The following is a 56,706-nucleotide window of genomic DNA, read 5'->3' as shown; positions in this document are numbered from 1 at the left end:
TCCGCAAGCGCTGGCAGGCCCGGACGCGCCACCGGAGGCAGCCGTCCTGCGTGGCCCGAACACCCCTGTGCCACCGGCGAGTTGGACCTCGCCGCACTCCTCGCCCGTCGCCCCGGCCTCGCCGTCGTCGACGAGTTGGCGCACGCCAACGCCCCCGGCGCGGGGCGCAACCCCAAGCGGTGGCAGGACGTCGAGGAGCTCCTCGCCGCCGGTGTCGACGTCCTCACCGCCCTGGACATCCGCCACCTGGAGTCCCTCAACGACGTCGTCGAGAAGATCACCCGCGTACGCGTGGGGGAGACCGTCCCCGACCGCGTGGTGCGCCGCGCCGACCAGATCGAGCTCGTGGACATGCCGCCCGAGGCGCTGCGCCGCCGCATGGCGCACGGCAACATCCACGCGCCCCAGGACGTCGACGCCGCCCTCGCCCACTACTTCCGCCTCGGCAACCTCACCGCCCTGCGCGAACTCGCCCTGCGCTGGGTCGCGGGCCACGTCGACGAGCGGCTCCAGCGCTACCGCTCCGAGCACGGCATCGACGGCGTCTGGGAGGCCCGCGAGCGCGTGGTCGTCGCCCTGACCGGCGGCCCCGAGGGCGAGACCCTCATCCGGCGCGCCGCCCGCATCGGTTTCCTGCCCCGCGCCCTCGGCTCCCCGGGGGCCGGCGGCGACCTGCTCGCCGTGCACGTGGCCCGCAGCGACGGCCTCGCCGCGGGCGCCTCGCACGCCGCCCTGGTCCGCCAGCGCCGCCTCGTCGAGAGCCTCGGCGGCAGCTACCACTCGGTCGTCGGCGACCATGTCCCCACCGCCCTGGTCGAGTTCGCGCGCGCGGAGAACGCCACCCAGCTCGTCCTCGGCACCAGCAGACGCGGCCGCCTGGAGCGCTTCCTGACGGGCAGCGGCATCGGCGAGACCGTCGTGGCCCTCTCCGACGACATCGACGTCCACATGGTCACCCACGAACGCGCGGGCCGCGGCAGGCTGTTGCCCTCGCGCCGCCGCACGCTGCCGTTCCCGCGGCTCGTCGCGGGCCCCGTGGCGGGGCTTGCCCTGCCGGTGCTCCTGACCCTCGCGCTCGACCGGCTGCGCGACCCGCTGAACCTCACCAGCGAGGCACTCCTGTTCCTGCTCGCCGTGGTGGGCGTGGCCTGCATCGGGGGCGTCGCCTCCGCCGTGATCGCGTCGGTCACGGCATCGCTGCTGCTCAACTACTGGTTCATGCCGCCGACGGGGCACTTCACCCTCGGCGACCCCAACAGCATGGTGGCGCTCGGCGTCTTCGCCGTCGTCGCGGCCACCGTGGCCGCCGTCGTCGACCGCTCCCTGCGGCTCTCGCGCCGCTCGGCCCGGGCCACCGCGGAGGCCGAGACCATGTCCTCGCTCGCGGGCAGCATCGTCCGCGGCGACCACGCCATCCCCGCGCTCCTCGAACGTACGAGGGAGACGTTCGGCATGGACTCCGCCGAACTGGTCGACCGACTCCCGGGCGACGAGGGCGAATCGGAAGGCCGCGGGGGCGGCGCCGGGGAACGCGCCTCGGTGGCCGTCCCGACAGGAACCGGTTCCTTCCTCGTCCTGCGCGGCCGCCCCCTGCCCTCCTCCGCCCGGCGTGTGCTCGCCGCCTTCGCCGCGCACGTCGGCGCCGCCGTCGAGCGCGCCCGGCTCGCCGAGGCCGCCGCCGAGGTCGAGCCGGTCAAGGCCGCCGACCGGATGCGCACCGCGCTGCTCCGGGCGGTCGGCCACGACCTGCGCACCCCGCTCGCCGCGGGGTGGGCCGCCGTCGCCTCCCTGCGCAGCCGCGACGTCGACTTCTCCGCGGAGGACCGTGACGCGCTGCTCGCCACCGCCGACGAGTCCCTGGCCCGGCTGGACCGCCTGGTGGAGAACCTCCTGGACCTCAGCCGCCTGCAGGCGGGCGCGCTCCACCTCAGACTGCGGGCCACCGCGCTCGAAGAGGTGCTCGGGCCCGCCCTGGACTCGCTGCCGCAGGACGGGGCCGGCATCGAGGTGCCGGACCTGGACGACCTCGCGAGGATCCCCGACGTCCTCGCCGACCCGCCGCTCCTGGAACGCGTCATCGCCAACCTGATGGGCAACGCCGCCCGCCACTCGCCGCCCCACGAGCCCGTCCTGATCTCGGCGAGCGCGCTCGACGACCGGGTCGAACTCCGCGTCGTCGACCGCGGACCCGGCCTTCCCGCGGCCGGCCGCGAGCGGCTCTTCGAGCCCTTCCAGCGGCTCGGCGACACCGACAACGCCACCGGGCTCGGCCTCGGCCTCGCGCTCTCGCGGGGCCTGACGGAGGCGATGGACGGGACGCTCACCCCGGAGGACACCCCGGGCGGCGGCCTGACGATGGTGCTCTCGCTGCCCTGTGCGCGGCCCGTCCCCTGAGGCGCGCGGTCCGCTTCCCGAGGCGCGCGGTCAGCCGACGTGCACCCGGGGCCTGCGCTCCGGGTCCGGCTCGGCGCGGCGCAGCACCTCACGGGTGACCGGCGCGACCTCGCCGTCCCCGAAGACGAGGAAGCGCAGGAGATGGCCGAGCGGATCGCCCTCGGTCCAGTTGAAGTAGGCGTGCGGGACCTGCCCGGTGCGGTCGCGGATGGCGATCAGGACGGCCGCGATCGTGTTCGGCACCCCGGGACCCGCCACGCGCAGCCTGCGCGCCCCGTGCTTCTCGTCGCCGCGCACCGTGGACTGGGTGGTGAAGTCCGAGGAGTTGCGGACGAAGACCTCCAGGAAGAGGACCGGCTCCCCGCCGGGGATGTGGGTCTGCTCGCGCTGGCTGTACTCCTTGGCGCGGTACTCGACGGTGCTGTGCTCCTGCGGTTCGTTCGCGATGATCCGCACCGGTCCTGCGGCGGCGACCTGGTCGATCAGCCGCGCCGCCGCGTCGTCGAACACCACGCCCGCGGAGCGCAGTTCGAAGGCGCGGTGCACGCGCGAGGCGAAGGAGGTGAGCACGATGCCGAGGATGAACAGCGCCGCGATCTTGATGCCGTCGGGCCGCTCCACGACGTTCGCCACCAAGGTGTACGCGAACACCGCGGTGATCAGCCCGAAGCCGAGGGTGGCCCTGCGGCGGCCGCGGTGGTGCACCGCCACGGTCGAGGCGAAGGCGGCGGAGAGCATCAGGACGAGCACCCCGGTGGCGTACGCGCCGCTCTGCGCGTCGACGTCGGCGTTGAACCAGAGCGTGATGCCGACCGCGATCACCATGAAGACGAGGACCAGCGGCCGCACCGCCCGCGTCCACTCCGGCGCCATGCCGTACCGCGGCAGGTAGCGCGGCACGATGTTGAGCAGCCCGGCGAGCGCGGAGGCCCCCGCGAACCACAGGATGGCGATGGTCGACACGTCGTAGAGGGTCCCGAAGGCCTCGCCCAGGTGTTCGTGCGCGAGATAGGCGAGGGCCCGCCCGTTGGCGGGGCCGCCGCTCTTGAAGTCGTCCTGCGGGATCAGGATCGTCGTGGCCAGGCTGGAGAGCAGCAGGAAGCAGCTCATGGTGACGGCCGCCGTGGTCAGCAGCTTTCGGGTGTCACGCACGCGGCCGGCCGGCTTCTCGTACGTGTCCGTCGCGTCGCCCCGCACCTGGGGCATCACCGCGACGCCGGTCTCGAAGCCGGACATGCCGAGCGCCAGCTTCGGGAAGACGAGCAGGGCGACGCCGGCCATGACGAACGGCGAGGAGTGCTCGGCGGTCATCGCGCCCCACCAGTCCTCGACGTGCCACGGCTCGCTGAGCACCAGCCAGGCCGCGGTGACGAGGACGACGAGGTTGAGCGCGAGGAAGACGCCGACGAGCGCCACGGCGACGCCGATCGCCTCGCGGAATCCCTTGAGGAAGACGGCGCCGAGCCCGGCGATCAGGACGAGCGTGATCGTGACGTTCTCGCCGTCGAGCCAGTGCGGGGCGAAGGGGTTCTCCACCACGTGCGCCGAGGCGTCGGCCGCGGACAGGGTGATGGTGATGATGAAGTCCGTGGCGGCGAAGCCGAGCAGCACGAGCACGAAGATCTTCCCCGACCACCAGGGCAGCAGCCGCTCCAGCATGTGGATGGAGCCCTCGCCGTGCGGGGACTCGTGGGCGACGCGGCGGTAGACCGGCAGCGCGCCGAGCAGCGTGAGGCCGATCAGCACGAGGGTGGCGAGCGGCGAGAGCAGCCCGGCGGCGAGCGCCGCGATGCCCGGCTGGTAGCCGAGCGTGGAGAAGTAGTCCACGCCGGTCAGACACATGACACGCCACCACTTGTGGCCCTGGTGGTCCACGGGCAGGGTGCCGTGCGGCCCCTGGTGCCGCGACGACCGATCGGTGAGCCCTTCGAGGAGCCAGGCGCGCAGACGGCGGGGGGACTTCACGACCATGCCTCACATCGTCGCCCCGAGGCGTCAAAAGTGCGTGAAGACCGGGCCGTTCCGCGCGAAGAACGCGCAAGGAACGCGCTGTGCCGACCGGAACCGGACAGAACCTGGGCGCACCTGCCCACAACGGGTCCCGTCCGCTCCGGAGCCGGGCCCGCCCGCCCCGTACCCCGGGGCCCCAGAAGGAGTACGTATGTCCGTCCTGACCTCCGCGACGGGAACCGCGCCTCTCGACGAGGAGCCTCCGGACGCCGGGGAGCGGCATCGGCTCACCGCCGTGACCGGGCTTGCCGCGCTGTCCCTGGATGCCATGGCCTCCGTCGCCTACGGGCCCGAGGCGATCGTGCTCGTGCTCGCCGCCGCCGGCGGCCACGGGCTCGGGTTCACCCTGCCGGTCACCCTCGCCATCGCCGCGCTCCTCGCGGTCCTCGTCGCCTCCTACCGCCAGCTCATCGCCGCCTTCCCCGACGGCGGCGGCTCCTACGCGGTGGCCAAGACCCACCTGGGGCGGCGCACCTCCCTGGTGGCCGCCGCCTCCCTCGTCCTGGACTACGTCCTGAACGTCGCGGTCGCCGTCACCGCCGGCGTCGCCGCCCTCACCTCGGCCTTCCCCGAGCTCTACGGCGACCGCCTGTGGATCTGCCTCGCCGTCCTCGTCCTGATCACCGCGGTCAACCTGCGCGGCATCGTCGACTCCGCCCGCGCCTTCATCGCCCCGACCGCGATCTTCGTGCTCTCCATGCTGACCCTCATCGCGGTCGGCCTCTTCCGTTCCGCGCCGGTCAGCACCGAGGCCGCCGCGGGCCACGCCTCGGTCCTCGCCGACAACGCCACCACCGTCGGCGCCCTGCTCCTCCTGAAGGCCTTCGCCTCCGGCTGCTCCGCGCTCACCGGCGTCGAGGCCATCGCCAACGCCGTGCCGTCCTTCCGCGCCCCGCGCGCCAAGCGCGCCCAGCACGCGGAGATCGCCCTCGGCGCCGTCCTCGGCGTCATGCTGATCGGCCTCGCGGTGCTGATCTCCCGCTTCCACCTCCAGCCGGTCGAGGGCGTCACCGTCCTCGCCCAGCTCGCGGACGCCTCCCTCGGCCACAACTGGGCCTTCTACGTCATCCAGTTCGCCACGATGATCCTGCTCGCCCTCTCCGCGAACACCTCCTTCGGCGGCCTGCCCGTCCTGCTCAAGCTGCTCGCCCGCGACAACTTCCTGCCGCACGTCTTCGCCCTCAAGGCCGACCGCCAGGTCCACCGGCACGGCGTCCTGACCCTCGCCGGGATCTCCGCCGCCCTCCTGCTCTTCTCCGGCGGCGACACCAACACCCTCGTCCCGCTCTTCGCGATCGGCGTCTTCGTCGGCTTCACCATCGCCCAGACCGGCATGGTCGTCCACTGGCGCCGCGAGCGCGGCCCGAGGTGGCAGGGCAAGGCCCTCCTGAACGGCCTGGGCGCACTGCTCACCGGCGTCAGCGCGATCGTCGTCACCGCCACCAAGTTCCACGACGGGGCCTGGCTGATCGTCGTCGCCCTGCCCCTGCTCGTCGCCGCCTTCGAGACGGTCCACCGCGCCTACGCCAGGATCGGCGAGCGCCTCGGCCTCGGCCGCGTCCCCGAGTGCCCGCACCGCGACCGCTCCCTGGTCGTCGTCCCCGTCTCCTCCCTCTCCCGCCTCACCAGCGAGGCCCTGACCGCCGCCGTGTCGCTGGGCGACGAGGTCCGCGCGGTGACCGTCTGCCACGCCGACCCCGAGGACCGCGCGCAGGTCGAGGCCCTGGAGCGGGACTGGGCGCTGTGGAACCCGGGTGTGGACCTGATCCGCATCCCCACCGAGCGCCGCACGCTCGGCCGCCCCATCGCCGCGTACGTCCGCACGGTCGCCGCCGCCGAGCCCGCCACCCGCGTCACGGTCCTGATCCCCGAGGCCGAACCGGCCCGCGCCTGGCAGCGGATCCTGCAGAACCAGCGCGGCGCGGTGGTCGCCCACGCCGTCCGCAGGGACACCGACGCCGCCATCTGCCGCCTGCGCTTCCGCCTCTCGTGAGAAGCCCCCGCGAGGGGCTCTCGTAAGAGACCCGTCAAGAGCGTTCACGGCGCCGTATGGAGGGCGTCAACGACGGCCGAGTACGGCCGAAAGGGCGCTTTCCTCTAACCGGCGGGCCAAGCGATTGACCGCCGAACCAAGCAATTCACCCGTCCACTTCCTTACAGGAGCTCACGATGGCCGACGTGGCCTTCGTCGTCACCACGATCGCGGTCTTCGCGTTGGTGGCACTTGTCGCCAAGGGGGTGACCAAGCTGTGACCGCCGAGAACATCGTCGGCCTCGTCGTGGCCGTCGCCCTCCTGGGCTATCTCGTCCTCGCCCTCGTCTTCCCGGAGAGGTTCTGAGTACGGATATGAGCCCCGTCCTTGCTGGTGTGCTCCAGCTGCTCGCCCTGATAGCCGCGCTCGCCCTGGCCTACCGCCCGCTCGGCGACTACATGGCCCGGGTCTACGGCTCGAAGAAGCACCTTCGCGTCGAGAAGTGGATCTACAAGGCCATCGGCGCCAACCCCGACACGGAGATGCGCTGGCCCGCCTACCTGCGCGGTGTCCTCGCCTTCTCCGCGGTCGGCGTTCTCTTCCTCTACCTGCTGCAGCGCCTGCAGGGCTCGCTGCCCGGCTCGCTCGGCTTCAAGGCCATCGACCCGGACCAGGCGTTCAACACGGCCGCGTCCTTCGTGGCCAACACCAACTGGCAGTCGTACTCCGGCGAACAGGCCATGGGCCACGTCGTGCAGACCGGCGGCCTCGCCGTGCAGAACTTCGTCTCGGCGGCCGTGGGGATCGCCGTGGCGGTCGCCCTCGTACGCGGCTTCGCCCGATCCCGCACCGGTGAACTCGGCAACTTCTGGGCCGACCTGGTGCGCGGCACGGTCCGCGTCCTGATCCCGATCTCCGTGATCGGCGCGCTCGTCCTGGTCGCCTGCGGCGCCATCCAGAACTTCTCCGGCATCCACGAGGTCGGCCAGTTCATGGGCGGCAGGCAGGAGTGGAACGGCGGCGCGGTCGCCTCGCAGGAGGTCATCAAGGAGCTGGGCACGAACGGCGGCGGTTACTTCAACGCCAACTCCGCCCACCCCTTCGAGAACCCCAACCCGATCTCGAACCTCTTCGAGATCTTCCTGATCCTCGTGATCCCGTTCGCGCTGACCCGCACCTTCGGCAGGATGGTCGGCTCGGTCAGGCAGGGCTACGCGATCCTCGCCACGATGGCGACGATCTGGATCGGCTTCACCGCCCTGATGATGTGGACCGAGTTCCACCACGGCGGCCCGGCGTTCGACCTCGCGGGCGGCGCGACGGAGGGCAAGGAGACCCGGTTCGGGATCGGCGGCTCGGCGATCTTCTCGGTCGCCACCACGCTCACCTCCACCGGCGCGGTCAACTCCTTCCACTCCTCCAACACCGGCTTCGGCGGCGGCATCAACATGCTGGGCATGCAGCTCGGCGAGATCGCGCCCGGCGGCGTCGGCTCCGGCCTCTACGGCATGCTGATCATGGCGATCATCGCCGTGTTCATCGCCGGTCTGATGGTCGGCCGTACGCCGGAGTACCTGGGCAAGAAGATCGGCACCCGCGAGATCAAGCTGGCGGCCTGCTACATCCTCGTCACCCCGGCGCTCGTGCTCGGCTTCACGGCCGTGTCGATGGCGCTGTCCACGCCCAAGGACTCGATGCTCAACTCCGGGGCGCACGGCTTCTCCGAGATCCTGTACGCCTTCACCTCCGGCGCCAACAACAACGGTTCGGCCTTCGGCGGCCTGAGCGCGGACACGAACTGGTTCAACACCACGATCGGTCTCGCCATGCTGCTCGGCCGCTTCCTGCCGATGGTGTTCGTCCTCGCGCTCGCGGGCTCCCTCGCCGAGCAGAAGCCGATCCCGCAGACGGCGGGCACCCTGCGTACCGAGAAGCCGCTGTTCACCGGGTTGTTGGTCGGCACGATCATGATCATCACCGGTCTCACCTACTTCCCCGCCCTCGCGCTGGGACCGCTTGCCGAGGGGCTGGCGTCATGAGCACAAACACCAAGAACCAAGCCATGGAGGGGAACGGACCGGACACCGCTTCGGTCGCCACCCTCGCTCCGCACCAGGACGTGCCCACCGGCCACAAGTCCGCCGACGAGGGCAGGGTCGGCGCGGGTCTCTTCGACCCCGCCCAGCTCCTGAAGTCCCTGCCGGACGCGTTCCGCAAGCTGAACCCGCGCGTCATGGTCAAGTCCCCGGTCATGTTCGTGGTCCTGATCGGCTCGGTGGTCACCACCGTGCTCGCGCTCAAGGACCCGACCGACTGGTTCGGCTGGGCGATCACCGTCTGGCTCTGGCTGACCACGGTCTTCGCCAACCTCGCCGAGGCCGTCGCCGAGGGCCGCGGCAAGGCGCAGGCCGACACCCTGCGCAAGGCCAAGACCGACACCGTCGCGCGCCGCCTGAACGGCTCCGCCGAGGAGTCCGTCCCCGGCACCGAGCTGCGCATCGGCGACCTGGTGGTCTGCGAGGCGGGCGACATCATCCCCGGCGACGGCGACGTCGTCGAGGGCGTCGCGTCCGTCGACGAGTCCGCGATCACCGGCGAATCGGCCCCCGTCATCCGGGAGTCGGGCGGCGACCGCTCGGCCGTCACGGGCGGTACGAAGGTCCTCTCCGACCGGATCGTCATCAAGATCACGACGAAGCCCGGCGAGACGTTCATCGACCGCATGATCAACCTGGTCGAGGGCGCGGCCCGGCAGAAGACGCCCAACGAGATCGCGTTGAACATCCTCCTGGCGTCCCTCACCATCGTCTTCCTGCTCGCCGTCGTCACCCTCAAGCCCTTCGCCATCTACGCGGGGGCCGACGACCAGACCTCGATGATCGTCCTGACGGCGCTGCTCGTCTGCCTGATCCCGACGACCATCGGCGCCCTGCTCTCCGCGATCGGCATCGCGGGCATGGACCGCCTGGTCCAGCGCAACGTCCTCGCCATGTCGGGCCGGGCCGTCGAGGCCGCGGGCGACGTGTCGACCCTGCTGCTCGACAAGACCGGCACCATCACCCTCGGCAACCGCCAGGCCGCCGAGTTCGTGCCGGTGCGCGGCACCACCGAGGCCGAGGTCGCGGACGCCGCCCAGCTCTCGTCGCTGGCCGACGAGACCCCCGAGGGCCGCTCCATCGTCGTACTCGCCAAGGAGAAGTACGGCCTGCGCGAACGCCACCAGGGCGAGCTGACCGGCGCCGAGTGGGTGCCGTTCACCGCGCAGACCCGGATGTCGGGTGTGGACGTCGACGGACGCAAGGTGCGCAAGGGCGCGACCGGTTCGGTCATCGCCTGGGTCAAGGAACGTGGTGGCGAGGTCGCCGAGGATGCGCAGGAACTCAACGACCGGATTTCACAGGCTGGTGGCACGCCGCTGCTTGTGGCTCTGGAAGACGCTGACGGTGCCCGGGTCCTCGGGGTGATCCACCTCAAGGACGTCGTCAAGGAGGGCATGCGCGAGCGGTTCGACGAACTGCGCCGCATGGGCATCAAGACCGTCATGATCACCGGCGACAACCCGCTGACCGCCAAGGCGATCGCGGACGAGGCGGGCGTGGACGACTTCCTCGCCGAGGCCACGCCCGAGGACAAGATGGCGCTGATCAAGCGCGAGCAGGCCGGCGGCAAGCTGGTCGCGATGACGGGCGACGGCACCAACGACGCCCCCGCGCTCGCCCAGGCGGACGTCGGCGTGGCCATGAACACCGGCACCTCGGCCGCCAAGGAGGCCGGGAACATGGTGGACCTGGACTCCAACCCGACCAAGCTCATCGAGATCGTCGAGATCGGCAAGCAACTCCTCATCACCCGGGGTGCCTTGACGACCTTCTCGATCGCCAACGACGTCGCGAAGTACTTCGCGATCATCCCCGCCATGTTCGCGGTCGCCTACCCCTCGCTCGACAAGCTCAACATCATGGGCCTGTCGTCGCCCGAGTCCGCGATCCTCTCCGCGGTCGTCTTCAACGCGCTGATCATCATCGCCCTCGTGCCGCTCGCCCTGAAGGGCGTGCAGTACCGGCCGATGAGCGCCGACAGGATGCTCCGGCGCAACCTCGGCATCTACGGCCTGGGCGGGCTCGTCGCCCCGTTCATCGGCATCAAGATCATCGACGTACTCATCTCCCTCATCCCCGGGATCGGCTGACCGCCATGAACAACTCCGTAGGAAACACAGCCCGGTTGATAGGAGCAGGCCTGCGCGCCCTCCTCGTCCTCACCGTGATCTGCGGCGTGATCTACCCGCTCGCGGTCACCGGCGTCGCCCAGGCCCTGTTCCATGACAAGGCCAACGGCTCCGAGGTGAAGGCGGATGGCGAGGTCGTCGGCTCCGAACTCATCGGCCAGCGCTACGACCTGCCGCTCAAGAAGGGCCAGGAGACGCCCGAGCCGGACCTCAAGTGGTTCCAGCCGCGCCCGTCCAACGGCCTCGGCTCCAACCGGGCCAACGGCGTCAACACGCGGTACGACCTGATCGTGTCCGGCGCCACCAACCTCTCCGGTGACAACAAGGACCTGATCAAGCAGGTGAAGGACGCCAAGGCGGCCGTCATCAAGGACAACTCCACCGCGGACCACAAGGTGAAGCCCTCCGACGTGCCCGCCGAAGCGGTCACCTCCTCGGGCTCCGGCCTCGACCCGCACATCTCCCCGGCGTACGCCGACCTCCAGGCGCACCGCGTCGCGGCGAGGAACCACCTGGACGTCGCGCAGGTCGAGAAGCTGGTCGACGAGCACACCGACGGGCGGATCCTCGGCTTCATGGGCGAGCCGCGCGTCAACGTCCTCCAGCTCAACGTCGCCCTCAAGGAACTGACCGAGAAGGGCTGATGGGCTTAACCGTCACCGGCGGGAGCCGACGGACCGGGCACACGCCCGGCACCGCCGGCTCCCGCGGCCACGACACGCACACCCACACCGACGGGGAAGAAGGCGGCACACCGATGACCCGGGTCCTTGTGGTGGAGGACGACGCACAGCTCGTACGGGCACTCGTGATCAACCTGCAGGCGCGCAAGTACGGAGTGGACGCGGCCCCCGACGGAGCCACCGCCCTGCGCCTGGCCGCCGCCCGGCAGCCGGACGTCGTCGTACTCGACCTGGGCCTGCCCGACATGGACGGCATCGACGTGCTCAGGGCGCTGCGCGGCTGGACGCGCGTACCGGTCCTGGTCCTCACCGCCCGGCGCGCCTCCGACGAGAAGGTCGAGGCCCTCGACGCGGGCGCCGACGACTACATCACCAAGCCGTTCAGCATGGACGAACTCCTCGCCCGGCTGCGCGCCGCCGTCCGCCGCACCGAATCGGCCCCCGCCGCCCACGAGACCGTCGTGGTCACCACCGACGACTTCAGCGTCGACCTGGTCGCCAAGAAGGTCACCCGCGGCGGCCGCGACATACGCCTGACCCCCACGGAGTGGCAGCTCCTGGAAATACTCATCTGCCACCCCGGACGCCTCATCACCCAGCGGCAGCTGCTGCAGGACGTGTGGGGCCCCTCGTACGGCACCAAGACCAACTACCTACGGGTCTACATGGCCCAGTTGAGACGCAAACTGGAAGCGGACCCCTCCCACCCCCGGTACCTCATCACGGAGCCGGGCATGGGATACCGCTTCGAGAGCTGACCACCCGGCGGACGGACTCACCCACCCATGGCACGCGGCAAGCTTCGCATCTACCTCGGCTCGGCTCCCGGCGTCGGCAAGACGTACGCGATGCTCTCCGAGGCCCATCGCCGCGTGGAGCGCGGCACCGACTGCGTGGTCGCCTTCGTGGAGCACCACGACCGGCCGCGCACCGAGGTCATGCTGCACGGCCTGGAGATCGTCCCGCGCAGGCGACTGGAGTACCGCGGCTCGGTGTTCACCGAGATGGACCTCGACGCGGTCCTGGCACGCCGCCCCGCCGTCGCCCTGGTCGACGAGCTCCCGCACACCAACATCCCCGGCTCGCGCAACGCCAAGCGCTGGCAGGACGTCGAGGAACTCCTCGCGGCCGGCATCGACGTCATCTCCACCGCCAACATCCAGCACCTGGAATCGCTCGGCGACGTGGTCGAGTCGATCACCGGCGTACGTCAGAAGGAGACGGTGCCGGACGAAGTGGTGCGCCGTGCCGACCAGATCGAGCTGGTCGACATGTCGCCCCAGGCGCTGCGCCGCCGCATGGCGCACGGCAACATCTACAAGCCCGACAAGGTCGACGCCGCCCTCTCCAAGTACTTCCGGCCGGGAAACCTCACCGCCCTGCGGGAGTTGGCACTCCTGTGGACCGCGGACCGCGTCGACGAGTACCTCAACGAGTACCGTGCCGAGCACCGCGTCAAGAAGATCTGGGGCTCCCGCGAGCGCATCGTCGTCGGCCTCACCGGCGGCCCCGAGGGCAGCACCCTGCTGCGCCGCGCCGCCCGCCTCGCCGAGAAGGGCGCGGGCGGCGAGGTCCTCGCCGTCTACATCTCCCGCAGCGACGGCCTCACCTCGGCCTCGCCCAAGGAACTCGCCGTCCAGCGCACCCTCGTGGAGGACCTCGGCGGCACCTTCCACCACGTGATCGGCGACGACATACCGGCCGCGCTGCTCGACTTCGCGCGCGGCGTGAACGCCACCCAGATCGTCCTCGGCGTCTCCCGCCGCAAGAGCTGGCAGTACGTCTTCGGGCCCGGCGTCGGCGCGACCGTCGCCCGCGACTCCGGTCCCGACCTCGACGCCCACCTCGTCACGCACGACGCGGTCGGCAGCGGCCGCGGCCTCCCGGTGGCCAGGGGAGCGCGGCTCGGCCGCACCCGCCGCCTCGCCGGTTGGCTGATCGGCGTCGCGGGCCCGGTGCTGCTCACCGCGGTGCTCCGCGCCATGGCACCCGACGTCGGCCTCGCCAACGACATGCTGCTCTTCCTCTCGCTGACCGTCGCGGCCGCCCTGCTCGGCGGCGCCTGGCCGGCCCTCGCCTCGGCGGCCTTCGGCTCGTTGCTCCTGAACTGGTACTTCACGCCGCCCATCGGCGAGTTGACCATCAACGACCCGAAGAACATCGTCGCCCTGGCGATCTTCATAGGGGTCGCGGTGTCGGTGGCCTCCGTCGTGGACGTCGCCGCCCGGCGCACCGCGCAGGCGGCCAGGCTGCGCGCCGAGTCGGAGATCCTGTCCTTCCTCGCGGGCAGCGTGCTGCGCGGCGAGACCAGCCTGGACGCCCTGCTGGAACGCGTCCGCGAGACCTTCGCCATGGAGTCCGTCGCCCTGCTGGAACGCGCGAGCGACGTGGAGCCCTGGACCTGCGCGGGCAGCGTCGGCGAGGGCCACCCCCTCAAACGCCCCGAGGACGCCGACGTCGACATGCCGGTCGGCGACCACATGGCGCTGGCCCTGTCCGGCCGAGTCCTGCCCGCCGAGGACCGCCGCGTGCTGGCCGCGTTCGCCGCGCAGGCCGCCGTGGTCCTGGACCGCCAGCGCCTCCAGGGCGAGGCCAACCAGGCCCGGGCGCTCGCCGAGGGCAACCGCATCCGCACCGCCCTGCTCGCCGCCGTCAGCCACGACCTGCGGACGCCGCTCGCGGGCATCAAGGCCGCCGTCTCCTCCCTGCGCTCCGACGACGTGGAGTGGTCGCAGGAGGACGAGGCCGAGCTCCTCGAAGGCATCGAGGCGGGCGCCGACCGCCTGGAGCACCTGGTCGGCAACCTCCTGGACATGTCCCGCCTGCAGACCGGCACCGTCACCCCGCTGATCCGCGAGATCGACCTCGACGAGGTCGTCCCCATGGCCCTCGGCGGCGTACCGGAGGGCAGCGTCGACCTGGACATCTCCGAGAACCTGCCCATGGTCACGGTCGACAAGGGGCTCCTGGAGCGGGCGGTCGCCAACATCGTCGAGAACGCCGTGAAGTACAGCCCCGAGGGCTCCCGCGTCCTGGTCTCGGCCAGCGCCATCGCCGACCGCGTGGAACTGCGCGTGGTGGACCGCGGCCCCGGCGTCCCCGACGAGGCCAAGGAGCGGATCTTCGAGCCCTTCCAGCGCCACGGCGACGCCCCGCGCGGCGCGGGCGTGGGCCTCGGTCTCGCGGTCGCCCGCGGCTTCACGGAGGCGATGGACGGCACGCTCACCGCCGAGGACACCCCGGGCGGCGGCCTCACCATGGCGCTCACGCTGCGAGCGGCGACGTAAGGGGGAGACGCGGCGACGTAGGGGGGAGACGCACTGAGAGCGGCCGCGTACGAAAGAGGCACGCGAAAGGCCCCAGTCGACGACTGGGGTCTTTGCTGGTGTCCGAGGGGGGACTTGAACCCCCACGCCCGATAAAGGGCACTAGCACCTCAAGCTAGCGCGTCTGCCATTCCGCCACCCGGACAAGGTGTCTGTCTTCGCGGGGTGTTTCCCGCGGCGACACAGAGAACATTACCAGGCTTCAGGGGGTACTCGATCACCCCCGCCTCCCCCTGTGAACGGCTGATGACGACGCCCGCCCGCCCTTGGGCCCGAGGCCGGGGAGAGAGAGGATGAAGGGGACCACCAGCAGCGAATGCGGGAGGAACCAGCGTGAGCGGGTCCAGCACGGGCAAGGCCGTCACCGGTGAGGACGAGGTCGTCGACCTCTGTCGCGAACTGATCCAGATCGATACGAGCAACTACGGCGACCACTCGGGCCCGGGGGAGCGCAAGGCCGCCGAGTACGTCGCCGAGAAGCTCGCCGAGGTGGGCCTCGAACCGAAGATCTTCGAGTCCCACCCCGGCAGGGCCTCCACGGTCGCGCGGATCGAGGGCGAGGACCCCTCGCGGCCCGCGCTCCTCATCCACGGCCACACGGACGTCGTGCCCGCCAACGCCGCGGACTGGACGCACCACCCCTTCTCCGGCGAGATCGCGGACGGCTGCGTGTGGGGCCGGGGCGCCGTCGACATGAAGGACATGGACGCGATGACCCTCGCGGTGATCCGCGAGCGCATGCGCACCGGCCGCAAGCCCCCGCGCGACATCGTCCTCGCCTTCCTCGCGGACGAGGAGGCCGGCGGTACGTACGGCGCGCGGCACCTCGTCGACAACCACCCCGACCTCTTCGAGGGGTGTACGGAGGCGATCAGCGAGGTCGGCGGCTTCTCCTTCACCGTCAACGAGAACCTGCGGCTCTACCTCGTCGAGACGGCGCAGAAGGGCATGCACTGGATGAAGCTGACCGTGGACGGCACCGCCGGCCACGGTTCGATGATCCACAAGGACAACGCGATCACCGAGCTGTCCGAGGCCGTCGGGCGCCTTGGCCGGTACGACTGGCCGATCCGCGTCACCAAGACGCTGCGCCACTTCCTCGACGAGCTCGGCGACGCCCTGGGCACCGAGCTCGACCCGGAGAACATGGACGAGACGCTCGCCAAGCTCGGCGGCATCGCCAAGCTCATCGGCGCCTCCCTGAGGAACACCGCCAACCCGACGCAGCTCGGCGCCGGTTACAAGGTGAACGTGATCCCCGGACAGGCCACCGCGCACGTCGACGGCCGCTTCCTGCCCGGCTTCGAGCAGGAGTTCCTCGCCGACCTGGACCGGATCCTCGGTCCGAACGTCCGGCGCGAGGACGTGCACGCGGACAAGGCCTTGGAGACCACGTTCGACGGCGCTCTGGTCGACGCCATGCAGACGGCGCTGCGGGCCGAGGACCCGATCGCCCGCGCCGTGCCGTACATGCTCTCCGCGGGCACGGACGCCAAGTCCTTCGACGACCTGGGCATCCGCGGCTTCGGCTTCGCGCCGCTCAAGCTGCCGCCGGAGCTGGACTTCGCGGGCATGTTCCACGGCGTCGACGAGCGGGTGCCGGTGGACGGCCTGAAGTTCGGCGTCCGGGTCCTCGACCGCTTCATCGACGCGTCCTGAAGCGACGCTTCCTGATGGGAATCGGCCGTTTCGCGCGCTGAAACGACACTCCAATAATCGCCAGCGCGTACGTACTTGACTGAAAAGAGTGAAAGGAACCATAGGCTCGTAGCCCCATAAGTTTCTCCTCGTTACAGGTGATGCAGTCCGCGGCTGGGACTGCATTTGCCAACAAGGAGGAAAAATGATCAAGAAGGTCGTCGCTGCTGCGGCTGCCACTGGTGGTCTCGTGCTCGCTGGTGCGGGTGTCGCCGCTGCCGACGCCGGTGCCCAGGGTGCCGCCGTGAAGTCCCCCGGTGTTGTCTCGGGCAACGTCATCCAGGTGCCGGTCCACGTGCCGGTGAACGCCTGCGGCAACACGGTCTCCGTGATCGGGCTGCTGAACCCCACCTTCGGCAACACCTGCATCAACAAGTGACGTTGTTGTGCCTCACCCCTTGAGGGTCTGAGTCCGTCGGCCCCGGAGCGCGCGCCATGCGCTCCGGGGCCGTCGGGCATTCCGCGTCCTGGCAAGGAGGCCCGGACGTACTCCGGAAGGTAAAAGGCAGGGAACAGCTATGCGACAGGTCACGCGCAAAGGCCTGATCACCGTGGCGGCCGCGACCGGCGTACTCGCCGTCAGCGGTGGCTACGCACACGCGGACTCGGGTGCCAAGGGGAGCAGTTCGAATTCCCCCGGCGTACTGGCGGGCAATTCCGTCCAGGTTCCCGTTGACGTTCCGGTCAACGTGTGCGGCAACACCGTGAACGTCGTCGGGGTCCTCAACCCCGCGGCGGGCAACAACTGCGTCAACACCTCGGGCGGCGGGGGCGGCGGTTCGCACAAGCCCTCCGGCGGCGGCGCGAAGGCGGAGGGCCGCACCAGCGACTCACCCGGCGTCGCCTCGGGCAACAACGTGCAGTTGCCGGTCAACGCCCCGGTGAACGTCTGCGGCAACAGCGTCACCATCGGCGGCCTCGGCAACACCACCGCGGGCAACGACTGCGCCAACGAGTCCGACGACTCGGTGACCCCGCCGGGCGGCGAGAAGCCCCCGACGGGACCCGAGCAGCCGGGCAAGCCGGAACAGCCGGGCAACCCCGAGCAGCCGGGCAACCCCGAGCAGCCCGGCAAGCCCGAGCAGCCCGGCAAGCCCGAGCAGCCCGGCAACCCCGAGCAGCCGGGCAAGCCGGAACAGCCCGGCAAGCCCGAGCGGCCCGGGAACCCGCAGAAGCCGGAGAACCCGGTCGATCGCGGAACGTCGAACCACCCGGGCACGCAGATCGTCACCCCGCCCGAGGGGACGTCGCAGCTCGCGGAGACCGGCAGTGAGGTGCCGCTCGGGCTCGCGCTGCCGGTGGGCGCCGGCGCGCTGATCGCGGGCACCGTGCTCTACCGCAGGGCGCGGGCGACCGCCTGAGTCACGCGGCCGAGCAGGCAGGAACGGAGCGGGCCCCGCGTCAGCGGGGCCCGCTCCGTTTCCCTGTTCGCGGCCCGCGCCGAGCTCTCTGTGTCCTCTGCGCCTTCCCGGCTTCTCCTCGTTCGCCGCTTCTTTGTTCAGCCGCCCCTGTCCGTGCTCACCAGGTGGCCCTCACCTGGCGGATGATCCGCCGCTTCAGCCGCACCCTGCGGCTGCCGTCGCGGTGCAGGCTCAGGCGGTCCAACTCCCAGTGTCCGTACTCCGCGTGGTCCGTCAGCAGGCGCGTGGCTTCCTTGCGGGAGACCCCGCGCGGTACATACACGTCGACAAATTCGTATTCCGGCATCGCATCTATTGTGCGGGCATGGGCCCGGTACGGATAGCGTCTGCACTATGTCTGATGCTGCGCAGCCCACCGCTGCCGAGGTACGTGCCGCCGCCGAGGCGGTCAAGACCGCGCTCGACCGCCACCTGGCCGCGGTCGAACGCAGGTCGGGCGAGGACGATCCGGCCGTGTACGAGGCGTTCAACGAACTCGCCGCGGCGGCCGAGGAGTACGACGAACTCCTCTACGACCGCTACGACGAGGTCACGCCCTTCGAGATCCCCGGCACGGAGGACGCGCTGCCGCCGTACCAGGGCCCGGAGGAGGCGAACGCGCTCAGCGTGCTGATCCGCCGTGACTACGCCGTGGCGGAGCCGCAGCGACTCCTCGCCCAGGCCCAGCGGGTCGCCGACCTCGACGCGGGCGGGGAGGAGGGGACGGGCCCCGCCGACACCGTGCACGGCGCGCTCGGTGTCCTCTTCGGGGAGTTCGAACCGGACGAAATCGCCTCGCGCCACAAGGAGTTCGGCCTGGAGGAGGGCGACTCCACGCTCTGGGTCACGGCGGCGGACACCCCCGCCGAGCCGGGGGAGTGGCTCGACGCCGCCTTCGACCAGGTCGACCCGCACCGGGTGGTGTGCCGCTTCGACGTCAGCGCGGTCTTCGACGACGAACTCGACGACGACGGCCTGGACGGTCTCGACACGGACGACGTCGACATCGACCCGGACGTGGCGGTGCCGATCGACGAGATCGACGAAGAGGACAGGGACGACGAGACCCGCGGTGCGGGAGGCGCGCGAGGCGCCGGTCACTGACCCCCGCCGACACCGCCGGCCGCGCCGAATCGCTCCTGCGAGCACATGAGCCCCTCCCCGAGGAGGGGCTCATCGTCGTCCGACGGGCGGGATCAGACCGCCGCCGTCGGCACCTGTGGGCGCAGCAGGGTCTGCAGGCGCGTCGTGCGGTCCTTCCAGAGGCGCTCCGCCACCGCGCGCGGCAGCGCCTGCTCCACGCCCTGCACGACCGACAGATGCCGCTCGCCGCGGCTGAACGCGGTGTACACCCACGGCCGGGTCAGCGACTGCGCGGCGTCGCCCGGCAGCACCACGACCACGGCGGGCCAGCGAAGGCCCGTCGCCTGGTGCGCGGTGAGCGCCCAGGCGTGCCGCACCTCCTGCTCCACCCGCTCCTTGCGTACGACGACGGGGGCGCCGTCGCACTCCAGGTGCAGCCCCTCCGCGTCGGCCCGCACCACACGGCCGAGCGTCGTGCGGCCCGCCGCCGGGACGTGGGCGATCCGGTCGCCGGGGTCGAAGCCGCCGAAGCGGCCGGGGCCCGGGTTGAGCCGCTCCTTGAGCGCGGTGTTGAGCGCGCGCGTGCCCGCGGCGCCGCCGTGTCCCGGCGTGATGACCTGCGTCTGCTCGGCGGGCACCCCGATCGCCCTCGGCACCGAGTCCGCGACGAGCTGCACGGTGCGGTGGATCGCCTCGGCCGCGTCGCGCACGGGGACGAGCACGACCTCCTTGCCGGGGGCGTCGACCTGGTTCAGCTCGCCGATGCCGATGCCGGACGTCAACTCCCCGATGGGGCCGGGGTCCGGGGTGCGCGAGACGACCTGGGGGCAGCAGCGCGCGGCGACGAGGTCCGCGAAGACCCGGCCGGGGCCCGCCGACCACAGCACGCCAGGATCCCCGGCGAGCACCAGGCGGGCGCCGTCCGGCAGGGACTCCACGAGCATCGCCGCGGTCTCCACGTCCAACTGCGGTGCGTCCAGGACGACCAGGAGGTCGAGCGCGAGCGCGCCGTCCGCGTCGCGCCCGGGGCCCTGCGCCCCGGAGAGCAGCCCCGCCACGGTCACCGCGGTCTCGTCCGAGCCCGTGGCCCGCGCGAGGCGGCGGCGGCCGTCGGCGCTGTGGGCCGCGGCGCACACCCGCAGGCCCAGCGCCGCGGCGGCGGTCACCAGCGCGGCGGGCTCGGCGCGGGCCGCCTCGCCGCCGGAGTGCAGCACGAGGCCGTGCCCGGCGACGGCGCGGATCAGCTCGGCGGTGGAGCCCGACGCCTGCGCCGCGGCGGCCTCCCAGTCGGCGTCCGCGGGGCCGGAAGCGTCGTCCTTCGCCAGGGAGTTGATCACGCGGGCGAGTCCGTCGGCGAGGCTCTCCTCCGCCAGTGCGTACCGCTCGAGGCCGATCAGGACGCGGACCGGGCGCTCCGGTTCCTCGTCGGCGCCCTCCTGGCCGTCCTCCCCGGCTCGCTGGACCGGCAGCTCGGTGCCCTCGACGGCGTCCTGGAAGACCAGGGCGTCACCCTCGGCGAGGGCGCTCTGCACGGCCGCGTCCGGGTCGGGCACCGAGCGCTGCCCGAGCGCCGCGGTCAGGGCCGCGGCGTCGAGCGCCGTGTGCCCCGCGACGGCGGCCTGCTCCAGCAGCCACACGGTGACGGCGCGGCCCCTGCGCTCGTCGTCGGGCCCGCACTCCGGGCCGAGCAGGGCCCTGGCGAAGCCGTCGGCCTGCTCGGGCCGCACACCGGTGACCCGCAGCAACTGCCAGGGGTCCGCGCGCAGTCGTTCCTCGGCACCCTCGCCGAGCGCGGCCGCCGTGGGCGCGGCGAGCGCGGCGGGGGCACCGCCCTCGGCGAGCACGGCGCGGACCGCGGCGACGGCCTCCTCCGGGGGCGCCACCGCGGCCGCGGACGGCTGCGGGCGCACGGGCTCGGGGGCGGGGGACGGCGCGGGCCTGCGCGGCGCGGGCTCCGGCTCCCGGAAGGCGCTCGCGACGGGCTTCTCGCCGCTCTCCACGGCGCGCACGGCGGCCAGCAGATCGGCCGCCGTCCCGCTCAGCTTCGCCCCGGCCTCGACCGGCCCCTGCTTCGCCGCCTTCCGCTGCTCGATCCGCTCCCGAAGCTCCCGCTGCGCGGCGATCTCGGCCTCGGCCTCGGAGACCTCGGCCGCGCCTTCGCTCCCCTCCGCGGCTCCGCCGTCGGCCGCTTCCTCGGCGCCCTGCGCGGCTTCGGCCCCGTCCTCCGTCGCCTCGGGGGTCGGCTCCGGCTCGGCTCCGGCGTCCGGCTCCTGCTCGGCGCGCGGGATGTTCTCGGCGGCCTGTGTGGCGTCGGTCGCGGCTTCGCCGGGGGGCGTGGCCGCGGCGTCCGGCGTCCCCGGCGCGGTTTCCTCCGCGGCAGCGGGTTCCGTACTCACAGGGTGCTCCAGTCGTGATCGGGATAGCGGTGCACGGGCGCCGACACGTCGTCGAGCGCCTGGCAGATCTCGTCAGGAAGACTAAGGGTCTCCACTGACAATGCGGCCGTGAGCTGCTGCGCGTTGCGCGCGCCGACGATCGGGGCGGTCACCCCTGGGCGGTCCCGCACCCACGCGAGGGCGACCTGGAGCGGGCTCGCCGCGAGGCCGTCCGCGGCCGTGGCGACCGCGTCGACGATGCGGCTCGCGGTGTCGTCGAGGTAGGGCGCGACGAAGGGCGCCATCTGGTCGGAGCCGCCGCGCGAGTCGGCGGGGGTGGAGTGACGGTACTTCCCGGTGAGCACGCCCCGGCCGAGGGGGGAGGAGGGCAGCAGGCCCACCCCGAGGTCGACCGCCGCGGGCAGCACCTCGCGCTCGATGCCGCGCTGCAGCAGGGAGTACTCCATCTGCGCCCCGGCCAGGCGGGTGCGGGTGCCCGGGAGCGCGAGCTGCCACGTCGCGGCCTTGGCGAGCTGCCAGCCGCAGAAGTTGGAGACCCCGGCATAGCGGGCCCGACCGCTGCTGACCGCGATGTCCAGGGCCTGCAGCGTCTCCTCCAGAGGCGTGTCCGGATCGAAGGCGTGCACCTGCCACAGGTCCACGTGGTCCGTGCCGAGACGGGCGAGCGAGGCGTCGAGCGCGGCCAGCAGATGCCCCCGGGAGCCGTCGAAGCGGCGCTCGGGGTCCGGCACGCTGCCCGCCTTGGTCGAGATGACCAGGTCGCGCCGCGGCACGAGCCGCTCGATCAGGCGTCCGAGCAGATACTCGGCCTCCCCGTCGCCGTACACATCGGCCGTGTCGACGAGGGTGCCGCCCGCCTCCCAGAACACCTTCAACAGGTCGGCGGCGTCGTTCTCCTCGGTGTGACCCCAGGTGAGGGTGCCGAGTCCGATGCGGGACACGCGCAGGCCGGTCCGGCCGAGATGCCTCTGCTCCATGGGCGCTGAGATTACTGGCCGGATCCCCGCGGCGGGCGAGGCTGTGGACAAACCAGCGATTGTGGAGAACTCGACCCCCGGTTCGAGGGGATGCGGCCTCTGTGCCGGCCCCGTTCCGGCACGCGTTCGATCCGTCACTGACGGATCAGGCGCCGCGCGCTACAGTCCCCGGCACAGGGACGTTACTCATGAGTACATCGGTTAGGGGATCGGCCATGCAGCTCGGGATCAACCTCGGCTACTGGGGCGCCGGAATGGACGCCGACAATCTCGCGGTCGCCAAGGAGGCCGACAAGCTGGGCTACGCGGTCTGCTGGGCCGCCGAGGCGTACGGCTCGGACGCCGCGACGGTGCTGTCCTGGGTGGCCGCGCACACCGAGCGCATCGACATCGGCTCGGCGATCTTCCAGATCCCGGCCCGGCAGCCCGCGATGACCGCGATGACGGCGGCCACCCTCGACTCGCTCTCCGGCGGCCGCTTCCGCCTGGGCCTCGGCGTCTCGGGCCCGCAGGTCTCCGAGGGCTGGTACGGCGTGAAGTTCGACAAGCCGCTGGCCCGCACGCGCGAGTACGTCGAGATCGTCCGCAAGGCCATGACCCGCGAGCGTCTCTCCTACGAGGGCGAGCACTGGACGCTGCCGCTGCCCGGCGGCCCCGGCAAGCCCATCAAGCTGACCGTCCACCCGCAGCGCGAGCACATCCCGCTGTACGTCGCCGCGATCGGCCCGAAGAACCTGGAGCAGACCGGCGAGATCGCCGACGGCGCCCTGCTGATCTTCCCGGCCGCCGAGCACCTGGAGGAGACGGCGATCAAGCACCTGCGCGCAGGGCGGGAGAAGGCCGGCAAGACCATGGAGGGCTTCGACGTCGTCCCGACTCTGCCCCTCGCGGTCGGCGAGGACTCCCAGGTCGACGCCCTGGCCGACATGTTCCGGCCGTACACCGCGCTGTACGTGGGCGGCATGGGCAGCCGCAAGCAGAACTTCTACAACCAGCTCGCGCGGCGCATGGGGTACGAGAAGGAGGCCGCCGAGATCCAGGACAAGTACCTGGCGGGCGACAAGGAGGGCGCGGCCGCCGCCGTCCCGCGGCAGCTGATCGACTCGACGACCCTGCTCGGCTCCGTGGACCGGATCGCCGACCGGATGCGGGCCTACGCCGCGGCCGGTGTCACCACGCTCACGCTGGCCCCCGCGGGCTTCACGCTGGAGGACCGGATCGCCTCCCTGCGCGCCGGCACCGAGGCGCTGGAGCGCGCGGGCCTGTAAGGAGAGAGACGGAGAAGTCTGCGGCCGTGGTGGGGGCTCGGGGGGTCTTCCCCGCCACGGCCGTCACGGGGAACAACGCGTCACGGGGCCCGCGGTTACGGCCTCGGGCGCCGTGGGTGTCCTTCGTTCGGCGGAGCTGACCCGTACAGCTGTTGCCCAGTGGTGAACCACGCACTTGACTATTTCTTTGCGGAGGTTCGCGCACAGGGCATGGAGGTGCCAGTGATGCTGTCGGCCAAGAGTGTCTTCGAAGAGATCCTCGACCACGACGAGTCGTTCCGGCTCTTCTGCTCCATCGCGGCCAGCGGGGAGGCCCAGGGCGGATGGGAGAACGGCCGCATCGCCGCCCTCGTCCCCGAGAGCGAGCGCGCGCTCGCCCCCAAGATCGCCCGGCACGGCGCCGACGAGGACAAGCACGGCAGGATCTTCAACGCGCTGATGAGGAAGCGCGGCCTGGAGCCGGTCGAGGTCCCGCACGAGACCGACTACACGATGCTCCTGGAGAAGCACGGCATCGGACTCGCGCACGAACAGCTCAAGGCCGACAAGCCGCTCTCCGTGCAGGACGTCGTCACCTACCTCGCCCACAGCAGAGTCACGGAGCAGCGCGCCTCCGAACAGATGCGGCTGTTGCTCAAGTACTTCGCTGACCACCCGGACATCGGCCGCGCGGTGCGGATGATCTCCAACGACGAGGACAACCATCTCGCCTACTGCCACGAGGAGTTGCTCCGCTTCGCGTACGCCGGGCACGGCCGCGCCATCCAGCACACCCTGCGCGAGTGCGCGCTCGCCGAGATCCGGGTCTACCGCGACGTGAGCCTCGCCGTGATGGACCACATGGGGCGCATCCTCGGCTGGTCCCCGGCCAAGCAGAAGCTGCTCGCCGCCGGCATCCACGCCGTGTACGGGTACGAGAGGCTCGGCGGCTGGCGGCGGATGGTGTCCCTGAAGACGCCCGAGCGGCGCGACGCACTGGGCGGCCCCGCCGCGTCCGCTCCCGAGTTCGCCTGACGCGGGACCGCTCTAGAGCCAGCCCCGGTGCTTGAACATCCGGTACAGGACGACCTCCAGGAGGGCCATCAGGAGGATCACGGCGGGGTAGGTCCACCACCAGTGCAGCTCGGGCATGTGGTCGAAGTTCATGCCGTAGATCCCCGCGATCATCGTGGGGACCGCCGCCATGGCCGCCCACGCCGAGATCTTCCGCATGTCGTCGTTCTGCCGCACGCTCATCTGTGCCAGATGCGCGGACAGGATGTCCGACACCAGCCGGTCCAGGCCCTCCACGGATTCGTTCACGCGCGTCAGGTGGTCGTTGACGTCCCGGAAGAAGGGCTGGGCCGTCTCGTCCACGAACGGCACCGCGGGGCCGAAGGGGCCCACTCCGGAGAGGCGTGCCAAGGGGAGCGCCAGCGGCCCCGTGGCCCGGCGGAATTCGAGGATCTGCCGTTTGAACGTGTAGATCCGGGACGCCGTGTTGCGCGAGCCCCCGCCGTCCGGCGAGAAGACCTCCGCCTCCAGGACCTCCAGGTCGGCCTGCAACTCGTCGGCGACCTCCAGATAGTGGTCCACCGAGGCGTCCGCGATCGAGTACAGGACGGCGGTCGGGCCGTGCTTGAGGACGTCGGGGTCGGCCTCCAGGCGGTGGCGCACGACGCCGAGCGGCGCTCCCTCGCCGTGACGGACGGTCACCACGAACGAGTCGCCCATGAAGATCATGACCTCGCCGGAGGAGACGGCGTCGCTGTCCGGCTCGTACACGACCGGCTTGAGGACCATGAACACCGAGTCGTCGTAGACCTCCAGCTTGGGGCGCTGATGGGCCTTGAGGGCGTCCTCCACGGCCAGGGGGTGAAGCCCGAACTCCTGGCTGACCGTGTCGAACTCGTCCTCCGTCGGCTCGTGCAGACCGATCCACACGAACGCGTCACCGGCGGCCCGCGCCTCGTCCAGGGCGTCGGAGAAGTCCTGGGGGCCTTCGGTCCGACGGCCCTCGCGATAGATGGCGCAGTCGACAATCACACTGCGCATTGTTCCCAGCCTCCCCACCTGTTGCACCTCCACGGGCGCTTAGGCTGAGTCGCATGCCCACGCTGATCCTCGTCCGGCACGGACGCTCCACCGCCAACACCGCGGGTCTGCTCGCCGGGTGGACCCCCGGCGTGGCCCTCGACGAGCGAGGCGCCGCACAGGCCGCGGCGCTGCCCGAACGGCTCGCCGCGCTGCCCCTGGCCGAGGTCGTCACGAGCCCCCTGCAGCGCTGCAGGGAGACCGTCGCGCCGCTGCTCGCCGCGCGGCCCGGACTGCGGGCGCACACCGAGGACCGCATCGGTGAGTGCGACTACGGCGACTGGTCGGGCCGCAAGCTCGCCGAGCTCGCCGACGAACCGCTGATGGAGGTCGTCCAGCGGCACCCGTCCGCCGCCGCGTTCCCCGGCGGCGAGTCCATGCGCGCCATGCAGACACGGGCGGCCGAGGCGGTCCGCGAGTGGAACGCGCGCGTGGAGCGCGACCACGGCGAGGACGCCGTCTACCTGATGTGCTCCCACGGCGACATCATCAAGTCCCTTGTCGCGGAGGCCATCGGGCTCCACCTCGACCTCTTCCAGCGCATCTCCGTGGAGCCCTGTTCCGTCACCGTCATCCGCTACACCCGGCTGCGCCCCTTCCTCGTACGCCTCGGGGACACCGGCGACTTCGCCTCCCTCGCGCCGCGCGAGCAGCCGCCGAGCGGCGACGCCACGGTGGGGGGCGGTGCGGGCGCACCGTGATCGTCGCCCGCAGTAGGGTGAAGCGGTTGAAACAGCAGCCCCCTTGCAGTCGGTCCCATCGCAGTCGATCCAATGGAGACAGGACGTGTCCCGTCAGGTGTTCCTCTACGACCCGCCGGAGCGCTTCGTCGCGGGAACGGTCGGGCTGCCCGGACGGCGAACCTTCTTCCTCCAGGCCTCCGCGGGGATCAGGGTGACCAGCGTCGCCCTGGAGAAGACCCAGGTGGCCGCGCTCGCCGAGCGCATGGAGGAGCTTCTCGACGAGGTCGTGCGCCGCAGCGGGGGCAACGCCGCCGTGCCGGCCGTCGCGCCCGCCGAGATCACCGACAGCGCGCCGCTCGACTCCCCCGTGGAGGAGGAGTTCCGCGTCGGCACGATGGCGCTCGCCTGGGACGGCGAACAGGAGCGGATGATCGTCGAGGCCCAGGCGCTCGTCGAGCTGGACGCCGATTCCGACGACGACCTCGCCGAGGCCGAGGAAAGACTCCTGCAGGACGAGGAGAACGGCCCGCCGATGCTGCGCGTCCGCCTCACCGGAGCGCAGGCCCGCGCCTTCGCCAAGCGCGCCCTCGACGTCGTGAACGCCGGCCGTCCGCCGTGCCCGCTGTGCAGCCTCCCGCTCGACCCGGAAGGACACGTATGCCCGCGCCAGAACGGATACCGGCGGGGAGCGTGACCGTCGCCGACCCCGTCGCGCTCCTCACCCGCGGCGAGCTGACCGTGCGCGGCCGCATCCGTGAGGCCTCGAACGCGGTGCTCTACTGCACCGTCGCGTACGAGGGCCAGGAGGCCGCCTGCGTCTACAAGCCCGTGGCGGGGGAGCGCCCCCTGTGGGACTTCCCCGACGGCACGCTCGCGCAGCGCGAGGTCGCCGCGTACGAGGTGTCGCGGGCCACCGGCTGGGACCTCGTGCCGCCGACCGTCCTGCGGGACGGACCGCACGGCGAGGGCATGTGCCAGCTGTGGATCGACGCCTCGGGCGACGCGGAACTGCTCGCCCTGGTGGACGGCGACGAGGCGGGCGAGGGCTGGAAGGCGGTCGGCCTCGCCCAGGTCGACGAGGAGCGCACGGCGCTGCTCGTGCACGCGGACGACGTGGCGCTGCGGCGGCTCGCGGTCCTCGACGCGGTGATCAACAACAGCGACCGCAAGGGCGGCCATCTGCTCGCCGCCGACGGCCGCCTCTACGGCATCGACCACGGCGTCACCTTCCACGCCGAGAACAAGCTGCGCACGCTGCTGTGGGGGTGGGCGGGGGAGCCGCTGACCGGTGAGGCCGTCGAGGTCCTGCAGGCCCTTCAGGACGGGCTCAAGGAGGGCGCGGCCCTGGCCGAGCGGCTGGGCGCGCTGATCACCGGCGCGGAGACCGAGGCGCTGCGCGCGCGGGTGGCCGCCCTCCTGGAGTCCGGGCGCCATCCGGAGCCGAGCGGCGACTGGCCCGCTATTCCCTGGCCGCCCGTGTGATCCCCCACTCGTATGCGGACGCCCCGTCCGGTTAGGCTCATGGCATGCATGCCTGGCCCGCTTCTGAGGTCCCCGCCCTTCCTGGCAAGGGCCGCGACCTCCGGATCCACGACACCGCGACCGGTGGACTCGTCACCCTCGACCCCGGTCCCGTCGCCCGTATCTACGTCTGCGGCATCACTCCGTACGACGCGACCCACATGGGTCACGCGGCGACTTACAACGCGTTCGACCTCGTGCAGCGCGTGTGGCTCGACACCAAGCGGCAGGTTCACTACGTCCAGAACGTGACCGACGTGGACGACCCGCTCCTGGAACGCGCCAACCGCGACGGCAAGGACTGGGTCGAGCTCGCCGAGGGCGAGACCGCCCTGTTCCGCGAGGACATGACCGCGCTCCGGCTCCTGCCGCCGAAGCACTACATCGGAGCCGTCGAGGCGATACCCGGCATCGTGCCGCTCGTCGAACGGCTCCGGGACATGGGCGCCGCCTACGAACTCGAGGGCGACATCTACTTCTCCGTCGAGTCCGACGCCCACTTCGGGGAGGTGTCCGGGCTCGACGCCGCCGCCATGAAGCTGCTCTCCGCCGAGCGCGGCGGCGACCCGGAGCGTGTGGGCAAGAAGGACCCGCTCGACCCGATGCTCTGGATGGCGGCCCGCGAGGGCGAGCCGAGCTGGGACGGCGGCAGCCTGGGCCGCGGCCGGCCCGGCTGGCACATCGAGTGCGTGGCCATCGCCCTCGACCACCTGGGGATGGGCTTCGACGTGCAGGGCGGCGGATCCGACCTGGCGTTCCCGCACCACGAGATGGGCGCCTCGCACGCCCAGGTCCTGACCGGCGAGTTCCCCTTCGCCAAGGCCTACGTCCACGCGGGCATGGTGGCCCTGGACGGCGCGAAGATGTCCAAGTCCAAGGGCAACCTCGTCTTCGTGTCGAAGCTGCGGCGCGACGGCGTGGACCCGGCGGCCATCCGCCTCGCCCTGCTCGCGCACCACTACCGCGCGGACTGGGAGTGGACGGACGCCGTCCTTGAGGAGGCCGTCGAGCGGCTCGGCCGCTGGCGCGCCGCCGTCTCGCGTCCCGACGGGCCCCCTGCCGAGGCGCTCGTCGAGGAGATCCGCGACGCCCTCGCCAACGACCTGGACGCGCCGACCGCGCTCGCCGCTGTCGACCGCTGGGCCGAGGCGCAGGCCTCCGGCGGGGGGACGGATGAAGGTGCGCCCGGTGTTGTTTCGCGGGCCGTCGACGCGTTGCTTGGCGTTGCCTTGTAGGAGGAGTTGTCGCTGGTCGATCGCCCTTCGGGCTCGTCCTCGAACGCCGGACGGGCTGATTGATGGTCCCGTCCTCGTTCGTCGGACGGGCCCTCTGATGAAGATCGTCCGGCTCACCCTTCCCGAATGGGCCGCTCCGGAAATCCAGGAGCGGCCCATCAAAGTCCATGGCCCTGGCGCCCGTTGAGGCGCTAGACCTCCGCCATGAGATCTCCCACGCGCTTCAGATCGGTGGCCGCCGCCGCCCTCCTGGGCCTTCTCGCGGCCTTCGCGGGACCCGGTGGCGGTGCCGCGCAGGCCGCCGACGAGCCCGCGACCACCGTCGGCGACGTCACCGGGTTCGACGCCGAAGGGCCCGTCTACCGCCTGACCGCGGGCCGGGCCGAGGCCCGCGTCAGCTTCGTCTCGACGGAGACCTTCCGTCTCGAACTCGCCCCCGACGGGAAGTTCACCGACCCCACCGGCAAGGACATCGTCCTGCCGCAGGGGAAGGCGCCGCGCACCACGTGGGCGGACAAGGGCGACCGTTACGAGCTGAGCACCTCCGAGGTGACGCTGCGCGCCTACAAGTCGCCGCTCCGCTTCGCCCTCCACCGCGCCGACGGCAGCCGGATCTGGGCCGAGTCCAAGGGCCTGACCTGGACCAAGGACGCCACGACGCAGAGCCTGGCGCGCGGCGCCGACGAGCAGTTCTACGGCGCGGGGATGCAGAACGGCCGCGGCAACACCTCGCACCGCGGCAAGAAGGTCGAGGTGAGCGTCGACTACGAGTGGGACGACGGCGGACACCCCAACTCCGTGCCGTTCTACCTCTCTTCGGCCGGGTACGGCGTCTTCAGGAACACCTACGCCCCCAACACCTACGACTTCGCCGAGCCGGTGACCGCCACCGCGAAGGAACAGCGCTTCGACGCCTACTACTTCGCGGGCAGGGGCGACGACGCGGCCAAGGACGTCATCGGGCAGTACACGAAGCTCACCGGCAAGCCCTTCCTGCCGCCGATCTACGGCATGGAGATCGGCGACGCCGACTGCTATCTGCACAACGCCAACCGCGGCGAGCGCCACACCCTGGACTCCCTGAAGGTCGCCGACGGCTACGTCGAGCACGACATGCCCAATGGCTGGATGCTCGTCAACGACGGCTACGGCTGCGGCTACGAGAACCTCGCCGAGACCTCCAAGGGCCTGGCCGAGCGCAAGATGAAGATGGGCCTGTGGACCGAGGACGGCCTCGACAAGATCGCCGAGCAGGTCAGGGCGGGCCAGCGCGTCGCCAAGCTGGATGTCGCCTGGGTCGGCGACGGCTACAAGAAGGCGCTCGACGGCTGCAAGGACGCCTACAAGGGCATCGAGGACAACAGCGACGCCCGCGGCTTCACCTGGGCCCCCGAGAGCTGGTCGGGCGCGCAGCGCTGCGGCGTGCAGTGGTCCGGCGACCAGAGCGGCAGCTGGGAGTACATCCGCTGGCAGATCCCGACGTACGCGGGGGCGACCATGTCCGGGCTCGCCTACACGACCGGTGACGTCGACGGCATCTTCGGCGGCAGCCCCAAGACGTACGTACGCGACCTGCAGTGGAAGATGTTCCTGCCCGTCACGATGACGATGGACGGCTGGGCCGCCAGCGACAAGCAGCCCTTCCGCCAGGGCGAGCCCTACACCTCCGTCAACCGGAAGTACCTGAAGCTGCACGAGTCGCTGCTGCCCTACCTGTACTCGTACGCCCACGAGGCGACGAAGACCGGGGTCGGCGCCGTACGGCCGCTCGCCTTGGAGTACCCCCATGACCCCAAGGCCGCGACCGACGCCGCCAAGTACGAGTTCCTGACCGGCGAGGACTTCCTCGTCGCGCCCGTGTACAAGGACACCACCACCCGCGACGGGATCTACCTGCCCGAGGGCACCTGGACCGACTACTGGACCGGGCGGACCTATCAGGGGCCCACCACCGTCGACGGCTACAGCGCGCCCCTGGACACGCTGCCGCTGTTCGTCAGGGGCGGTGCGACCGTGCCGATGTGGCCGGGCGGCATCCGCTCGTACGAGGACAGGACGGCGGACTCGCCGCTCGCCTGGGACGTCTACCCGCGGGGGAGGTCCTCCTTCGAGCTGTACGAGGACGACGGCGTGACCCGGCAGCACCGCGCGGGGAAGTACGCCACGCAGCGCGCGGACGTGCGGGCGCCGCGCTCCGGCGCGGGCGACGTGAGCGTGCGGATCGGCGCCATCGAGGGGCAGTTCGCCGGGAAGCAGCGCTCGCGGCCCTACGCCTTCACGCTGCACACCGGGGACGCGCCCAGCCGCGTCGAGCTCGGCGGGCACCGGGTGCCGCGGTTCGCCTCGAAGGCCGCGTACGAGCGGGGCGGGCAGGGCTGGTTCTACGACCGCGACGACCGCGGCGGCGTCGTGAAGGTGAAGACGGCGTCCCGACGCACCGACCGGGCCTTCACGTTGAGGCTGAAGGACACGAGTGCCGTCGGCGGCGCCGTGCCCGGGGCGAGCGCCACCGTGAGCGTCCCCGCGGGGCAGGAACTCGGCGCGGGCACGCGGGGCGAGGTGGCCGTCGACGTCACGGCCGGCACCAAGGACGCGACCGGCGTCGACGTCACGATCGACGCACCCGAGGGCTGGACCGCCGGTGCCGCCGAGGTCGACCGGATCCCGGCGGGCACCACGCGCCGCGTCGAGGTGGCGCTCACCCCGGCCAAGGGCGCGGACCCCGGCGAGAAGTCGCTGACCGCGAGCGCCCGTTACCGCTCCGCGGGCCAGGACCGCACCGACACCGGCCGGTTCGCGCTCGGCGTGATGCCCGAGGCGCCCGGCAAGGACACCTGGGCGAGCGACATGGTGTGGCTGAAGTCCACCAACGGCTACGGCCCCGCCGAACGCGACCGCAGCAACGGCGAGTCGGCCGCGGGCGACGGGCGCACGCTGACCCTCGCGGGAAAGACGTACGAGAAGGGCATCGGCACGCACGCCGACTCCGTGATCGAGGTCTATCCCGGCGGCCGTTGCTCGACGTTCACCGCGGACGTGGGCATCGACGACGAGATCAACGGCTATGGGGAGGTGGCCTTCTCCGTCGAGGCCGACGGCAGGGTGCTGTGGACCTCGCCGAAGGTGACGGGGGCGTCGGCGACCGTTCCGGTGGACGTCGACGTGCGCGGCGCCCGGCACGTGGAGCTGAAGGCGAGCGACACCAACGGCTCCAGGAGCGGGGACCACGCGGACTGGGCGGCTGCCCGGTTCACCTGCGCCTGAGCGGGCAGGGAGCGGCGCCGGGCGGGAAGGACTCCGCCCGGCGCCGCCGTTCGTCCACGCGAGGAGTCGGACGAGCGCTCAGGTCACTTGGTGACCACGATGGCCAGCAGGTAGCCCGGGTTGTTGGTGTCGTAGTACCCGATCACCTGCTGCCCGAAGGCGAACGCCTCCTGGACCTCGTCGTGGGTCTGCGGGTTGGGGTTGATGAACGCGCGCCAGTTGCCGTCGACGTACAGGTAGAGGATCGACGCCTGGCCGGGCAGCGGCTGGACGACGTCCCAGAACGCCGTCGCCACGTTCGACGCGAGGGCCTGGGTGGAGATCTCCGGCGCCTGCGCCTGCGGGACCTGCTGCTCCTGGCCGAACTGCTGCAGCAGCTGCTGGAACGGCTGCTGCTGGCCCAGCTGTTGGAGCTGCTGGCGCAGCTGCGGCGGGACCTGCTGGCCCTGCTGCCCTTGGACGCCCTGCTGGCCCTGGATCCCCGACTGGCCCTGGATGCCCTGCTGGGGACCGTACTGCTGCTGGCCGAACGGCTGCTGCTGGGACTGCTGTTGACCGTACTGCTGCGGCGGGGCCGTGCTCGGGCTCTGCTGCTGGCCGGGCTGCTGCTGGCCGTACTGGCCGTACTGCTGGCCTTGTTGCTGACCCAACTGGCTCATTTGCGGGGTGGTGCTCATGCGGGTGCCACCTTCCCTCAATGGTTGTGGTCCTTCAGCAGTTCTGCAGTGCTGGAGTGCTTGCGTGCCGGTCGTGCCTCAACCCGTGACGACCAGGCCGACGACCTCGTCGTCCGCGAACCAGACGCGTACGTCCGGACTGCCCCCGGCGAAGGCGGTGTGCACCGCCTGGCGCGTCTCGGGGGACGGGTTGTCGAGATTGCGCCACTCCCCGGCCACGAACAGCCGGAGCCTCGGCGGGAGTTCCGGAGGGTACGGGAGCAGCTCGTCCCAGTACCGCTCGGCCCGCCCCGAACCCACCGCCGACGGCAGCAGGTTCGTGACCGCCGCCTTGATGTCGGGGCGGTTGCCTATGCGCTGCGACGCCGGCCTGCCCGGCGCGTCCTGCTGCGGCGAGCCCGTGGAGCGCAGCACCGCGCGGGCCCGGTCCGGCGTCATCAGCTGCTGGCCCGCTGCCTTGAGCATGCCCTGCAGCGCGGCCAGCGCGCCGACCACGATCGGCGACGCGGAGGACGTGCCGGAGAACGTGTCGGTGTACCAGGCGATCTCCTCGGCGCCGCCCTGCAGATCGCCGGGCCGGTCCCAGAAGCCGCCGGTCGTGGTGGTCTCGCGGCCCCAGCCCTGCGCGTCCACGCGGGCGCCGTAGTTGGAGAACGCGAGACGGGAGCGGTCGGGGCCGTGGTCGCGGCCGTGCGTGCCGGGCGGCGGGGCGCCCGCGCCGACCAGGACCGCGCCGGAGGAACGGTTGGTGGGGTTGAACGGGTTGCGCCACCAGGACGGGAAGCCGTCCGGCCTGCGTTCGTAGACCGCGTCGTCCAGGGACTCCGCGCCGTTGCCCGCGGCGCCCACCACGAGTACGCCCTTCGCGGTGGCGTAGCGCACCGCGGCGTAGTCGTCCGGCCACCACTCGATGGCGATGTAGCCCTTCTGGTCGTCGCGCGGCTCGAAGTCGAACCTCGGCCCCGGGCGGTGCAGTTCGAGCAGGATGATGTCGCCGGGGCTGAGGCGGTCGGCCGCCGCGTGGATGGTGGCCGCCGTGCCGAGCGGCTGGAAGGAGGCGGCCGCGGTCACGGCCTGGGGCGCGATGCCGGTGACGCCGAGGGTGTTGCGGTCGCCGCCGATGACGCCGATCACCGCGGTGCCGTGGTTGCGCCATGCCACGTCCTGGATGGGGGTGCCGACGACGACGCCCGCGAGCTTCGCGGCGAGGTCCTCGTGGCGCAGCTGCCAGGCGCCCTCGACGTCGATGACGGTGACGCCCTCGCCGGAGCCGCCGATGCGCTGCCAGGCCCAGCGGGCGTCGACGCCCTGGGGGGCGGGGTCCAGGTAGCCCTGCCGGCTGGTGAAGTCGGGCGTGACGGGCATGCCCTCCTTGCGGCGCCGGGTCGCCTCGTCGAGGTCCTGCGGCTGGGCGTGCGCGGGGTCGATGGCGGCGGGGACGGCGCCCGGCTTCACGTACGCCGTGTCGATGCCCGGCAGCGCGGCCATCCGCGAGCGCAGTTCCTGGGCGCGGTCCTCGCCGCCGCGCACGCGGTAGAAGAGGGCGAGGTCGGGCAGATCCTCTTCGGCCTCGCCGGGGGGCACCGCGGCCCGCAGCCGGTCCTCGTTGCCGAACAGCGGCTCCAGGGCGATCTGTTCGTCGGAGAGGAACATGTTCAGGGCCGACACGTCGGAGCCGGATGCCGAGCGTACGTCCCGCTCCCCGGCGCGCAGCCGGGCCTCGGGCCGGGCGACGACGATCAGCTCCTGCTCGGCTCCTCGGTAGGTGAATCCCATTCCGTCGGGGCCCGGTCCGCTGGCTCCGGGGTCCCGCGCCGGGTCTGTCTGGTCGGTCATCGCTTCACCGCTCCCTTCGGGTGCCGTGCTGTGCGCTGGGCCACACCTTCGGGGCACACCCTGCTACGGGCTCGGCCACTCGTCCACCCCTCTTTTCCGCAACAGAGTTTGAAGGGAAGTTGAAGCGGGAACCCCGTGCAATTCGGCCATGAACGGCACTTGGTTCATGAACGGCGCTTCATCCATGAACGGCGCTTCGTTCATGAAAAGCACCATGGGGCGGCACCCGCGCGGGTGCCGCCCCATGGCCGTGCCGGAGAAGATCCTCAGTCGTCCGAGGACTCGGCGGGACCGGAGTCGTCGCTGTCGCCGTCGCCCTCCGTGCCCTGTCCGGGCCGCTGCGTGGGCTTCGGCTTCGGGGGCCGGGTGCGGTCGCTCGGCGCGTCCCGCAGATACGCCGCCCCGTCGCCGCCGTCACGGCGCCGCAGATACCGCTCGAACTCGCGGGCGATGGCCTCGCCCGAGGCCTCGGGGAGCTCCGCGGTGTCCCGCGCCTCCTCCAGGGACTGGACGTACTCGGCGACCTCGCTGTCCTCGGCGGCCAGCTGGTCCACGCCCAGCTGCCAGGCGCGCGCGTCCTCGGCCAGCTCGCCCAGCGGGATGCGCAGGTCGATCAGGTCCTCCAGGCGGTTGAGCAGCGCGAGCGTGGCCTTCGGGTTCGGCGGCTGCGAGACGTAGTGCGGCACGGCCGCCCAGAGGCTGACGGCCGGGACGCCCGCGTGCGTGCACGCCTCCTGGAGGATGCCGACGATGCCCGTCGGACCCTCGTACTTCGTCTCCTCCAGGTCCATGGTGCGGGCCAGGTCCGGATCGGACGTGACGCCGCTGACCGGGACCGGCCGGGTGTGCGGGGTGTCGCCGAGCAGCGCGCCCATGATCACCACCAGCTCGACGCCCAGTTCGTGCGCGAAGCCGAGGATCTCGTTACAGAACGAGCGCCAGCGCATCGACGGCTCGATCCCGCGGACCAGGACGAGGTCACGGGGCTTGTCGCCGCCGACGCGGACCACGGAGAGCCGGGTCGTCGGCCACGTGATCTTGCGGACCCCGCCGTCCAGCCAGACGGTGGGGCGGTTGACCTGGAAGTCGTAGTAATCCTCGGCGTCGAGCGCCGCGAACACCTCGCCCTTCCACTCCTTGTCGAGATGCGCGACCGCGGTGGAGGCGGCGTCGCCGGCGTCGTTCCAGCCCTCGAACGCGGCCACCATGACCGGGTCGACCAGCTCGGGAACCCCCTCGAGCTCGATCACCCAGGCCTCCTTCCGACGTTCCCTTGCGTACGCCCCAACCTTACGGCGTCGGCCGGGTCCGTCCGCAGCCCCCTTGCGTGGGGGAGTGCGTGATCACTGCCCATCCACATCGCCGGGAAACGGCCGGTTCGTGCGGGGGCGCGTGGCCCGGTTCGCGCCCCGTACGCGCGGTGGGGCCACAGCGTCGGGTGGGGTCACAGCGTCGAACGCAGCCACTGCTCCACGCTCGCGATGTGCACCGTCGCCCACGACCTGGCCGCCTCCGCGTCGCGGTCGCGCAGCGCGGCCAGGATCGCCCGGTGCTCGTGGAGCGTGCGGCTGACGGCGTCCTCCTGGGTCAGGCCGCGCCAGACGCGGGCCCGGGTGGTGGGGCCGGACAGGCCGTCGAGCAGTGAGCACAGGACGGAGTTTCCCGACGACTGCACGATGCCGCGGTGGAACTCCAGGTCGCAGGCGACCAGCTCCTCCACGGAAGGGTCGGCGCCCAGGGCGTCCAACTGCTGCGTCAGCGTGTCCAGTTCGGCGTCCGTGATGCGGCCGACGGCCATCGCGGTGGCCGCGGGCTCCAGGATGCGGCGCACCGCGAGGAACTCCAGGACCGTGTCGTCGCGGTGGAAGTCGACGACGAAACTCAGGGCCTCCAGGAGGAGTTGGGGGTCCAGGCTGGTCACGTACGTGCCGTCGCCCTGGCGCACGTCGAGGATGCGGATCAGGGAGAGCGCGCGCACCGCCTCGCGCAGGGAGTTGCGCGAAAGGCCCAGTTCGGCGGCGAGTTCGCTCTCCTTGGGCAGCCGGTCGCCGGGGCGCAGCGCGCCTGAGACGATCATGCCCTTGATCTTCTCGATGGCCTCGTCGGTGACAGCCATGGGGACCTCGCCTCACGTGTCAGAAGAGTCGGAAAGACATCGGATGTATCAGGCGATTATGGCCCCTCGTGCGGCCGCCCCGCACGGGAGTACGGGGATTGACCCATTTCTTTGAGGGCTAAGATTTCCCCACGGATCCCGGCGCACCGCCGGATGGTCCGACGGGCGGTCCAAGGAGGGCGGGCGGCACATGGCCGGGAAGAAGGCGCACCAGCCGGACGCGGTGGCGTCGATCATCGAGGACTGGGCGCGCGAGCGGCCCGACCTCGACACCTCGCCCCTGGAGGTCCTGGCCCGGCTGCACCGCACCTTCATCCGGTACAACACCCGGCTCACCTCCGCGATCGAGCGGCACGGCCTCGCGGTCGCCGGGTTCGACGTGCTGACCGCGCTGCGCAGGGCCGGGGCGCCCTACCGCCTCACGGCGGGCCAGCTCGCCGACTCGGGCCTGGTCTCCTCGGCCGGTGTGACGCTGCGCATCGACCGACTGGAGAAGGACGGCCTGATCGTGCGCGAGCGCGACGCGGAGGACCGCCGCGTCGTCTACTCACGGCTCACGGACGCCGGGCTCGCCAAGATCGACGAGGTGTTCGCGGAGCACCTCGACAACGAACGCCGGATGCTCGGCGGGTTGTCCCCCGCCGAGCGGCGTCAGCTGGCGCGGCTGATGTCCAAGCTGGAGCGGTCCATCACGGAGTCCGACGCGCCTCAGGAAGCCGACGACTGAGCCTGCGCCTGAGAGCGGTACATGCGGCGCAGGCGCACCACGCCGAGGTCGTGCTGGTAGAGGTTCTCGCGCTGGTCGGCGTCGGCCGGCATGGCCTCCAGGATCGCCCTGTCCTGTTCGAGGACCTGCCAGTGGCGCTCCTCGATGAGCGTCTTGTAGAGGAAGCGCCAGGTGTCGCGCCGCCAGCCCTGGACGCGGCGGTAGCGCCAGAAGAAGACGCCGGTGCGCGCCTCGTCGACCGGGCAGACCATGCCGACGATCCCGAACGGGCCGCCGGGCCCGGCCGACGGCGGGTAGGGAATGGTCAGGTCGACCCAGTCCACGCCGGTGCGGCACAGCTCGACCCAGTCGAAGTTGACGCCCCGCTGGTCGGTCTTCTCGAAGAAGTAGCCGCGGTCCGTCTCGCGGATGCGGAACTTGGCTGTGGTGTCGCCGTCGTACATCGTGTGCGACTCGTGGTGCAGGAACGCCCCGTGCATCGGGTCGAGGAGATTCTCCACCGCGAACCGCCACGGGCCGTTCCACTCGGCGTAACAGAGGATCGCGTCGACGTCGGGGTCGGTGAGCGGTTCGGGCAGCGTCAGTTCGGCCGGTTCGGGGTGGTGCTCGTCGCCGAAGTAGGCGAGGACCGCGCCGCCGACCTCGCGCACGGGCAGCGACGTGACGAGCTTCCTGCCCTCCAGGTTGCAGCCGGGCAGGCCCGGCACGGACGAGACGGTGCCGTCGGTCTCGACCTCCACGCCGTGGTACCAGCACGCCACCCGGTCGCCCAGGTGCTTGCCGAGCGAGAGGGGCGCGCCGCGGTGCGGACAGCGGTCGGCGAGCATCGACAGGGTGCCGTCCGAGCGGCGGAAGAGCAGCCACCGCTCGCCGAGCGCGGTGACCTTGCGCATCGCGCCGGGGGCGACGAAGGAGGAGGGGACGACCGGATGCCACTGGTTGCGCAGGCCCGTGGCGTAGATGTGGTCGGCGCAGTCGTGCACGGACAGCGTCATCTCAGGCTCCCAGTCGGTTCATCTCGGCGCGGAAGGACTCCTCGGTCCAGGGGGCGCCGTCGGGCGCGTGGACCTGGCGGGCGTTCAACCCGCCGATGACGTCGGCGAGTTCGTGTCCCTCCTTGGTGAAGATCTCTTCGAGCGTGGCGGCCAGCTTGTACTCGTACGGGGTCGGCTCGTGCGTACGGGACTGGTGGGCGTCCAGATACGGCCAGGTGGTGGTCACTACTGCCTCCAGAAGGGGGGATTCACAGGTCGAGGACGAGACGGCGGCCCGAGGCGCAGCGCGAGACGCAGATCATCATCGAGGCGTTCGCGGCCCGCTCCGCCTCGCTGAGCAGGAAGTCGCGGTGGTCGGGCGTGCCGTCGAGCACGCGGGTCTCGCAGGAGCCGCAGATGCCGTCCCTGCAGGAGCTGTCGACGTCGAGACCCGCGGCTTCGGCGGCCGCGAGGACCGAGGTGTCCGCGGCCACGGAGAGCGTCACCCCGGAGCGGCGGCACTCCACGTCGAAGGCCGCGTCGTCCCCGGCGGGCGCGGCGGCGGGCGCCGCGAACCGCTCCACGCGCAGCCGTCCGGCCGGGCAGAGCTCCTCCACGGCGGCCAGCAGGGGCTCGGGTCCGCAGCAGTACACGAGCGCGCCCTCGGGCAGGCCGTCCGCCCCGCCGAGCGCGTCCGCCAGGTCGATGTGCCCTCGCTCGTCCTGCGGTACGAGGGTCAACGCGCCGCCCAGGGAGTCCAGTTCGTCGACGAACGCCATCGAGTCGCGGGTGCGCCCGCCGTACACCAGCCGCCAGGGCGTCCCGCGCCGCGCCGCCTCGCGGGCCATCGCGAGGATCGGGGTGATCCCGATGCCGCCCGCGATGAACACGTACGACGAGGCGTCCTCCAGGGCGAAGTGGTTGCGCGGCTCGGACACCGTGACGGTCTGCCCGGGGCGCAGCCGCGTGTGGACGTACCGCGAACCCCCGCGCGAGGAGGGCTCGTCGAGGACACCGACGCGGTACGTGCCGGTGGACCGCGGGTCCGAGCACAGGCTGTACTGCCGCACCTGCCCGCCCACGTGGACGTCGAGGTGCGCGCCGGGCTCCCAGGCGGGCAGTGGCTTGCCGTCGGGGTGGACGAGCTCGACGGAGAGGACTCCCTCGGCCTCCCAGGTCATGCGGCGCACCTTCAGCGTGAGTTCGCTGTCGTTCATGGTGGTGCCCTCCTCACTGGCCGGGGATGTGGACGGGCGGGGTGAACGGGGTCTTCATCGGTCCCAGGCGGGCCAGGTCGACCTCGACGAGGGTCGGCCCGCCGGAGGCGACGGCCCGGACGATCGCCGGGTGCGCCTCCTCCTCGGCGGTGATCCTGGCGTACGCCAACCCGCAGGCCCGCGCGAGGAGTTCGAAGTCCGGCGTGGCGAGGTCCACGCCCGCGCGGCGCTCGCCGTAGCGGTCCTGCATGTTGCGGAGCACGCCGTAGCCGCCGTCGTTGAAGACGACCAGGGTCAGGCGGGGCCGCTCCTGGGCGAGGGTGAGCAGCTCGCCGAGGTGCACCGCGAGCCCGCCGTCGCCCGCGAGGACCACGGTGGGCGCGCCGGGCCGTGCGAGCGCCGCGCCGATGCCCATGCCGAGGCCCTGCCCGATGCCGCCGCCGCGCGGGAAGACGTTGTCGCGCGGGTCGTACAGCTCAAGGAGCCGGTTGCCCCAGCTGCTGGACGCGATGGTCACGTCGCGGGCGACGACGGCCTCGCGGGGGAGCGCCGCCCGGATCGCCGCGCAGACCGCGGCCTGGGGGCCGATCGCATCGCGCAGGTTCGCCCGCACCTCCTCGCGTACGTCGGTGACGCGCCGGCTCCAGCCCGACTCGGCCCCGGCGCGGCGGGCGTACGGAAGAAGGGCGGTGAGCACATCGGCCGCGTCGCCGCACAGGGCGTGCGCGGCCGGGTACACACGGCCGAGCGCGGCCGGGTCCACGTCGATCTGCACGTGCGTGGACGGCAGCCGCAGGCCGTAGTCGGCGGTCTCGTTGGAGCGGAAGTGCGTGCCGACGCTCACCAGCAGATCGGCGTCCGCGAGCAGCGCGCGGACCGCCGGGGTGGTGGCGAAGTTCCCGATGACCCGCGGGTCGTCCTCGGGCACCGCGCCGCGCCCCGAGTTGGAGGTGAGGAGCCCGGCGCCGGTGGCGTCGAGCAGCGCGGCGAGCTCGGCGCCCGCCCGCGCGGCGCCCCCGCCCGCCCAGAGGAGCGGGCGCCGGGCCGCGGCCAACGCCTCGCCCGCGGAGGCGAGTTCGGTGCCCAGTGGCGCCATGAAGATCGGCCCGGGCAGGTCGATGTCGGCATCGACCTGCGCCGCGTACTGCAGGTCGATCGGCCACTCCACGCTCGCGGGCCCGCCCGGTGAGGCGAGCGCGGCGCGGGCCGCCTCGCGCAGGACCCTGCCCGCCTCCACGGCGTTCGGCACGGTGGCCGCGTACGCCGAGACCGCCCTCAACATGCCGAGCTGGTCCTTGGTCTCGTGGATGAAGCCGCGCCCGCTGCCGAGGTAGCGGCTCTCCACCTGCCCGGTGACGTGCAGCACGGACGTGCCCGCGCTCAGTGCCTCGATCAGCGATCCGGCGGCGTTGCCCGCGCCGGTGCCGGTCGAGGTGAGCGCGCAGCCGAGCGAGCCGCGGGCCCTGCCGTGGGCGTCGGCGGCGCTCACCGCCGTCGCCTCGTGCCGCACGGGCACGAAGCGCAGCTCGCGGTCGACGGCCTCGACGAGCGGCAGGTTGTGCACGCTGACGATCCCGAAGACCGTGTCGATGCCGAGTTCGCGCAGGACGGCGACGAGGAGACCGCCTCCGTTGTCGTGACGCATGAGGGCTCCTCAGAGGATGCCGCGGCCGACTCCGCCGCAGACGTCGATGCTGGTTCCTGTGATGTAGGAGGCGCGCGGCGAGAGCAGCGCGAGGATCGCGTACGCCACCTCGTCGGCCCGCCCGAGCCGCCCGAGCGCGACGCCCCGGTCGGCGGCGAGCTCCGCCTGCCAGTCGTCGTACGAGAGGCCGGATTCCGCGGCGGCGTGCCGGCGCGTCCACTGCCCGGTGTCGATGAGCCCGAGGCAGACCGAGTTGACCCGGATGCCGTCGGAAGCGAGTTCCCGGGCAAGGGACGTGGAGAGGTTGAGGATGCCCGCGCGGGCGGCGCTGGTGGTGATCAGGCGCGGCTCGGGCTGCTTGGCGAGGACCGCGTTGACGTTCACGACGGACGCGGCGGTCGATGCGCGCAGCAGGGGCAGGGCCGCGTGCAGGGGGTGCAGGACGCCCGCGAACTTCAGCTCCAGCTCGTCGCGCCAGTCCTCGGCGCCCGACTCGGCGAAGCCCTTCATCCGGGACTGCCCGGCGTTGTTGACCAGTCCGTCGATGACGCCGTCGCCGCCGAACTCCTCGGCCGCGCGCCGCGTGAACTCCGCTACGGCGCCCGCGTCCCGTACGTCGCACGGCGCGGCGAAGAGGCGGTCGTGCGCGCCGATCCGCCGGAGACGGTCGGCGTCGCGCCCGCAGGTGGCGACGTTCGCGCCCTCGTCGAGCAGGGCGCGGACCGTGGCCAGGCCGACGCCCGAGCTGCCGCCGGTGACCAGATAGGTCCGGTCGGCGAGGCCCAGATCCATGACGGTGTTCTCCCGTGGGTCAGTCGTGGTTCAGTCGTGGGTCAGTTCATGGTGAAGCCGCCGTTGACGGCGATCACTTGTCCGGTGAGGTAGCGGGACTCCTCGGAGAGGAGGAAGGAGGCGAGCCCGACCAGGTCGTCGGGCTGCTGCGGGCGCGAGATGGCCCGGCCCGCCCGGTAGAGGCCGTGCCGTTCGGCGGGCACCGCCTCGGTGGCCTCGCACTCGGTGAGTCCCGGCGCGAGCGCGTTGACGGTGATGCCGCGCTCGCCGAGCTCCCGTGCCATGGCCCGGGTGAGGGCGATCACGGCGCCCTTCGTCGCGATGTAGTGGGCGAGGCGTGGAGAGCCGTAAAGCGCCGCGTCCGAGGCGATGTTGACGATGCGTCCGGTCGGCCCGAACAGCGGGTGCAGGGCCTTGGCGACGAGCCAGGGGCCGCGCGCGTTGACCGTCATCAGCCGGTCCCACGCCGCGACGTCGATGTCCTGGAACTCCTTGCCGCCGACGCCGTTGGCGAGCGCCGCGTTGTTGACGAGGCCGTAGAGGGGGCCCAGGTCCCTTACGAAAAGGCTCAGTTCATCCACCGACGCCGGGTCGGCCACGTCGCAGCGCACGAAGCGGGCGTCGTGCCCCTGTGCCCGCAGCTCCCGTGCCGCCTCCGTGCCGCGTGCCGCGTCCAGCTCGGCGACGACGACCCGGAAGCCGTCGGCGCCCGCCCGGCGGGCCATGGCGAGTCCCAGGCCACGGCCCGCCCCGGTCACGACGACCGTGCGCGGTTCGGACGTTTCAGTCACGGGTGACGCCGTGCATCGGCGAGTACTCGGGGTAGGACGGCACCTGCGGCTTCTGTGTGCCGATGACGACGCAGAACAGGGCGTCGGTGTCGCCCTCGTTCTTCAGGGAGCGGGTCACCCCGGCCGGCACGACGATCATGTCGCGGTAGCCGAGCGTGCGGTACTCGACCTCGTCGGGGCCGCGGTGCACGCCGACCCGGACCTCGCCCTCCAGGACGAAGAAGGCCTCCTCCACGTCGTGGTGGGTGTGGGCGGGGCCCTCGGCGCCGGGCGGAAGCAGCATGTTGGAGAAGGTGAAGCCGCCGGACGGGATGATCCGGCTGTCGCCCTCGTGGTTGCCGGTGGCGCCGGAGCCGACGTAGCGGATCTGGCCGCGGCGGTACTGCGGGCCCGCCTTCTCCTGGAAGGAGAGGGTGTCGAAGTCGGCGACGCGGGACTCCTTGGTGGCGATGAGGGAGTCGGTGTACTGGGCGAGGTCGCCGCCGTTGTCGTACTCGGTGGTGGTGAGGGGCATGTTGTCCGTCCTTGGGTCAGGCAGTGACGTGTGTCAGGCGGTGACGATGTGCAGGTGGGACAGCACCCAGGCGTTGAACCGCCCGGGCTGTTCCTGGTTGGCCAGGTGACCGGCGTCCTTGACGATCACGTAGGCGGTCTTGTGCAGGGCCCCGGCGACGACCTGCGAGGCCTCGACGCCGGTGACCCGGTCCTTGTCGCCGCACAGGACGAGGGCGGGCGCGGTGATCGCGGGGATCTCCGGGCGCAGATCGGCCGAGGCCATCGACTCGGCGGCGTAGCCGTAGCCGGGCAGGCGCACCGCGGCCGCCATGGTCTCGACGACCCGCTCGACGAGTTCGGGCGGCGCGTCGGGTGACACGAGCCGGGGCCCGCGCCGCTCGGCGAACGCCCGGGGCCCGAGCTCGGCCAGCTCGGCGGCGCGCTGCCGCATCCCGGCGGCCTTCCGGGGGTCGGTCCCCGAGCCCGCGCCGGAGTCCGCGACGATCAGCGAGTCGACGAGGCCCGGGTGCCGGACGGCGAGCCGCTGGGCGATCACGCCGCCCCACGAGACGCCGAGCACGTGCGCGGAGGCCCCGTACGAGCGGATCACGTCGGCCGCCGCGTCCGCGAACCCGTCCAGGCCCAACGGGCCTTCGGGGTCGGGGGACTTGGCGTAGCCGGGGGCGTCCCAGGCGACGACCCGTGCGTGCGCGGACAGCCCGGCCAGCTGCGGCGCGAAGGCGGCGGAGGAGGAGCCGATGCCGTGCAGGCACAGGAGCAGTGGCCCTTGGGTTCCGGCCTCCTCCACGTGGACGGCGGCGGTCACAGGATCTGGCCCGTCCGCCCGGCCAGCGCCGCCAGCGAGCGCAGCACCGCGTACGGCACGACCTGGCTGGTCGCCGGGTTGCCGGGGTCGGGCAGATGAGCCGCCTCGAAGCGGTACGCGCCGTGCGCGCCGGACGCCTCGACGACGTGCCGCGTGCGGTGCGCGCCCGGGTCGGCGACGACGCGGACCCGCACGGCGTCCAGGTCGCCGACGGCGAGCGCGACCGACGCCGCCACGTTCGTCGACTTGGGGAACTTCACCGGGACGTCGCGCGCGGTTCCGGACATCACCTCGACGGGGCCGGTGGCCGACCGCATCCGGGCGAGCAACTCCGCGTCCATCCAGGGCTGTTCGAGGGTGGACGGCAGCTTGGTGGTCGTCAGGCGCACCTCGTCGAGCGGGCCGAGCGAGCGCACCGCCTGCAGCAGGTCGAGCCCGCCGACCGCGCCGCCCGTGAAGTAGACCCGGCCGGGCCCCGCCGCGAGGAGCCGCTTGGCCAGCTCCTCGTCGGTGAGGGCGCCGGTGGAGGCCACGAGCAGATCGGTCCCGGAGGCCAGGACGCGCTCGCCCCACTCGCGTACGACGCCCGGCCCCGCCGCCTCCACGATCAGGTCGCAGCGGTCGAGGGCCTCCTCGAAGGAGACCTGCGGCGCGGGCGTGGCGTCGCCCAGCGGGCGGTTGTCGACGACGCACGTCAACTCGGCGCAGGGTACGCCCTGTTGGGCGAGGGCCGTGCCGACGACGCGCCCGATGGCGCCCCAGCCGACGAGCCCCACCCGCCGTGTGCCACTCATGCGTGGACTCCTTCCGGTGAACCGGCCATGTGGATGCGGATCTCCTTCGACGGCGGGCCCGCCGTGCCCCACAGGTCGGACAGCTCGGGGACGCGGCGCCACACCTTGGCGATCCAGCGGTCCTCGACGACCTGCGCGACCTCGGACGTGTACTCGCACACGAGCCCCGTCGGATCGGTGAAGTAGGAGAAGGTGTTGTTGCCGGGCCCGTGCCGCCCGGGTCCCCACTTCGGGACGATCCCGTGGTGACGCAGGCGCCCCAGGCCCCGCATGAAGTGGTCGATCGAACTCATCTCGTACGCCACGTGGTTGAGGGAGACCCACTCGGCCTGGTTGAACGCGACGCAGTGGTGGTCGGCGTTGCAGCGCAGGAAGGCCATCTGGTGCTCGGACCAGTCCGAGACGCGCAGGCCGAGCACGTCGCGGTAGAAGGCGACCGAGGTGTCGATGTCGGGCGTGTTCAGGACGGCGTGCGTGACGCCGACCGGCACCGCGCCGTCCCGGCCGCGCGGCGCCACCGCCCAGGTATCGGCGGAGAGTTCGACGACGCGGCCCTCGTGGTCGGCGAAGCGCAGGCCGTAGCCGCCGCCCACCTGGTCGAGGGGGCCGGGGCCCGTGAGCGGGGTGATGCCGCGCGCCTGGAGGCGCCGCGCCGCCTCGTCCACCTCGGCGGGGGTGCCCACGGCGAAGGAGAGGCGGCCGAGGCCGGTCCGCTCCGAGCGGGTCAGCTGGAGGGCGTGGTGCTCGTCGCCGGTGCCGCGCAGCCAGCTCGCGCTGTGCTCGGCCTCGACGACCTCCAGGCCCCAGGCGTCCTCGTAGAAGTCGGTGGCCTCCGCGAAGGAGGGGGTGAGCAGTTCGACGGAGCGCAGGGCGCGCAGCCGGGCGATCGGGGGATGGGACATCGGTATCGGTACTCCGGTGGTCGGCTCGGCCGGGGCGGGGGTGGGGCGGTTCATTCCGCCCAGGGCAGCGGGGTCTCGGCGGTGCCCCAGTACAGGGACTTCTGGCGCTGGTAGGCGCGGATGCCGTCGCGGCCCTTCTCCCGGCCGAGCCCGCTGTCCTTCATGCCGCCGAAGGGGGTGGAGACGCTGAACTGCTTGTACGTGTTGATCCAGACGGTGCCCGCGTCGATCCGGCGGCCGAGCCGCCACGCGGCCCGGTGGTCGCGCGTCCAGATCCCGCAGGCCAGGCCGTACACCGAGTCGTTGGCCTGTGCGACGAGGTCGTCCTCGTCGTCGAACGGCAGCGCCACGAGGACCGGGCCGAAGATCTCCTCCCGGCAGACGCGGGCGGTGTTCGGCAGCCTGTCGAGCACCGTCGGCAGGTAGTACGCGCCGTCGGTGTACCGCTCGCCCTCGGGCGCGGCCCCGCCGCAGAGCACCCGGGCGCCCTCCGCGCGGGCGAGATCCACGTACGCGGCGACGGAGTCCCGGTGCTCGTGGTGCACGAGCGGGGCCACCTGCGTCGCCGGGTCGGTACCCGGGCCGACCCGCAACGTCCGTACGCGCGCGACCAGTTCACCGACGAAGTCGTCGTACAGCTCGCGCGCCACGAACAGCCGCGAACCCGCGATGCAGGACTGCCCGCTGGAGGAGAACACCCCGAACATCACCCCGGCCAGGGCCTGTTCGACGTCGGCGTCGGCGAGCACGACCGTCGGTGACTTGCCGCCCAGCTCCAGCGAGAGGGGCATGAGCTTCTCGGCGGCGGCGTGCGCGAGGGTGCGTCCCGTCGCGGTGCCCCCGGTGAAGGTGACCTTGCCGACGCGCGGGTGGCGCACGATCGCGTCGCCGACGACGCTGCCGCGTCCGGGCAGGACCGACAACAGGCCTGCGGGCAGGTCGAGTTCGGCCAGGGCGCGGCTGATCAGGCGGCCGAGCGCGAGCGAGACGAGCGGGGTCCAGTCGGCCGGCTTGAGCAGCACCGCGTTGCCGCCCGCGAGGGCGGGGGCGAGCTTCTGCGCGTCGCTGGCGACGGGGGAGTTCCAGGGGTTGATCGCGCCGACGACGCCGATCGGCTCGTACACGCTCATCGTGACGTAGGCACCGCGCGAGGGGGTGATCGCCTCCTCGGCGGTCTCCAGGGCGGCCGCCGTGTAGCGGAAGGTCCCCGCCGCGCTGGCCACCAGGACGCGGGTCTCGGTGAGCGCCTTGCCGGTGTCGGCGGTCTGCAGCGCCGCCAGGTGCTCGGCGTTCTCCTCGATCAACGCGGCGACGCGGTGCAGGAGTTGGGCCCGCTGGTGCGGCAGCAGGTCCCGCCAGCGCGGGTCGGCCGCGGCGCGGGCCGCACCCTCGGCCGCCTCGGCGACCTCCTCGACGGTGACCGCGTGCACGGTGGCGAGCGTCCGGCCCGTGGCCGGGTCGACGGACCGGGCGGCGGCGCCCGCGCCGCGCCGCCACTCGCCCGCGATGAGCGCTTCGTCTGCGGGTGTTCGGGGCATGCGGGTGGCCCTCCTTGCGGAGCGGGGGAGTTGGGGGAGGTGCGACGTGAGACCGTCTTGGTCAAGCGCTAGAAATCTAAGGGCTTAAATATCTGGGGCGCAAGACCCCGCCGTCCATTCTTTCCGCGTTCAAGCTCTTGACGGCTTCCCGTCTGCGAGCGGTACAACTTAAGCGCTTAAAAACTTTGCGCTAACCAGTTCCCGGCGCCGGGTCCAAGGCCGCGCTCCCGCTCCCCCTCACCGCCGCGGAGTACCTGCATGACGCTCAACGCTTCAGACACACCGCCGGATCACCCCCTCCTGGCCACCCGGGCCCACATCGCCGCCCGCTTCGAACGGCTCCCCCTGTGCCGCTGGCACGTCACCGTCCGGCTCGTCGTGGGCGCCGTCACCTTCTTCGAGGCCTTCGACCAGCTCCTCATCGCCTACGCCCTGCCCGAGCTGCGCGACGAATGGCAGCTGTCCACCTCCCGGGCCACGCTCCTGCTGACCGTCGGCTCGATCGGCATGCTGGTCGGCGCTCTGCTCTCCGGGCGGCTCGCCGACCGCATCGGCCGCGTCAAGGTCATCGCGCTGTGCGTGGCGGTCTCCAGCGTCGCCAACCTGGCCCTCGCCGCGTCCCCCTCGCCCGACCTCTTCATGGGCCTGCGCTTCGTCCAGGGCCTGGCCATCGGCGGCGAGGTCCCGGTGGCGGCGACCTTCATCGCGGAGATCACCCGCAGTCACCGGCGCGGCCGCTTCGTGCTCCTCTACGAACTGGTCTTCCCCGCGGGCCTCACCGTCGGCGCGCTCGTCGCGGCGTGGGTGGTGCCTCTCCTCGGCTGGCGCTGGATGTACGCCATCGCCGCGCTGCCCGGCGTGCTCTGCATCCTCGTACAGCGCAAGGTGCCCGAGTCGCCGCGCTGGCTCGCCGACCACGGCAGGACGGAGGAGGCCGCGGCCGTCATGACGGGCATCGAGGCCGAGGTCGAGCGGATCACGGGGAAGCCGCTGCCGCCCGTCGCCGAGGCCCCGCCCGCGAACGCGCACCCGGCCGAGCCCTCGGCCGAACGCCCGGAGGCGTCCGCGAGCGGACCGCGCGGCCTGTTCACCGGCCGCTACCGCCGCCGCACCCTGGTCATCGGCGTCCTCTGGTTCACCGGCTACTTCGTCAACTACGGCATCACGTCCTGGCTGCCGACGATCTACCAGAACCGCTACGACCTGTCCCTGCCGGACGCGCTCCTCTATTCCACCGTCACGTCCTGCGCCGGTCTGCTCGGCTGCCTCGTCGCCGCGCTCACCGTCGACAGGGCCGGCCGCAGGCGGGTCATCACCGGCTGCTCGGGCGGGGCGGCGGCCATGCTGCTCGTGCTCGCGTTCCTCGGCGCCCGCACCCCGGTCGAGGTCCTCGTCTGGACCTCGCTCGCCGCGGTCTTCTTCTTCGGCTCCAACATCTGCCTGTACCTGTACACGCCCGAGCTCTTCCCGACCCGTATGCGGGCGCTCGGCTCCAGCGTGGGCGGGGCCATGAACCGGCTCGGCGTCATCCTCGGCCCGATCGTCGTGGGCGCGGTCCACGCGGGCGGCAGTGTCTCCATGGTGTTCGTGATGCTCGGCGCGGTCGCCGTCGTGGGCGCCGTCGTCGCGGCGCTCGGCGCGGAGGAGACGGCGGGGCGGCGCCTGGAGGAGGTCTCCCCGTGACGCCCGCCCCGACGCGGGCAGCGGTCAGCCGAAGCGTTCGATCCTGATCCGGTCCACCGGCTGGCCGCCCTCCACCAGAAGCCGCGACGCGTGCTCCGCGAAGCCGTTGGAGCCGCAGACGTACGCCTCCCAGCCGCCGTCCGGCCGGCCGTCGGGACCGAGGAACGGCGCCAGGTGGGCGGCGTTCAGGCGGCCCTCGGAACGGGTCAGGACGACGGTGGTCTCGTCCCCGTACTCGTTCGCGTAGATCAGATCCTGTGCCGTGCGCGCCGAGACGACCAGACGCAGCGGCACGTCGAGCCCCGCGGCGCGGTGGTGGCGGATCATCGACATCAGCGGCACCACACCGGACCCCGCCCCGAGCAGCAGCGCGGGCCGGTCGCCGGGCCAGGCGAAGAAGCCGGACAGCGGCCCCCGCACCTCGACCACGTCGCCGACGCGGGCCACGCCGTGCAGATGCCCGGACACCTCGCCGCCCGGCACGTGGTCGAGGGTCAGCTCGATCTCGCCGCTGCCGTCGGGCGCCGAGGCGATCGAGTAGTGCCGCTGGGCGACGTAGCCGTCCTCGGCGGTGAGCCGCAGCATCAGGTGCTGGCCCGGCAGGTGCCCCTGCCACTCGGGCACCTTGAGGCGGAACGTCGACACGGCAGGGGTCTCGCGGCGGACCTCCACGACGGTCGCGCGCTGCCAGGTGGCCGCGGCACGGTTGCTCACCGCGATGCGGCCGGGCACGGCGAAGCGGGTCGGCGGCACGAAGCCGTTGGCCGGGCGCTTCGGGTGCTCCGGGTGCTTCGGGTGCTTCGGGTGCTTCGGGTACGAGGTGTCAGTCACCGGAGTAGCGCTCCTCGGCCCACGGGTCGCCCCGGTGGTGGTAGCCGTTCTGCTCCCAGAAGCCGGGCTCGTCGTGGTCGAGGAGCCGCAGCCCGGCGACCCACTTGGCGCTCTTCCAGAAGTACAGGTGGGGGACGATGAGGCGGGCCGGGCCGCCGTGCTCGGCGGGCAGCGGACCGTCCCCGTACTCCCAGACGATCCACGCCTTGCCGCCGCTCACGTCGGCCAGCGGCAGGTTCGTGGTGTAGCCGGAGTGGGAGTACGCGACGACGTGCGTCGCCTCCGGCAGCGGTCCCGCCGCGGCCAGGAACGAGTCGAGGCTCACGCCGCCGAAGCGCACCCCGAACTTGGACCAGCTCGTCACGCAGTGGATGTCGCCCCGGTACTCGGACGCGGGCAGGGCGTGCGCCTCGTCCCAGGTCCAGGTGCGCGGCGCCGCGACGAGCCCGTCCACGCGGAACGTCCAGTCGGCGGCGGCCAGGTGGGGCGTCACCTCGGCGGACAGGACGGGCCAGCCGTCCCGCGCGTCGTACTGCCCCGGGGGCAGCCGCGGATCGCGGTCCGCGGCACGGGCGCGGCCCGTGAAGCCGCGGGTCGGCTCGAAAGCGGTGTCCGGGCTCATACGACGCTCGTCTCCGGACGCCCGGCCGCCGCGGCGGCCAGGTCCCGCAGCGCCGCCGTCTCGTCCAGCGTGCGCAGCGCGCGGTCGCGCATCAGGACGCGCCCGTCGACGACCGTGTCACGGACGTCGGAAGCGGCGGCGGCGTACGCCAGCGTCGACCACGGGTCGTGGCGGGGCAGCAGGTGCGGGCGGTCCCTGTCGACGACGATCAGGTCCGCACGCTTGCCCGGCTCCAGCGAGCCCAGCTGGTCGCCGAGGCCGAGCGCCCGCGCCGACTCGACGGTCGCCATCCGCACGGCCTGCTCGGCGCCGACCGCCGTGGGGTCGCCGCCCGCCTTGTGCACGAGGGCGGCGATCCTGACCGCGCCGAGCAGGTCGAGGGTGTTGGAGGACACCGCGCCGTCCGTGCCGAGGCCGACCGTGACGCCCGCGTCCAGGAGCTCGGGCACGCGCGCGATGCCGCAGCCCAGCTTCAGGTTCGACACCGGGCAGTGCGTGACCTTCGTGCCCGTACGGGCGATGGCCGCGATCTCGGCGTCCGTGAGGTCGACGGCGTGCGCGAGCAGCGTGTCGGGGCCGAGCACACCGAGCGAGTCGAGCAGCTCGACGGGGCGCATGCCGTGCTGCCCGGTCACGTTCGCGACCTCGGCCGCGTTCTCGGAGGCGTGGATGTGCAGGAGCGCGCCGTGCTCGCGGGCGAGCGCGGCGATCTCGGTGAGCTGCGCGGGGTTCAGGGTGTACGCGGAGTGCGCGCAGACGACCGGACGGGTGCCGGGCGCCGGGGTGTACGCCTTGAGGTGCTCGGCCGCCCAGTCGAGGCGCTCGGCGTAGGGCCTGCCGTCCGGCGGACCCGGCACGTCCATGAACGTCGGCCCGGTCAGCAGGCGCCAGCCCGCCTCGCGGGCCACGTCCTCGGCCGCCTCGTGGAACCAGAACATGTCGAGCGCGGTGGTGACGCCGCCACGCACGGACTCGGCGACGGCGCCCCGCATCGCGGCGGCCACCGTCTCCGGCGAGAGGATCTCGGCCTCGCGCGGGATCACCCGCTCCAGGAAACCCTGCAGCGTGACGTCGTCGGCGATGCCGCGCATCAGGTTCATCGCGAGGTGCGTGTGCGTGTTGATCAGGCCCGGCAGGACGAGGCAGCCCCGGGCGTCGATCTCCTCGGCCGGCTCGTACGCGGTGCGCAGCCGGTCGGCGGGGCCCACCTCGACGACGCGTCCGGCGCGGACGGCCACGGCGCCCTCCGGCACGACGGTGCCCGCGTCGTCGACGGTCAGGACGTCGCCGCCGTGCACAAGGAGGTCTATGGGGCCGCCCCGGTCCTGGGCCGGCAGGTCAGTGGCGTGCATCGGTTCCGTTTCTCCGTGTTCCACGTGGTCGCGGGCGGTCGCCGCGCTGGCTCCGCCCTCGTTCAGCGCTCGGCCGAGGCCAGCAGGCGCAGCGCGTCCAAGGTTATCCGGGCGCCCCGGTCGACCCCTTCGGCGACCACGTCGCGGTGCGGGTCGTAGGCACCGGTCGAAAAGGGGTCCTCCTTGTCGACCAGCTCGTCCGCGTTCGCGCCGTCCACGACGAGGGCGCCGCCCGCCGTCAGGCCGTGCGTCGAGGCGAAGACGTACAGCGCCGAGAGCTCCATCTCGATCGCGGCGATCCCGGCCCGCGTGTACGCATCGCCGGGCAGCGGCAGGAAACCCGGCTGGAACGCGGCCCGCGTCCACACCACGCCCCGGTGGTGCGGGGCGCCGGCCGCCCGCGCCGCGCGCTGCAGGGCGATGACCGCCTCCGGGGCGGAGAACGCCGGGTACTCGGCGGGGATCAGCTGCTGGGTCACGCCGTCGTCGCGCACCGCCGCGTCCGCGATGACCAGGTCGCCGTCGCGGATGCCGGGGCGGATCGCCCCCGCCGTGCCGAGCCGCAGGATCGTGGTGACGCCCGCCTCCGCGAGCTCCTGGAAGAGGAGGATCGCGCCGGGGGCGCCGACGCCGTGCGAGGCGACGACGACCTCGGTGCCCTGCCAGCTGCCGGTGAAGGTGCGGTACTCGCGGTGGTACGACACCTCCTTCGCGTCCGACAGGAGGTCGGCGACGGCGGCCGCGCGGCCCGGGTCGCCGACGACGACCGCGTGCGCGGGCAGGCCGGTGCGGGGGACGCGGGTGATGGGCAGCGCGTCGATCGAGGACGTCATGAAGAGGCTCCTACCAGAGACTTGGGGCGCTTGCGGCGCCTGCCGCGCGCCGTGGACCCGCGGCGCGCCGTGGACAGGAAGAGGGCGACCAGGGTCACCACATAGGGGGCGGCGTCGGTCGCCTGCTGCGGCAGGCCGTTGCCCTGCAGCCGGAAGCCGACCGCCTCCGCGACACCGAAGAGCAGCGCGGCGAGCAGCACGCCGACCGGCAGCGCGCGGCCCAGCATGACCGCGACCACGGCGATCCAGCCGCGCCCCGCCGTCATGTTCTCCGAGAACAACGTGACGTTGCCGAGGGCGAGCTGGGCGCCGGCGAGCCCGCAGAGCAACCCGCTGGCGAGCACCGCAAGGTACTGGTACTTCGCCGGGCTCACGCCGAGCGTCGCCGCCGCGTCCGGCGCCTCGCCGACCCCGCGCAGGCGCAGCCCCCACGGATGGCGCGCGAGGAACACGGCCGCGACGGCCACGGCCGCCCAGGAGACGTACACGAGGGCGGAGTGCCCGGACAGGACGGGGCCGAGGAAGCCGGCGTCGATGCCGGTCAGGCCCGTCAACTCCGGGTCGGAGAAGGTGCCCTGGACGCCGAAGGTGGTCCGCAGAAGGAAGCCGGTCAGGCCGACCGCGAGGAGGTTCAGCGCGACGCCGAGGACGACCGCGTCGCCGCGCAGACTGATGGTGCCCACGGCGAGGATCATCGCGTACGCCGCCGACGCGAGGGCGGCCAGGGCCACGCCGAGCCAGGCGCTGCCGGTGAACCAGCTGCCCGCGACCGCGGCGAAGCAGCCGATCAGCATCATGCCTTCGAGCCCGATGTTGAACACGCCCGCGCGCTCGCAGATCGCGCCGCCGAGCGCGGCGAGCAGGATCGGGGTGAGCGCGAGGAGCGCGGAGTGGAAGAGCGCGGAGTCGACGGACATCAGAGGTCCCCCTTGAGGCTTGCGGTCCTCCTGGCGCGCCGCCAGGTGAACCGGAGGCGTGCGGCCAGGAAGACGATGACGACGGCCTGGAGCACCTGCGTCAGCTCGCGCGGCACCTCCGTGGCCCGCTCCATGGCGAGCCCGCCGACTTCGAGCGCGGCGAAGAACAGCGCCGCGACAGCCGTGCCGACCGGCGCCGCCGCGGCGAGGAGCGCGGCGGTCAGGCCCGTCCAGGTGTGCCCGCCCGCGGTCAGCGACCCGTCGATGAAGCGGTAGGGAAAGCTGAGCACGCCGATCGCGCCGACCAGGCCCGCGACCGCCCCCGACAGGGCCATCAGGCGCAGCGTGAGACGGGGCCTGTCGACCCCCGCGTACGCCGCGAACCGCGGATTGAGGCCCGTCATGCGGATCTCGTAGCCGGTGGCGGTGCGGGCGTCCGCGAACACGAAGGCGCCCGCGGCGACCACGACGAGCACGAGCCCCGCCGTGACGGTGGACGACCCGAAGGCGGGCAGCTCCACGCCGTCCGGCAGGCGCCGGGTCTGCGGCAGGCTGGAGCCCTCCTCCTTGAGCGGGAAGCGCGCGAGGTAGGAGGCGAAGGACATCGCCGGATAGCTCAGCAGCAGACTGCTCACCAACAGCGGTACGCCGAACCGGTTCTGGCACACGGCGGCCGCCGCGGCGTAGAGGGCGCCCGCCAGCGTCCCGGCGAGCAGCGCGGCGAGCACGGCGAGCGGCGCGGGCAGCGGGGCGTGGAGCCCGGTGGCCGCGGCGGCGATCCCGCCGAGCACCAACTGCCCGTCACCGCCGAGGTTCAGGAGCCCCGCCCGCATCGGTATCGCAAGCGCGACGGCGAGCCCGAGGATGCTGGTCCCGGTGGTCAGCGTGGACCCGATCCCGTCGGGCCCGAGCGCCCCGCTGACGACGGAACCGTACGCGCCGATCGGTTCGGCCCCGGTCCCGAGGAGGAAGAGCGCCCCGACGAGCACGGCGGCGACGACGGAGTGCACAGCGGACGACCGGAGCACCCGCGCAACCGGCGACCGCCCCTCGGAGAGAGTCTCAACGGCCATGTCAGGGGGCCTCCTTGCCGGAACCGGATCGAGGGGCCCGCCGTGCGGGCGGACCAGCGGGACCACCACAGGACCCGGCCCCGCGACCGCTCGCCTCGGCCGCGGGGGAGACGGGAGCCCCTGCCGCGGGGGAGACGGGAGCCCCTGCCGCGGGGGACACGGGAGCCCCTGCCACGTCGGGCCCTCGCTCGCCCGGCGCGGCGTCGGTCGGCTCGTGCGTGGCAGGTCCGGGCTCCGCCCCGGGAACGGATTCCCTCCGGTCGCCGCCCGCCGAGGGCGCCGCCCCCGCCATCGCGAGACCCAGGCGGCGCTCGTCCGCCTCCTCGCGGGCGAACTCGGCGGCGATCTCCCCCTCGTACATCACCAGGACCCGGTCCGAGAGGCCGCGGATCTCGCTGAGTTCGGCGGAGACCAGGAGGATCGCGTGGCCCGCGTCGCGGTGGGCGATCAGCTGGTCGTGGATCGTCTGGACGGCGCCGATGTCGACGCCACGCGTGGGCTGCTCGACGATCAACAGCGGCGATTCATGGGCCAGTTCGCGGCCGATGACGAGCTTCTGCAGATTGCCGCCGGAGAGCGAACCCGCCGCGTGCGCGGACGACGCCGCCTTGATCCCGAAGCGTTCGATCAGGCCGCGCGCGTGCTCACGCAGCCAGCCGGGGCGGAGCAGGCCGTGGCCCCGATGGTGGCCCATGGCGAGGTTCTCGGCGATCGTCGCCGCCGACGCCGTCCCGACCGCCGCCCGGTCCTCGGGGACGTACGCGAGGCCCGCCGCACGGCGCTCCGCCGCCGTCGCGTCCGTGATGTCCCGCCCGGTCAGCGAGACCCGGCCCGCGGTCACCGGACGCAACCCCGCGACGGCCTCGACCAGTTCGGACTGCCCGTTGCCCGCCACACCCGCGACGCCGACGATCTCCCCGGCGCGGACCGTGAGCGACACGCCCCGCACCCCGCCCGCCGCGAGCCCGGCGACCGACAGGACCTCACCGCCCGGCGAGCCCGCCGGATGGACGCGGTCGAGCTCCACCGAACGCCCCGTCATGGCCGCCGCGATGCCGTCCGCGGTCGTGTCCGCGGTCCGCACGCGCGCCGCGACCCGCCCGTCGCGCAGCACCGTCACCGCGTCGCTGCCCTCCATGACCTCGCGCAGCTTGTGCGTGACGAGGAGCACCGTGCGGCCCTCGTCGGCGAGGGAGCGCAGCACACCGAAGAGGGCGTCCGCCTCCGCGGGCGTCAGGACGGCCGTCGGCTCGTCGAGGATGAGCGTACGGGCGCCCCGGTGGAGGAGCTTGAGGATCTCCACGCGCTGGCGCACGCCCACCGGCAGGTCGCCGACCTTCGCCGCCGGATCGACGGCGAGCCCGTGCTCCGCCGAGAGCGCGGCCACCCTGCGCACCGCCTCCGCCCGGTCGGTCAGGCCGAAACGGCGCGGCTCGGCCGCGTACACGACGTTCTCGGCGACCGTGAACGACGGGAACAGCTTGAAGCTCTGGTGCACCATCCCGAGCCCCGCGGCGATCGCCTCGCTCGGGTTCGCGAAGGACACCTCGCGCCCGTCGAGCAGGATCTGCCCGGCGTCCGGCCGCTGCAGCCCGTAAAGGACGGACATCAGCGTCGACTTGCCCGCGCCGTTCTCACCCATCAGGGCGTGGACCTCGCCGCGCCGCACGGTCAGGTCGACGCGGTCGTTGGCGAGCGTGCCGGGGAACTTTTTGGTGATGCCCCGCAGTTCGACGGCGGGAGCCTCGCCCGCCACCTCGGCGCAGGCCTCGCCCGCCACCTCAGGAGGCGGGGTCATCGACGGTCAGCTTCCCGGCGACGATGTCGTCGCGCAGCCTCTCGACGCGCTCCAG

At 72.4% G+C, this 56,706-nt stretch carries 49 protein-coding genes, 1 tRNA gene and 1 pseudogene (2 of these 51 running past the window's edge); 21 read left to right on the top strand and 30 right to left on the bottom strand.

Annotation, left to right across the window (positions count from 1 at the left end):
- Positions 1-2,394, top strand: partial view of an ATP-binding protein gene (locus ACZ4D5_RS25640; protein ID WP_467774724.1) — the 3' portion only. It extends 198 nt beyond the left edge of the window; 2,394 of the gene's 2,592 nt are visible here — the last part of the coding sequence; the start codon falls outside the window, past its left edge; it ends in the stop codon at positions 2,392-2,394.
- Between the two features lie 30 nt (positions 2,395-2,424).
- Here ACZ4D5_RS25640 and ACZ4D5_RS25635 read toward each other — a convergent pair whose 3' ends face one another.
- Positions 2,425-4,365, bottom strand: a complete 1,941-nt coding sequence (locus ACZ4D5_RS25635; protein ID WP_467774723.1) for an APC family permease — start codon at positions 4,363-4,365, stop codon at positions 2,425-2,427.
- Positions 4,366-4,555: 190 nt separating this feature from the next.
- On the opposite strand from ACZ4D5_RS25635, the gene ACZ4D5_RS25630 reads away from it, so the two are divergent.
- The 7 genes from ACZ4D5_RS25630 to ACZ4D5_RS25600 all read left to right on the top strand — a co-directional run bounded on the left by ACZ4D5_RS25630 (position 4,556) and on the right by ACZ4D5_RS25600 (position 14,575).
- Positions 4,556-6,397, top strand: a complete 1,842-nt coding sequence (locus ACZ4D5_RS25630) for an APC family permease (RefSeq protein WP_467774722.1) — start codon at positions 4,556-4,558, stop codon at positions 6,395-6,397.
- Positions 6,398-6,653: 256 nt separating this feature from the next.
- Positions 6,654-6,743: a K(+)-transporting ATPase subunit F gene (kdpF, locus tag ACZ4D5_RS25625; protein ID WP_033264828.1), complete on the top strand. Its 90-nt coding sequence runs from the start codon at positions 6,654-6,656 to the stop codon at positions 6,741-6,743.
- 8 nt (positions 6,744-6,751) lie between these two features.
- Positions 6,752-8,416 carry a potassium-transporting ATPase subunit KdpA gene (gene kdpA / locus ACZ4D5_RS25620; protein WP_467774721.1) on the top strand — a complete coding sequence of 555 codons (1,665 nt, stop codon included), beginning with the start codon at positions 6,752-6,754 and terminating at the stop codon, positions 8,414-8,416.
- A gap of 23 nt (positions 8,417-8,439) precedes the next feature.
- On the top strand, positions 8,440-10,566 hold the full coding sequence (gene kdpB / locus ACZ4D5_RS25615) for a potassium-transporting ATPase subunit KdpB (RefSeq protein ID WP_467774895.1): 2,127 nt from the start codon (positions 8,440-8,442) through the stop codon (positions 10,564-10,566).
- Between the two features lie 5 nt (positions 10,567-10,571).
- Positions 10,572-11,249, top strand: a complete 678-nt coding sequence (locus tag ACZ4D5_RS25610) for a potassium-transporting ATPase subunit C (protein ID WP_467774720.1) — start codon at positions 10,572-10,574, stop codon at positions 11,247-11,249.
- Between the two features lie 113 nt (positions 11,250-11,362).
- Entirely contained in the window at positions 11,363-12,046 is a 684-nt protein-coding gene (locus ACZ4D5_RS25605; RefSeq protein WP_467774894.1) for a response regulator, read from the top strand.
- A 27-nt stretch (positions 12,047-12,073) separates the two neighbouring features.
- Positions 12,074-14,575 carry an ATP-binding protein gene (locus ACZ4D5_RS25600; protein WP_467774719.1) on the top strand — a complete coding sequence of 834 codons (2,502 nt, stop codon included), beginning with the start codon at positions 12,074-12,076 and terminating at the stop codon, positions 14,573-14,575.
- A gap of 96 nt (positions 14,576-14,671) precedes the next feature.
- Here the strand turns inward: ACZ4D5_RS25600 and ACZ4D5_RS25595 are convergent.
- Positions 14,672-14,759 (bottom strand) — tRNA-Leu (locus ACZ4D5_RS25595).
- Between the two features lie 188 nt (positions 14,760-14,947).
- On the opposite strand from ACZ4D5_RS25595, the gene ACZ4D5_RS25590 reads away from it, so the two are divergent.
- The 3 genes from ACZ4D5_RS25590 to ACZ4D5_RS25580 all read left to right on the top strand — a co-directional run bounded on the left by ACZ4D5_RS25590 (position 14,948) and on the right by ACZ4D5_RS25580 (position 17,673).
- Entirely contained in the window at positions 14,948-16,273 is a 1,326-nt protein-coding gene (locus ACZ4D5_RS25590) for a M20/M25/M40 family metallo-hydrolase (RefSeq protein ID WP_467774718.1), read from the top strand.
- A gap of 184 nt (positions 16,274-16,457) precedes the next feature.
- Positions 16,458-16,691, top strand: a complete 234-nt coding sequence (gene chpH, locus ACZ4D5_RS25585) for a chaplin ChpH (RefSeq protein WP_362327364.1) — start codon at positions 16,458-16,460, stop codon at positions 16,689-16,691.
- A gap of 139 nt (positions 16,692-16,830) precedes the next feature.
- Entirely contained in the window at positions 16,831-17,673 is an 843-nt protein-coding gene (locus ACZ4D5_RS25580) for a chaplin (protein ID WP_467774717.1), read from the top strand.
- A gap of 157 nt (positions 17,674-17,830) precedes the next feature.
- On the opposite strand, the gene ACZ4D5_RS25575 is transcribed toward ACZ4D5_RS25580, so the two are convergent.
- Complete coding sequence (locus tag ACZ4D5_RS25575) at positions 17,831-18,019, bottom strand: DUF5703 family protein (RefSeq protein ID WP_015032473.1); 189 nt, start codon at positions 18,017-18,019, stop codon at positions 17,831-17,833.
- A gap of 47 nt (positions 18,020-18,066) precedes the next feature.
- Between ACZ4D5_RS25575 and ACZ4D5_RS25570 the strand changes: the two genes are divergently transcribed.
- The gene (locus tag ACZ4D5_RS25570) at positions 18,067-18,816 is read left to right on the top strand and encodes a hypothetical protein (protein ID WP_467774716.1); all 750 of its coding nucleotides are present in this window, start codon (positions 18,067-18,069) and stop codon (positions 18,814-18,816) included.
- Between the two features lie 92 nt (positions 18,817-18,908).
- On the opposite strand, the gene ACZ4D5_RS25565 is transcribed toward ACZ4D5_RS25570, so the two are convergent.
- Complete coding sequence (locus ACZ4D5_RS25565; protein WP_467774715.1) at positions 18,909-21,191, bottom strand: helix-hairpin-helix domain-containing protein; 2,283 nt, start codon at positions 21,189-21,191, stop codon at positions 18,909-18,911.
- Positions 21,188-22,168, bottom strand: a complete 981-nt coding sequence (locus ACZ4D5_RS25560; RefSeq protein WP_467774714.1) for an aldo/keto reductase — start codon at positions 22,166-22,168, stop codon at positions 21,188-21,190. Before ACZ4D5_RS25560 ends, ACZ4D5_RS25565 begins: the two co-directional genes overlap by 4 nt.
- Positions 22,169-22,383: 215 nt before the next feature.
- Here ACZ4D5_RS25560 and ACZ4D5_RS25555 point away from each other — a divergent pair, with 215 nt between their 5' ends.
- Both ACZ4D5_RS25555 and ACZ4D5_RS25550 read left to right on the top strand, forming a co-directional pair.
- Positions 22,384-23,436 (top strand): LLM class F420-dependent oxidoreductase, encoded by a 1,053-nt coding sequence (locus tag ACZ4D5_RS25555; RefSeq protein WP_467774893.1) that lies wholly within the window; start codon positions 22,384-22,386, stop codon positions 23,434-23,436.
- Positions 23,437-23,661: 225 nt separating this feature from the next.
- Entirely contained in the window at positions 23,662-24,450 is a 789-nt protein-coding gene (locus tag ACZ4D5_RS25550; protein WP_467774713.1) for a ferritin-like domain-containing protein, read from the top strand.
- 12 nt (positions 24,451-24,462) lie between these two features.
- On the opposite strand, the gene corA is transcribed toward ACZ4D5_RS25550, so the two are convergent.
- The gene (gene corA / locus ACZ4D5_RS25545; protein WP_467774892.1) at positions 24,463-25,461 is read right to left on the bottom strand and encodes a magnesium/cobalt transporter CorA; all 999 of its coding nucleotides are present in this window, start codon (positions 25,459-25,461) and stop codon (positions 24,463-24,465) included.
- A 62-nt stretch (positions 25,462-25,523) separates the two neighbouring features.
- On the opposite strand from corA, the gene ACZ4D5_RS25540 reads away from it, so the two are divergent.
- From ACZ4D5_RS25540 to ACZ4D5_RS25520, 5 genes are all read left to right on the top strand, one after another.
- Entirely contained in the window at positions 25,524-26,210 is a 687-nt protein-coding gene (locus ACZ4D5_RS25540; RefSeq protein ID WP_467774712.1) for a histidine phosphatase family protein, read from the top strand.
- An 85-nt stretch (positions 26,211-26,295) separates the two neighbouring features.
- Positions 26,296-26,886, top strand: coding sequence for a DUF3090 domain-containing protein (locus ACZ4D5_RS25535; RefSeq protein ID WP_362327382.1), 591 nt, complete (start codon positions 26,296-26,298; stop codon positions 26,884-26,886).
- The gene (locus ACZ4D5_RS25530) at positions 26,850-27,674 is read left to right on the top strand and encodes an SCO1664 family protein (protein WP_467774711.1); all 825 of its coding nucleotides are present in this window, start codon (positions 26,850-26,852) and stop codon (positions 27,672-27,674) included. The genes ACZ4D5_RS25535 and ACZ4D5_RS25530 overlap by 37 nt, the downstream gene beginning before the upstream one ends.
- A gap of 44 nt (positions 27,675-27,718) precedes the next feature.
- The gene (mshC, locus tag ACZ4D5_RS25525; protein WP_467774710.1) at positions 27,719-28,948 is read left to right on the top strand and encodes a cysteine--1-D-myo-inosityl 2-amino-2-deoxy-alpha-D-glucopyranoside ligase; all 1,230 of its coding nucleotides are present in this window, start codon (positions 27,719-27,721) and stop codon (positions 28,946-28,948) included.
- A 204-nt stretch (positions 28,949-29,152) separates the two neighbouring features.
- Complete coding sequence (locus tag ACZ4D5_RS25520) at positions 29,153-32,212, top strand: NPCBM/NEW2 domain-containing protein (protein WP_467774709.1); 3,060 nt, start codon at positions 29,153-29,155, stop codon at positions 32,210-32,212.
- 83 nt (positions 32,213-32,295) lie between these two features.
- Here the strand turns inward: ACZ4D5_RS25520 and ACZ4D5_RS25515 are convergent, their stop codons facing one another.
- The 5 genes from ACZ4D5_RS25515 to ACZ4D5_RS25495 form a co-directional block, all read right to left on the bottom strand.
- Entirely contained in the window at positions 32,296-32,889 is a 594-nt protein-coding gene (locus ACZ4D5_RS25515; RefSeq protein ID WP_467774708.1) for a hypothetical protein, read from the bottom strand.
- Positions 32,890-32,967: 78 nt separating this feature from the next.
- Positions 32,968-34,725 (bottom strand): S8 family peptidase, encoded by a 1,758-nt coding sequence (locus tag ACZ4D5_RS25510; protein ID WP_467774707.1) that lies wholly within the window; start codon positions 34,723-34,725, stop codon positions 32,968-32,970.
- A 63-nt stretch (positions 34,726-34,788) separates the two neighbouring features.
- A complete protein-coding gene (locus ACZ4D5_RS25505) occupies positions 34,789-34,929 on the bottom strand; it encodes a hypothetical protein (RefSeq protein ID WP_467774706.1) in 141 nt (46 codons plus the stop codon).
- A gap of 62 nt (positions 34,930-34,991) precedes the next feature.
- Positions 34,992-35,975, bottom strand: a complete 984-nt coding sequence (locus ACZ4D5_RS25500; RefSeq protein WP_467774705.1) for a PAC2 family protein — start codon at positions 35,973-35,975, stop codon at positions 34,992-34,994.
- A gap of 194 nt (positions 35,976-36,169) precedes the next feature.
- Positions 36,170-36,841 (bottom strand): FadR/GntR family transcriptional regulator, encoded by a 672-nt coding sequence (locus ACZ4D5_RS25495; protein WP_467774704.1) that lies wholly within the window; start codon positions 36,839-36,841, stop codon positions 36,170-36,172.
- Positions 36,842-37,031: 190 nt separating this feature from the next.
- On the opposite strand from ACZ4D5_RS25495, the gene ACZ4D5_RS25490 reads away from it, so the two are divergent.
- Positions 37,032-37,568, top strand: a complete 537-nt coding sequence (locus tag ACZ4D5_RS25490) for a MarR family winged helix-turn-helix transcriptional regulator (protein WP_467774703.1) — start codon at positions 37,032-37,034, stop codon at positions 37,566-37,568.
- On the opposite strand, the gene ACZ4D5_RS25485 is transcribed toward ACZ4D5_RS25490, so the two are convergent.
- Genes ACZ4D5_RS25485 through ACZ4D5_RS25435 form a run of 11 tightly spaced genes read right to left on the bottom strand, consistent with a single transcriptional unit; the run spans position 37,550 to position 47,542 of the window.
- Entirely contained in the window at positions 37,550-38,563 is a 1,014-nt protein-coding gene (locus ACZ4D5_RS25485) for a Rieske 2Fe-2S domain-containing protein (RefSeq protein ID WP_467774702.1), read from the bottom strand. The two genes, ACZ4D5_RS25490 and ACZ4D5_RS25485, sit on opposite strands and share 19 nt — an antisense overlap.
- Position 38,564: 1 nt before the next feature.
- Positions 38,565-38,789, bottom strand: coding sequence for a recombinase-like helix-turn-helix domain-containing protein (locus ACZ4D5_RS25480; protein ID WP_467774701.1), 225 nt, complete (start codon positions 38,787-38,789; stop codon positions 38,565-38,567).
- Between the two features lie 22 nt (positions 38,790-38,811).
- Positions 38,812-39,759, bottom strand: coding sequence for a PDR/VanB family oxidoreductase (locus tag ACZ4D5_RS25475; RefSeq protein WP_467774700.1), 948 nt, complete (start codon positions 39,757-39,759; stop codon positions 38,812-38,814).
- A 13-nt stretch (positions 39,760-39,772) separates the two neighbouring features.
- Positions 39,773-41,404: a thiamine pyrophosphate-binding protein gene (locus tag ACZ4D5_RS25470; RefSeq protein ID WP_467774699.1), complete on the bottom strand. Its 1,632-nt coding sequence runs from the start codon at positions 41,402-41,404 to the stop codon at positions 39,773-39,775.
- A 9-nt stretch (positions 41,405-41,413) separates the two neighbouring features.
- The gene (locus ACZ4D5_RS25465; protein WP_467774698.1) at positions 41,414-42,196 is read right to left on the bottom strand and encodes an SDR family oxidoreductase; all 783 of its coding nucleotides are present in this window, start codon (positions 42,194-42,196) and stop codon (positions 41,414-41,416) included.
- Positions 42,197-42,237: 41 nt separating this feature from the next.
- The gene (locus tag ACZ4D5_RS25460; protein WP_467774697.1) at positions 42,238-42,987 is read right to left on the bottom strand and encodes an SDR family oxidoreductase; all 750 of its coding nucleotides are present in this window, start codon (positions 42,985-42,987) and stop codon (positions 42,238-42,240) included.
- On the bottom strand, positions 42,980-43,501 hold the full coding sequence (locus tag ACZ4D5_RS25455; RefSeq protein WP_467774696.1) for a cupin domain-containing protein: 522 nt from the start codon (positions 43,499-43,501) through the stop codon (positions 42,980-42,982). The genes ACZ4D5_RS25460 and ACZ4D5_RS25455 overlap by 8 nt, the downstream gene beginning before the upstream one ends.
- Positions 43,502-43,534: 33 nt before the next feature.
- Positions 43,535-44,308: an alpha/beta fold hydrolase gene (locus ACZ4D5_RS25450; RefSeq protein WP_467774695.1), complete on the bottom strand. Its 774-nt coding sequence runs from the start codon at positions 44,306-44,308 to the stop codon at positions 43,535-43,537.
- Complete coding sequence (locus ACZ4D5_RS25445; RefSeq protein WP_467774694.1) at positions 44,305-45,102, bottom strand: aspartate dehydrogenase domain-containing protein; 798 nt, start codon at positions 45,100-45,102, stop codon at positions 44,305-44,307. Before ACZ4D5_RS25445 ends, ACZ4D5_RS25450 begins: the two co-directional genes overlap by 4 nt.
- Positions 45,099-46,004 (bottom strand): VOC family protein, encoded by a 906-nt coding sequence (locus ACZ4D5_RS25440; protein ID WP_467774891.1) that lies wholly within the window; start codon positions 46,002-46,004, stop codon positions 45,099-45,101. Before ACZ4D5_RS25440 ends, ACZ4D5_RS25445 begins: the two co-directional genes overlap by 4 nt.
- Before the next feature lie 50 nt (positions 46,005-46,054).
- The gene (locus ACZ4D5_RS25435) at positions 46,055-47,542 is read right to left on the bottom strand and encodes an aldehyde dehydrogenase family protein (protein ID WP_467774693.1); all 1,488 of its coding nucleotides are present in this window, start codon (positions 47,540-47,542) and stop codon (positions 46,055-46,057) included.
- Positions 47,543-47,800: 258 nt separating this feature from the next.
- On the opposite strand from ACZ4D5_RS25435, the gene ACZ4D5_RS25430 reads away from it, so the two are divergent.
- Positions 47,801-49,225 carry an MFS transporter gene (locus ACZ4D5_RS25430; RefSeq protein ID WP_467774692.1) on the top strand — a complete coding sequence of 475 codons (1,425 nt, stop codon included), beginning with the start codon at positions 47,801-47,803 and terminating at the stop codon, positions 49,223-49,225.
- A 24-nt stretch (positions 49,226-49,249) separates the two neighbouring features.
- Here the strand turns inward: ACZ4D5_RS25430 and ACZ4D5_RS25425 are convergent, their stop codons facing one another.
- The 8 genes and pseudogenes from ACZ4D5_RS25425 to ACZ4D5_RS25390 form a co-directional block, all read right to left on the bottom strand.
- A complete protein-coding gene (locus ACZ4D5_RS25425) occupies positions 49,250-49,978 on the bottom strand; it encodes a ferredoxin reductase (RefSeq protein ID WP_467774890.1) in 729 nt (242 codons plus the stop codon).
- A gap of 70 nt (positions 49,979-50,048) precedes the next feature.
- Positions 50,049-50,678 carry a sulfite oxidase-like oxidoreductase gene (locus ACZ4D5_RS25420; RefSeq protein WP_467774691.1) on the bottom strand — a complete coding sequence of 210 codons (630 nt, stop codon included), beginning with the start codon at positions 50,676-50,678 and terminating at the stop codon, positions 50,049-50,051.
- On the bottom strand, positions 50,675-52,030 hold the full coding sequence (locus ACZ4D5_RS25415) for an amidohydrolase (protein WP_467774690.1): 1,356 nt from the start codon (positions 52,028-52,030) through the stop codon (positions 50,675-50,677). Before ACZ4D5_RS25415 ends, ACZ4D5_RS25420 begins: the two co-directional genes overlap by 4 nt.
- A 62-nt stretch (positions 52,031-52,092) precedes the next feature.
- Positions 52,093-52,863 carry a nucleoside phosphorylase gene (locus ACZ4D5_RS25410; protein ID WP_467774689.1) on the bottom strand — a complete coding sequence of 257 codons (771 nt, stop codon included), beginning with the start codon at positions 52,861-52,863 and terminating at the stop codon, positions 52,093-52,095.
- Positions 52,860-53,780: an ABC transporter permease gene (locus ACZ4D5_RS25405; protein WP_467774688.1), complete on the bottom strand. Its 921-nt coding sequence runs from the start codon at positions 53,778-53,780 to the stop codon at positions 52,860-52,862. Before ACZ4D5_RS25405 ends, ACZ4D5_RS25410 begins: the two co-directional genes overlap by 4 nt.
- Positions 53,780-54,853, bottom strand: a complete 1,074-nt coding sequence (locus tag ACZ4D5_RS25400; RefSeq protein ID WP_467774687.1) for an ABC transporter permease — start codon at positions 54,851-54,853, stop codon at positions 53,780-53,782. The genes ACZ4D5_RS25405 and ACZ4D5_RS25400 overlap by 1 nt, the downstream gene beginning before the upstream one ends.
- A gap of 277 nt (positions 54,854-55,130) precedes the next feature.
- Positions 55,131-56,651 (bottom strand): annotated as a pseudogene (locus ACZ4D5_RS25395) (ABC transporter ATP-binding protein); the annotation flags it as partial.
- A protein-coding gene (locus tag ACZ4D5_RS25390) for a BMP family ABC transporter substrate-binding protein (RefSeq protein ID WP_467774686.1) crosses the window boundary here: on the bottom strand, positions 56,635-56,706 show its 3' end. Its footprint extends 987 nt past the window's final position; 72 of the gene's 1,059 nt are visible here — the last part of the coding sequence; its start codon lies off the right edge, out of view — the gene reads right to left on this strand; its stop codon occupies positions 56,635-56,637. The gene ACZ4D5_RS25390 and the pseudogene ACZ4D5_RS25395, both read right to left, overlap by 17 nt.

Source organism: Streptomyces sp. NPDC025651 (assembly GCF_055558735.1).
This window is presented reverse-complemented; position numbering and strand designations above follow the sequence as displayed.

Coding starts and splice junctions, on each gene's coding strand:
- ACZ4D5_RS25440 (WP_467774891.1), bottom strand. CDS start 46,004: ATGTCCCATCCCCCGATCGCCCGGCTGCGCGCCCTGCGCTCCGTCGAA.
- ACZ4D5_RS25465 (WP_467774698.1), bottom strand. CDS start 42,196: ATGGATCTGGGCCTCGCCGACCGGACCTATCTGGTCACCGGCGGCAGC.
- ACZ4D5_RS25475 (WP_467774700.1), bottom strand. CDS start 39,759: ATGAACGACAGCGAACTCACGCTGAAGGTGCGCCGCATGACCTGGGAG.
- ACZ4D5_RS25575 (WP_015032473.1), bottom strand. CDS start 18,019: ATGCCGGAATACGAATTTGTCGACGTGTATGTACCGCGCGGGGTCTCC.
- ACZ4D5_RS25610 (WP_467774720.1), top strand. CDS start 10,572: ATGAACAACTCCGTAGGAAACACAGCCCGGTTGATAGGAGCAGGCCTG.
- ACZ4D5_RS25600 (WP_467774719.1), top strand. CDS start 12,074: ATGGCACGCGGCAAGCTTCGCATCTACCTCGGCTCGGCTCCCGGCGTC.
- ACZ4D5_RS25530 (WP_467774711.1), top strand. CDS start 26,850: ATGCCCGCGCCAGAACGGATACCGGCGGGGAGCGTGACCGTCGCCGAC.
- ACZ4D5_RS25430 (WP_467774692.1), top strand. CDS start 47,801: ATGACGCTCAACGCTTCAGACACACCGCCGGATCACCCCCTCCTGGCC.
- chpH (WP_362327364.1), top strand. CDS start 16,458: ATGATCAAGAAGGTCGTCGCTGCTGCGGCTGCCACTGGTGGTCTCGTG.
- ACZ4D5_RS25490 (WP_467774703.1), top strand. CDS start 37,032: ATGGCCGGGAAGAAGGCGCACCAGCCGGACGCGGTGGCGTCGATCATC.
- ACZ4D5_RS25550 (WP_467774713.1), top strand. CDS start 23,662: ATGCTGTCGGCCAAGAGTGTCTTCGAAGAGATCCTCGACCACGACGAG.
- ACZ4D5_RS25505 (WP_467774706.1), bottom strand. CDS start 34,929: ATGAACGAAGCGCCGTTCATGGATGAAGCGCCGTTCATGAACCAAGTG.
- kdpB (WP_467774895.1), top strand. CDS start 8,440: ATGGAGGGGAACGGACCGGACACCGCTTCGGTCGCCACCCTCGCTCCG.
- ACZ4D5_RS25445 (WP_467774694.1), bottom strand. CDS start 45,102: ATGAGTGGCACACGGCGGGTGGGGCTCGTCGGCTGGGGCGCCATCGGG.
- ACZ4D5_RS25420 (WP_467774691.1), bottom strand. CDS start 50,678: ATGAGCCCGGACACCGCTTTCGAGCCGACCCGCGGCTTCACGGGCCGC.
- ACZ4D5_RS25605 (WP_467774894.1), top strand. CDS start 11,363: ATGACCCGGGTCCTTGTGGTGGAGGACGACGCACAGCTCGTACGGGCA.
- ACZ4D5_RS25540 (WP_467774712.1), top strand. CDS start 25,524: ATGCCCACGCTGATCCTCGTCCGGCACGGACGCTCCACCGCCAACACC.
- ACZ4D5_RS25470 (WP_467774699.1), bottom strand. CDS start 41,404: ATGCGTCACGACAACGGAGGCGGTCTCCTCGTCGCCGTCCTGCGCGAA.
- ACZ4D5_RS25485 (WP_467774702.1), bottom strand. CDS start 38,563: ATGACGCTGTCCGTGCACGACTGCGCCGACCACATCTACGCCACGGGC.
- ACZ4D5_RS25455 (WP_467774696.1), bottom strand. CDS start 43,501: ATGCCCCTCACCACCACCGAGTACGACAACGGCGGCGACCTCGCCCAG.
- ACZ4D5_RS25560 (WP_467774714.1), bottom strand. CDS start 22,168: ATGGAGCAGAGGCATCTCGGCCGGACCGGCCTGCGCGTGTCCCGCATC.
- ACZ4D5_RS25410 (WP_467774689.1), bottom strand. CDS start 52,863: ATGACGTCCTCGATCGACGCGCTGCCCATCACCCGCGTCCCCCGCACC.
- ACZ4D5_RS25515 (WP_467774708.1), bottom strand. CDS start 32,889: ATGAGCACCACCCCGCAAATGAGCCAGTTGGGTCAGCAACAAGGCCAG.
- ACZ4D5_RS25495 (WP_467774704.1), bottom strand. CDS start 36,841: ATGGCTGTCACCGACGAGGCCATCGAGAAGATCAAGGGCATGATCGTC.
- ACZ4D5_RS25630 (WP_467774722.1), top strand. CDS start 4,556: ATGTCCGTCCTGACCTCCGCGACGGGAACCGCGCCTCTCGACGAGGAG.
- ACZ4D5_RS25405 (WP_467774688.1), bottom strand. CDS start 53,780: ATGTCCGTCGACTCCGCGCTCTTCCACTCCGCGCTCCTCGCGCTCACC.
- ACZ4D5_RS25510 (WP_467774707.1), bottom strand. CDS start 34,725: ATGACCGACCAGACAGACCCGGCGCGGGACCCCGGAGCCAGCGGACCG.
- ACZ4D5_RS25555 (WP_467774893.1), top strand. CDS start 22,384: ATGCAGCTCGGGATCAACCTCGGCTACTGGGGCGCCGGAATGGACGCC.
- ACZ4D5_RS25635 (WP_467774723.1), bottom strand. CDS start 4,365: ATGGTCGTGAAGTCCCCCCGCCGTCTGCGCGCCTGGCTCCTCGAAGGG.
- mshC (WP_467774710.1), top strand. CDS start 27,719: ATGCATGCCTGGCCCGCTTCTGAGGTCCCCGCCCTTCCTGGCAAGGGC.
- kdpA (WP_467774721.1), top strand. CDS start 6,752: ATGAGCCCCGTCCTTGCTGGTGTGCTCCAGCTGCTCGCCCTGATAGCC.
- ACZ4D5_RS25435 (WP_467774693.1), bottom strand. CDS start 47,542: ATGCCCCGAACACCCGCAGACGAAGCGCTCATCGCGGGCGAGTGGCGG.
- ACZ4D5_RS25400 (WP_467774687.1), bottom strand. CDS start 54,853: ATGGCCGTTGAGACTCTCTCCGAGGGGCGGTCGCCGGTTGCGCGGGTG.
- ACZ4D5_RS25415 (WP_467774690.1), bottom strand. CDS start 52,030: ATGCACGCCACTGACCTGCCGGCCCAGGACCGGGGCGGCCCCATAGAC.
- ACZ4D5_RS25570 (WP_467774716.1), top strand. CDS start 18,067: ATGTCTGATGCTGCGCAGCCCACCGCTGCCGAGGTACGTGCCGCCGCC.
- ACZ4D5_RS25580 (WP_467774717.1), top strand. CDS start 16,831: ATGCGACAGGTCACGCGCAAAGGCCTGATCACCGTGGCGGCCGCGACC.
- ACZ4D5_RS25520 (WP_467774709.1), top strand. CDS start 29,153: ATGAGATCTCCCACGCGCTTCAGATCGGTGGCCGCCGCCGCCCTCCTG.